Source organism: Deltaproteobacteria bacterium, from assembly GCA_013151235.1.
In the GTDB taxonomy this organism is placed as follows: Bacteria; CG2-30-53-67; CG2-30-53-67; order CG2-30-53-67; family CG2-30-53-67; genus JAADIO01.
On record JAADIO010000022.1, the window covers coordinates 57,672 to 112,590 of the forward strand.

Here is a 54,919-nt window from a genome sequence, read left to right on the forward strand (position 1 = left end):
CTGGTAGTGGTCATTGGTATCATCAATCACCGTCTCACCGCCGAGTTCGGAGGCAATATCCACTGCTTCCTGCTCGGTCAGCGGCGTATCGACACCGCCGAACATCAGGCCTTCGGCCGCAGCGTTCTGCGTGGCAACCAGGAGGTCTTCAGCCGATTCGCCGGCAATCGCAGGTCCCAGTCCACCGATACCGCCGGCACCGTGGCAGAGATCGCATTCCTTGTCCTCGTAGACGTTGGTGCCGCCTGTCGGAGTGACGGTCCGCAGTTTCGGGTCCATGTACTTGGAGGTCAGGTCCGACACGGAGACACCCAGTGCGGCGGCAATCGACGGAATCCCCGAATCACGCAGGGTTGAGGTCGCGGGACGCGCCGTCGAACCCGGAATGGTGGGATCGCCGATCCCGGTGTCCGTTTTCCACAGTTCGGAGGCGAGCCGGTTGTGACAGTTCGTGCAGTAGATTCCCTTGCCGGTGCCCGCATCGACGTTATCCAGGTACCATTGGCCGATGGCGTTCAGGTGGCTGGGCGTATCGTCCGGCTCGTTGTTACGGTCCATGTTGCCATGAACGTCCCGATTGGTGAAACAGCCCACGGAGTCACGGATGTCCGTCTGGGCGACGGAGGTCAGCGTCCCCTGGTAGCTGAGCGGGAAGTTGGTCATGTCGCCGTTCTGGGTATGGGCCGGATGGCAGGCCTGGCAGTTGCCGGCGCGGCCGTTGTTATCCGGCAGCGTACGCTCAACAGCGCCGGAATGACGCATATGGATGGCATAGGTCAGCGCCTGGTTGCCGACATTGTCCCGGCTGGCAGGGTAACGCTCCGCCTCGGAGGCTGCCGGCACGGACGGAGACTGGTTGTCGCAGAAGCGGTCACCGGCCTGGAAACGGCCTACGATGTTATCTGCGTGACATGACTGACACATCACTGATTGCCGACCGAGACGGTTGTTCCCGACACCACTCGGGTCGTAGTTGCCAAGGAAGTTGGTGCCGAAATCGGAATCGTGGATACCGAGCATCCCCACCGCCGCCGACTTCAGCCGGGCATAATATCCCGTGGCCCCCTGGGCGAGCCAGTAATTATACTCCTGCAAGGCGTGACCACCCGGATCACCCGCGGGAATGGTTCCGCTGGCGGGATCATAGCCATGACACTTTTCACATGCCGGGGAGTCGATTGGGGCGGTGCCGAAAAACTGCACCGGTGTTCCATCGTGCTGCAGCATCTGGTTGCCGGTGGAAGCGTTGTACATGTAGACCCACTGCTCCTGAAAGGGCCTGAAATCGCTCTCGGCGATGTCGGTAATGTTTTTGCCCACCACCAGGGAGTCGTTGAACGGGGTCAGCGCAATGCCGACAACATCCCAAACATCGGCGGTCGTCAGAACCACGGGCACATCGGAGAGACGCATGCCATCGAGGCCGAGACCGGCGCCCGCGGCATCAATGATCTTGGTATAGGTATAAACGACCGTCCCCTCATTGCCCACATAGGTGAGGCCTGGACGGCCGAGACCTAAGCCGTTAAGTGCATCGGCCGACTTGTCCGCAAGCTTGTTGGCCATCGCCCCGAAGGTGGGGCCGTGGTCCTGGGGAATATTGAGGGAGGCACCACCGACAGAGATACGATCGGTCGCCAGGGCACCCGCCGCCTTGCCGCCTTCGAGGAAGGGGAGAACGGGCGGATCACCCGGACCGGCACCGCCGGAAACGCCGATGCCGGAGCCGGCATCCTTCCCGGTAAAGGGATTGTAAGTATAGAGAGAGTCGAACTCAACATTCGACAACATGTCCTCAGGGTCGGTGGTGGTCCCGTTGACGTTCGAGTCGGGACTACCGTCGGCCCATTTCTCGGTGCCGTTCCCGGCATCATAGGGGACTGTCCAGTAGGCCAGCTTTGCTCCCTCCGAGAAGGAATTGTCCTTGAACTCATAGCCGAGCTTAATGTTGTCGGCGGGTGTGAGTTGCTTCGGGTGTGCACCGGTTTTCACCGCCTGCGCCTGGATCGAGTTGAAGGGCGGCAGGACGCAGCAATAGGAAAAATCAAAACCGGTACAGTGCATCCCCAACTCATAGTTGGTAAAAATGAGATAGTTCTTCTTGGGTGAGTTGAGATGGCGGCCCCGGCTGCGCCTGCCGCGGGCAACGGCATTCGTCGCCAGCGAGGCGACAAAAAGTACGCCCAGGACCAGCATCAGAATCTGAATGGCTGTCTTACGCATGGAAGCTCCTTTCATTTTACACATGGTGCCCTCCTTTCCCACCTGCACGACGACGAAGCCCCAACAGGCCGAAAAGCCCGGTCGCCAGGAAGACGAGGGACGAAGGCTCGGGAACCATTGCCGTGGTGGTAAGGGCGTTAAGATTGTCGCTCGACAACAGACCCAGGTCCGCGGCCGTGATGGCGACATTCGAGGTGTTGTTCAGAAAAAGGTCCGCGGCCGATCCGTAGCCGGAGGCGGAAGCCAGCGAAAACAGAACATCTCCCGTAACAGCATCAATGGCCAGCGCGTCTAAGTCCTGTCCCTGCTCAATACCAAGCGACGCGGCAGTCCGGAAGATGTTACCAAGACTGTTGAGATAGATGTTCCCATCACCGGCAAGGGAGAAGTAGACATCCCCGTCCTGACCCGGAACATAAGGTGCGGCACCGAGATCCACGGCATCGAGATCATCATTGTTCTGTCCGTAAGCGCTATCGTTCAGACCGTAGTCCTCACCATAAGTATCCGCAAAGTTGACCCCCGCAAGCTGGCCCGGGTTGGCGTCGAAAAGCGTCCCCATCTGCCGACTGGTCGAGGCCTTCCATGCCACGTCCGTGCCCGAAGCGCCCTGGCTGTTCGCATCCACCGAGAAATAGACGTCGTAGATGCTTGCGGGATCAGCACTGTCAAACCCGAAGGAGAGGGCGTCGATCTCGTCGGCCGCGGACAATCCGAGATCGGCCGGCGTCAACGCCACGGTGTTGGTGCCGTCGAGCGGCGTATCGAAGAGATGGGCGCCGTCCGGACTGGTGCTGTATACGTCATTAGGCATATTCGTTCCGGGAGCAACGCCGATCCCGTCATTGAGCACCGAGAAGGTGTCGGCCCGGCCGATCGCCGGAAGAGCGAAGATACAAATCATTGAGACAACCGCCAGAAGGCGGAGCCTTAACCCATAACATTTCATAATGTTTCCCCCTTGTATGATGTCATTCCCCTGCAATAATCCCGCCGGGAGCGAATGCCTCCGGCTTCCCCCTTTCCGGCAGGCAGCAGATTTGTGAACCTGCCGGAAACATAACGTAAAATTGAACCATTGTAAAAGTACGATTTATGTTGGAACCATTTTGTCGGTCATTCTTCACCCCCCTCATATTTAGATGATCACGATATTTGACTTCAACTTCCGCAGCAAATCTTATGAATCACCCCCTTTCCCGATATAAGATCATTTTGCCCATTTGCCGTAAGCCGTCACACCCCGCGACGACGAAAGAAGACCGCAAGTCCTGCCAGACCGCTTCCCAACAGCACCAGCGAGCCGGGCTCGGGAACCGTCGCAAGCTGGAGTTCAAGAACCATCTGGTAAGAGAGAGTATCGAACCCACTTCCCGGCATCCGATTGCCCGTGGCGACAAGACGCAGGCTCTGACCGTCAAAGGGACGGCCGTCCACCTTGTAGGCGAAGTTGTAACTGCCATTGGTCGGAGAGGTCCACGGGGCGGTCCAGAGACGTAAGGGCATACTGTTATCCAGACCGGTGTTCTGCGGGATGAAGACGGCGTTATTCATCACCACGTGCATCTCGCCGTCACCGGTCACCGTGCCGCCCGGCTCGAAGAAACTATTCCACGGAATGGTATACTGGTTGGCGTCGCCGGTCTCAGTGGAGTGGTCGCGGAAGTCGACCGTCCCAAGCAGTGTTCCCGGGACCGTATCCGGCAGGAAGGTGTCCGCAGGAATCGTCACCGTCGTACCCCCTCCGCTGATTACAATATCCATCGTGCCGCCCGGAATCGCCCATTCCAGGGAATGCTGGAAGTTAAAGCTACTCCCCGTGTCTCCACCGTTATATGGATCACTTGCGATTCCATCCACACTCCCCGGAACGATGTTGAAGTGGTAGGTACCGTCGGTCCAGGCGACCGGCGTGGCATGGGCAGGGACAACCGCCAAGATGAAGAATAGCCCGAAGACAACGGCGACCGCCGCTGTTTTTAAGTGTTGAATGATGATGGTGTGCCGCCACACCGGAACCTCCGCCGACAGGCGGAGTTTCCCCTTGCAAAGATTCATAAACTTCCCCCCTATGATGTCATTCCCCTATAAAACGGTCTTGAACAATCGCGCCCGAGGCATCCGCCCCCGGCCCCCCTTTTTCTGCGGACAGGAATTTGCAACCCTTTCAGATGACAATCATCAACGGCTCCCAATTCCCGTCATTAGATCGACTGGGTACCTCCTTTCTTCAATACGAACTAAAACGTCTCCATTTTCATGTTCCTCAGGCTGCAGCACGAATCACTCCCCCCCGGTTTGATACTGCACGCCACGATCGGCCGGAACTTTATGCGGCCATATACAGCAGCATATTGCAGGTTACATGCCAATTCTACCCAATGAGCGGCCAGAACAAATAAAAAGATAACATGATGAAAAGAAGGGACTTATTTCGGAGCAAGACAGCCCGTCAACCGGTTATGCAGGTATTCGATAGCGTGAATATATGAAATAATTTTCCTTTTTTGTGAAAAGATTTTCCCACTATTTGTGCGGATGCACGATTGTGCGGGCTCCACAACGGATGCAGACAAAACAAAGGGGGCCGGCCCGAAGGCCCGCCCCCTGATTCTCTCAGATCCTCAATACGCAAGCGACCGGAGCATTATGCACCGGCGGCCTTTACGGAACGATGATGACGCCGGTGGAGACCGGCGAGAACCGGCAGGAAGGATGCGATCAGGAAAAAAGAGGAGGGCTCGGGTACGGCAGCGGCGCTGACCCGGATATTGTCCACGATCAGGCCGGTGTCGAAGCTCCCGTCCCCCTCATCTCCGACAAAAAATTCCAGGGTGTAGTCGCCGGCGCCCAGGATAGAACTGGTGACCGTCTGGAACCCGCCGAGATAGGTCCCGTCGTAAAAGCTGCTCGCCGGAAGTGTGGGATCGCTGGTCGTCCAGGAAATGCCGCTGAAGTCACCGGCGTATAGCGGTGCAAAGGAACCATCGTTGTAGCCGTCGTCCAAGGAGCACTGAACCAGGGAGATCGGAGCGCCCGCGGCAGGCAGGAGGCGGATCTCGGCGATATCGGCAAGGCCGGCGGTACTCCATCCATCGAACTCACTGGTAGCAATAGTCCAGTCGAGAGCCAGAGTGGAGGGGGCCGTAAGCGTAAAAGACTGGCTCAAAGTGGCGATGTCGAACTCGTCGGCGCCGCTTCCGTCCCGGTCAAACCCCGAATCCACACCCGGCGGCATCCCGTTCACAAAGCTGTCGGGACTGGTCGATAGGAGCGCAAACCAACTGCCGTCGGTTGCCAAATAGCCGGTCTGACCACTAATATTTTTATCCGGGCTATGGTAGTCGGGGTTGATCCGCTGGACGTTGCCGGAAGCGGTCCAGCCGGACAGGTCGGTTTCAAAAGAAAGGTTGGTGAGCCCCGTAGCGAAGGCCGCCGCCGGGACGAACAGACAGAAAACTGCGATCACCGCCATCCAGCGGAGTACGACATTCCGAATCTTTAGTTTTATACTGTATAACTTCATGAGTTTTCCCTTTTCTCTAATGAGTTACCCCCTTTTACATGATTTCCCCCCGAGAAGCCGCGTTCCTTTTTCCGGAGGCGCCGGTCCCCAACCGACCCCTTTTGCCGACAGGAATTCGTTTTTTATAACGACGTTTACCACCTCCTTTCCGGTGGAGCATCAAACCCCTTGTTTGCGTTCTCCGCAGAGGCCGCTTATCCGTATTTAATGAAAGCAGGTTCCGTGCCAATCCAAACCGGAGCAAGGCAGGTTGGGGGAAAAACCGGGTAACCCACTGATAACATAAATAATTATTTTATACCACAAGAGACCGACAACGGCTCATTCCGCTATTCGACAAATCGAATATATGAAATGTTTTTCCTCTTTTGTGAAAAATTTTTCCACTTTGACAACATTAAACGATCCCGTTATACTGTGCCTCATGAATGTTAGTTTAATGGAACGGTACAAACCGGCGGCCGACCGAAGAACACTCCTCCTGATCTCCGGGTTCATCTGGTCAGGCGTAGGGATCATGCTGGTCTCCTTTGCGCTCGTGTGGCTTTCGGCCCGCGGGGGAACGGCCGCCTACCTTCTCGGCGGATCGGGGCTCGTCCTCTCCTGGTTCATCCACCATTTCGGATTGACGAGGATCGTCAACCGGAACCTCGGGCGGATCCTTCCCGTCCGGGATAAAAGATGCCTCTTCTCCTTCCAGCCCTGGAAGAGCTACATCATCATCCTCATCATGATTGCCATGGGGGTTACGCTGCGCCATTCCAGCTTTCCGAAACCATACCTTGCCGTGATCTACATGGCTATGGGGGCCGCCCTGATTCTCTCCAGCACACGCTACTGGAAACACTTCTTCCGGAAATCATGAAAAGATCGCAGGCCGGAACAGGGGGGGAAAAGAGACCGGTCACCATCGGGATGATCCAGATGAAGATCGCCGGTAATCCCGGCACCAATCTCGAACGGGCAAAAGAGCAGGTCCGCGAGGCGGCGGACCGGGGCGCCCGGGTCATCTGTCTTCCGGAACTCTTCCGCATGCCCTACTTCCCGCGGGAACAGAACCGTTCCGTCGCGCACCTGGCCGAGGCGATTCCCGGCCCCTCGACGGAGGTCTTCTCCTCCCTCGCCCGGGAACTGGAAACGGTCATCATCGTCCCTCTCTTCGAGAAGGACGGCGGCCGCTACTACAACGCCGCCTGCGTTCTCGATGCCGACGGAAGCCTGTTGCCCACCTACCGGAAGGTGCATCTTCCGCAGGATCCCTGTTTCTACGAACAGGATTATTTCACGGCGGGCAACGCAGGTTTTCCCCTCTACCGGACCCGGTACGCGGACTTTTCCGTCCTCATCTGTTACGACCAGTGGTTCCCCGAAGCGGCCCGAATCTGCACCCTGAAGGGGGCCGATATCCTCTTCTATCCCACGGCCATCGGCCGGATCCGGGGAGAAACGCCTCCGGAGGGGGACTGGCACGATGCCTGGGAGACGGTCCAGCGGGGCCATGCCATCGCCAACGGGATCCATGTGGCCGCCGTCAACCGCGTCGGGACTGAAGGGGAACTCGATTTCCGGGGCGGTTCCTTCGCCTGCGACGCCTTCGGGAAGGTGCTCGATCGTGCGCCGGAGCAGGAGGAGGCAGTCCTGGTTTCGCACCTTAACCTTTCTCTGAATGAAACGGTCCGGGAAGGGTGGGGCTTCCTCCGGAATCGGAGACCCGCCCTCTACGGAGAGCTGACTCACGAAGATGACTGAGATCACCCCGAAGACCCCCGGCTCCCTCGGGTACCGGATGCCCGCAGAATGGGAGGCCCATGCCGCCCTCTGGCTTGCCTGGCCCCATGATGCCGATACCTTTGCCGGTTGTCTCCGGGAGGTTGAAGAGACCTACCTGCAGATCATCGAAGCCCTCGCCGGGGAAGAGGAGATCCGCCTTCTCGTACGGGACCGCGCCCTGAGGGAAGAGGTGGAGCGCCGCCTGCGTGGGAGGGGCATCCCACCCGGACAGGTCCGGCTGATCGAAGCCGGCTACGGCGACGTATGGATCCGGGACTACGGCCCCACCTTCGTCCGCAATGACAGGGGGGAGACGGCCATGGTCGACTGGTCCTTCAACAGCTGGGGCGGGAAATACCCGGAACTCCTGGAAGACACGAAGATCCCCGCCCGAATCGGGGAACTCTTCCCCATGCCCCGTTTCGTCCCCGGGATGGTCCTCGAAGGGGGTTCCATCGAGGTCAACGGGGAAGGGCTGCTCCTTACCACGGAACAATGCCTCCTCCATCCGAACCGGAACCCCGGTTTATCCAGGGAGGAGATCGAACACAGACTGAAATCTTTTCTCGGCGTGGAGGGTATCATCTGGCTCAAGGGGGGGATCGCAGGGGACGACACGGACGGCCACGTGGATGACGTCGCCCGCTTCGTTGCCCCCGGCACGGTCGTCGCCGTCGTCGAGACCGACGAAGGGGATGAGAACCACGGGATCCTGCAGGAGAACCTGCGCCGCCTGAAGGCGGCAACATCACCCATGGGAAACCCCCTCCGGATTATCCCCCTCCCCACCCCCGGCCGGGTGGAGCAAGGAGGAGACCGGCTCCCGGCGAGTTACGCAAATTTTTACATCGGGAACCGGACGGTTCTGGTCCCGACCTTCGGCCATCCCTGCGACGCTCAGGCACTGAAAATCATCGGCAGCGTTTTCCCCGGCCGGCAGGCACGGGAAATCGACTGCCGGAACCTCGTCCGTGGCTACGGTGCCATCCACTGCATCAGCCTCCAGGAACCCGCCCGAAGAGTGCAGGAAAACCCCTCCTCTTTTTCTTGACAGCAATTATCAATCTGTGTTTTGATGAAAACCAACCTCAAACAGACGGAAAGGAATTCATTATGAATGAGCAAACCCCTGAAAACCCGTGTAATCTCCCCCCCACAGGCGATGAACTGGAATATCGAAGGATGTTGAACAATTATGAACAATACCTGAGTTTTTATCCGGACTCAGCGGAAACCTATTACAACCTCGGCTTGATACATGCCCAGTATCAGGAATTTGATCGTGCCGTTTCCGCCTACGAAAAAGCAATTGAACTGAAACCGGAGCTGGTGCAACCCTACCTGAACCTGGCCGGAATCTGTCTGCAGTTAAACAAAGAAAAGGAAAGTATCGCCCTCATGGAAAAGGCCATTGAGATCAATCCCGATTTTCCCGTAAGTTACAGTAATCTCGGCTACGTCTATATTCAGCAGGGACGGATTGAGGAGGGGATCGCCGAATGTGAGAAGGCGCTCAAGATCGACACAAATTTTCTTGACGCCTATGTCAAGCTGGCGATGGCCTATTTGAAACAGGAGGATTATGACCGGTTGATTGAGGTCTGCATGAAGGCCCTTGCGATTCAGCCGGAAATCGGGCTGATGCAGAACTACCTCGGCACGGCCTATTACCACAAGAAAGATTATCGAAAAGCCGTGGAACATTGCGGGCTCGCCCTGGCCCAGGGGTTTGAAGTAGATCCCGCACTGTTAAAGGAACTGGAGCCCCACGTTCCAAGACGGGAGGCGGAATGAACCGTCCGTCCCATCAACCCCCGGAGGCCTTCTGTCTTTTTTGCAGGAAAAAAATCGCAAAACCGGCAAAGAATACCCTTCGTCCTTTGAGCGATTTTCCCTCCGGACAGTGCGATTGCGGAGCGGTCTATGTCTCCGACCTCACGGGGAAAAACGGCGGCGAAGCAATGATCGATGCGTTGGCGACGGCCTGTGATAACGACGAGGCCCGCGCTTTTTCCCTGGAAGAGGGGAAAGACTATGCGATGAAGGTTGTCGGCTACGATGCCCGGACCCATTCCGTCACGAAACGGGGACATTATAAGGACGGGAAGGCAAGGCTCTATTTCATCAAGCTGGCGGCCGTGTAAAAGTACAATTCATTCCGGCAAGCATCACCGATGGAGACATCCGGGGATCGGTCGACTTTCGTTATCGGCTTTTGACCTTATCTTCAAGCCACCGGCACCAGTCCTCCATACCTTGCCCGTTCCTCGCGGACAGGTCAAATATTTTAAGGTCCGGGTTCAATTTTTTTGCATCGGACCGGATCTTTTCCATATCCACATCCAGGTACGGGGCAAGGTCGATTTTATTCAGGATCAGGACTTCGGATTTCTGAAACATCAGGGGATACTTGAGCGGTTTGTCGTCCCCTTCAGTGATGCTCAGCAGCATGATCTTGGCGCTTTCTCCCACATCGAACTCGGCAGGACAGACCAGGTTCCCCACATTTTCAATAACCAGGAGGTCGAGTTCGTCCAGGGGCATCTCCTGAAGCATGTCGCTGATCATATTGGCATCCAGGTGGCAGGCCCCGCCGGTATTGATCTGGACAACGGGAACATCAAGTCCGGAGATCACTTCGGCATCATGGGTGCCCTGAATGTCTCCTTCGATCACACCGATCCGGACCCTGCCGTCCAGGGCACGAATGGTTTTCTCCAGAAGGGTGGTCTTGCCGGCGCCCGGTGCGGACATGAGATTGACGGCCTCTACCTTGTGGTTTGCAAGGAGTGCTCTGTTGCCGGCTGCAATCCTGTCGTTCGCTTCCAGAATTTTCTTGACCATCTTGACCTTCATCCATCCACCTCCAACTCAAAAATTTCCAGTTCATGCCCGGTCGTAATCTCAAACGCCGCGCCACCGCACCGGGGACAGTTCAGGACAATCGTCTCCTGAGAGATAAAATCCGAATTGCATTCCCGGCAGCGGCCGCCCACGGGGATTTCATGGATTTCGAGGGTTGCATTTACCGAAAGTGTCTCGTCCTTCGCACAGTTGAAGGCAAAGACCAGAGCGTCCGTCATAATTCCTGAAGCCTTTCCCACATTCACCCGGACGGTCTCCACCCCGGAATAGCCCTGTTCATGACAGGTGGCATCGACAAGTTCAAGGATGTTCCTGGCGATAGAGAGTTCGTGCACGGCAAGTCTCCTGAAAACGATGGAGCGCCTTCTTCATCCGGAAGAATACCGTTCATGAGTTTGAGTGATGCCGGGGCGGCATCACAGTCCACAGTCAAAGGGCAAACCCGACATGGACGAGTCAGCCGTCACCGAATAGGCCTATATTAACATGTTTCCTCGTTGCTTCAATAGACAAAATCCCCTGTAGCCCGGATAAGGACCGGAAAGCTGATGGAAATAGACGGATGACGCTCAACTTTTTTCCATTATTACCGATAAAGGATAAAAGCCATCACGAACTACCCGAACAGCCGTTTCACAAATCATTGAAGACGATGATATCGTTAACATATCATCCATAGCAAACCGGCTCTTTTGTAATGGAGACTTTCCATGATCTATAAAGTGATCACCAAGAGTGAATTCAGGAAGTTTGTGTCCGGACTGATCCGCGAGAACCAGACGATCGGACCCAAGCTTGTGGATTCCGACAGAGAGGGCAACCCCATCTATCAATTCAAAGAAGTTAATTCCTTTGACGAGATGGACCTGGATTACACACAGGCCGACTACTCGATCAAAAATTTTTATCTCCCCTTCCGGGAAGAGCTTTCCCGGTTCGATTATTCCAACAGCGACTGGGAGCAGAACATCGAATACCACGTGCATCCCAGGGTGATCGTCGGGGTGCGGGCCTGTGACATTAACGCCCTGACCAAGCTCGACAAGATATTCATGAAGGGGAACTTCCCGTCCCCCCATTATATTGCCCGCAGGAAGAACACCTTTTTAATCGGCATGGACCATGAACCTCTGGACGACTGTTTCTGTAAATCGCTGAACCAGGATGTGGTGCGGCACGGTTTTAATCTCTACTGCACGGACATCGGAAAAAGCTATTATCTGACAATCAACTCCTCCAAGGCCTTCAACTTTCTGCGGAATGTAAAGACCTCGGATCCCGGGAAGGAAGACGACAGGAAATATATTGAACGGCGGAAGTATTTGAAGAAAAAATTTCGCACCCATGTAGAGGTGACCGGGCTTCCCGCCCTCATGGACATCGAGTTTCAATCGGACGTCTGGAAAAAATGGGGGGACAAGTGCTTGAATTGCGGTTCCTGTGCCATGGTCTGTCCCACCTGTTACTGCCACGGCGTTGAGGAAAACATTGAGGTAAATCTGAAACGATCACGCAAGGAAAGAGTGCAGTACTCCTGCAGTATCGTGGATTTTGCCGAAGTCGCGGGAGGGCACAATTTCAGGCCCCTGAAAGAGGATCGTCTCAAGTACAGGTTTTATCATCACTACAGAGGGTTTGCCGAGAACGCAGACGAGCAGATTTGTGTGGGCTGTAACCGGTGCGGCCGTGCCTGTCTGGCCGGCATCAACCCCAGGGATGTCATCAACGACCTGAGAATGGAGAGCGAAGAATGAGCTACAAAATCAAGAAGGAAGATATCAATCTTGAACCCTTTATGACCCAACCGCCCCAGTACAATCTCAAAACCGTTGTCATGAAAACGGACAAGGTTTATAAATGCGAGATCATTAACATGATCGAGCTAACGCCCATGGAAAAACTTTTTCATCTCAGGATTCTCGATCCTGCCGAACGTGACCTCTTCTCTTTCAGGGCCGGCCAGTTTGTCATGGTCGAGGTCCCCGGCTTCGGCGAGGTCCCGATCTCCCTCTCGAGTTCTCCAAACAACCGGGAGTTCATGGAACTCTGTATACGAAAAGCGGGGCAGACCACCAACATGCTCCATAAAGCACGGATCGGATCCAGGGTCGGCATTCGCGGTCCTTTCGGCACGGCATTCCCCATGGAACAGATGGTCGGGCACAATCTTCTTTTGATCGCAGGCGGACTCGGTCTCGCCCCTCTCCGGGCTCCGATCTATTGGGTCACGGACCACCGTTCCGATTACCGGGATGTTCATATCCTTTACGGAACCAAGGAGCCCTGGCAGATGCTTTTCACCTATCAGTATGAAGAGTGGGAACGGATTAATCATATCCGGATGCTGACGATCGTGGAAAAGGGGGATGAGAACTGGAAAGGCAACACGGGAATGATCACCGAACTTTTCAACGACATCACCATTGACCCTGCAAACACCTATGCCATTGTCTGCGGTCCACCGGTCATGTTTAAGTTCGTCTGCAACCACATGGACAACCTGGGCATCCCCATGAATCACATGTTTGTCTCCCTGGAACGGAGAATGCACTGCGGTATGGGAAAATGCTGTCGCTGCATGGTGGGGTCCACCTTTACCTGTGTGGACGGGCCGGTTTTTGATTACTGGTCCGTCATGAATTTAAAAGAAGCCATTTAAGGAGGCCGGTCTTGAAGTATCTCGGAATCGATATTGTCAAACCCAGGCTCGCAGTTTTTGATTTTACGGGTTGTGAGGGATGTGAACTTCAGTTGGTCAACAAGGAAGAAACATTAGTCGACTTCCTGTCCCTTTTCGAAGTCGTCAATTTCAGGGAAGCCTCATCGGACAAAAGCGATGCGTACGATATTGCTTTAATTGAAGGATGCATTTCCAGACAGGATGAAGTGGAACGCTTAAAAGCGATCCGGGGCCGGGTCAAAATCCTGGTTGCGCTGGGCTCCTGCGCTTGTTGCGGCGGGGTGAATCATCTCAAGAACGGATTCCCGATAGAGGATGTTGTCCGGCAGGTCTACGGAGACCGGAAGATCGAAACCGAAAAAGTCAGGAGCCTCAAAGAGGTGGTACAGGTGGACCTGGAAATTCCGGGATGTCCGGTATCCAAGGCGGAGGTAGAGAGAATCGTCATCGCTCTGGTCACCGGGGCGGAGATCCGGATGCCCAAATATCCGGTTTGCGTGGAGTGCCGGCAGCAACTCAACACCTGCCTGTTCGATTTCGGGGAGATATGTTTGGGGCCGATCACACTTGCAGGATGCGGAGCGGTCTGTCCCTCGGGCAAGGTCGGCTGCCGGGGCTGCCGCGGTCCCGCAGATGATGCAAATTATGAATCGTTTATCGATGTAGTTGTCGACAAGGGCTTTACTGAAGCTGAGATCCGAAAAAAGATCGAGTTCTTCAATGCCTTCGAAGGACCGGCAAAAGATACTATCGCCTCCTTGATCCAGAAGAGAATCAAAACATTTAACGCATTCAGCGGGGTAAGAGCATGAAAGTGAATATGAACATCGATGTTCATCATGTGACACGAGTCGAGGGTCACGGGAATATCCGGATTGAGGTGCAAGACGGTCGTCTTGTGGAGGCAAAATGGGAAGTCGTTGAAACACCTCGTTTTTTTGAAGCCATTCTCAAAGGGATGCCCCATGACAACGCTCCCACCCTGACTTCAAGAATATGCGGGATCTGTTCCATCGGCCACACATTGGCATCGCTCAGGGCGGTGGAGCGTGCGATGGATGTCGAGGTCCCGGCGACCGCGCAGAAACTCAGGCTTCTGGCCAAACATGGCGAGACGCTGCAGAGCCATTTTCTACACCTCCTCTTTCTGGTGGCGCCGGACTTCCTGAATGTGGGGAGTGTCATTCCGTTGGTGGATTCCCATCCCGACCTGGTGGCCAAAGCTGCGAGACTCAAGGGTATGGCCAATTCCATGTGTGACCTCATTGCAGGCCGCACCACCCATCCGGTGAGTCTGGTAGTGGGTGGGGTGAGCAAGGCCCCGGATAAGCGGCAGTTGGCGGAACTCAAAAAGACCATGGAAGACCGGATGAGGGACGCCGCAGACGTGCTGGAGCTTTTCAAGACGCTGGCCCTTCCTGACTTTGAAAGAGAGACCGAGTTTGTCTCCTTGAAGGGTGACAAAACCTATCCCTGGATCGGCGGGGACCTGGTCTCCTCGGACGGCGTCATCAAGCCTGAAGATCAATATCTGGCGATGAGCAATGAGTATCAGGTCAATTTTTCCACATCGAAATTCACAAAACTGAGCCGAGACAGCTTTGCCGTGGGGGCGCTGGCCCGCCTCAACAACAATTACGATCTCCTTCACGGCAAGGCAAAAGAGGTTGCGGAAACCCTGGGTTTGGAGCCGATGAACTACAACCCATACATGAACAACATCGCGCAACTTGTGGAGTGCTTTCATGCTCTTGCCGAGTCCCTGGACCTTATCGACGAAATGCTGGACGGCGGCATGAACGACCTTCGCCGCCGCTATGAGGTGCAGGCCGGAGTCGGCATTGGTGCGGTGGAGGTGCCCAGGGGAATACTTTATCATCACTATAACATCGACGAAAAGGGAATGATCACCCATGCCAACTGTATCATTCCAACCACGCAGAACAATGCAAACATCCACTACGACCTTGCCGAACTAGTCAAACAGGAAGTGAAAAAAGGCTCAGACGATCAGGAGGTGAGAAAACTCTGCGAGATGCTCGTGCGGGCCTATGACCCCTGCATCTCCTGTTCCGTTCACTAATTCGTTTCTTGAAACTGACACAGCGAAGGGAAGGATAGCCTCCCTGCGGCAATACCGCAGGGAGGCATGGGGTAGTTGGGGGGTATTACACGAAGTATCTTTTCAGTAGCCCTTCCAGGGAGCGGGCGTGCCGTCCTTCATCCCGGGAGGATTCATCGAAGAAGTCATGGGCCGGGTCGATATTGTTCTCCTTGGCCAGGACTGCGGCTTTGCGCTTTCCCTTGTTGGCCATCTGCTCCCCTTTCAGCATCTTCTCGATATTTTCCTTCGTCGATTCGGAAATCAATCCATTTAATTCGGCAAATTGCGCCGCATGGCCCGCCTCGTCCATGGCGATCTCCCGGAGGGAAACGGCCACCTCGGGATAACCTTCCCGCTGGGCCTGTCGGGCCATGGCGAGATAAAGCCCGACTTCGGCGGTCTCTCCCTTGAAATTCGCCATTACATCCTCTTCCACTACGGTACCTTTGGCAACCCCGATCGTGTGTTCATTGACCAATTCGCTCATTTTTTCTCTCCCTTTAATGATAAAAACAGTTGCAATGAATGATAAAAAAATTTTTCCCTCCTCGTCATCACCTCCTTTACTTTCGGTTTTGATGGTTTCCCGAACCCCGGCAGTCCGCACAGCGTCCATAGTAGGAAATCCTGTACCCGGTGAATTCGAAATTCCCGTTCCCTTCCGGAACAGGCAGGACCGTCTCGTCCATCACATCTTCCACGGTCCCGCAGGAGGTACAGACCGCATGGGAATGGGGCGTCGTCTCCGGATCGTAATGCCGCCGGTCGCCCGCCAGGTGAAGTTCCATAAGCGCTCCGTCCTCCTTCAGGATCTTCAAGGTCTGGTAAACCGTCGCCAGGGTCAGGGTCGGATGCCGGGCCACAAGGAGACGGTAGAGATCCTCCGCCGTCGGATGTGCGATATTCCCTTCGAGGGCCTTGAAGATCGCCAGCCGCTGAGGTGTCACCCGGCGCCCCTTCTCACGGAAATCATTTATTAAATCAACTACTTTCAACATAATCAAAAAACTCTCTTTATTAATAACGTTTCATGATTAATTGAATCATACCAGTCGCGTTTTTGATTGTCAAGCAAAATAATTATGATAATAATTTTAGTACTGTATAGATCTATTGTTTTGAAAAGATTGATTTTTCCTTCTCACCATTGACAGGAAGAGAACCATTTGATACAAACAGACTAACGGCTCAGGTCGCCTCTCTTTTTCCGCATGACTGGTTACGCCTTCGGCGTGCCCCGCCTTAGATTTATCTTTGCCGCTTTCAGCGGCTCTGATGAATAAGGGATCTTGGATCTTGGGGTGTTGCGGTGCTCAAATCCTCAACGTATGAACCTATGCGCCTCCGGTTTTGCGCTCCTAACGCCTTGTCCTGCAACAAAATAGAAGTAACCTGAACCGTTACCAAACAGAAAATATTTCGCTGTAAATTTCGTAATGAGCATTATAGGAGGGCTGAAAGATGGCTGAAAAAGTCGCAATCGTCGTAGGCGGCGGTCCGGCTCCGGGAATCAACGGAGTGATCGGTGCCGTTGCCATTGAAGCGATCAATCAGGGCAGAGAGGCGATCGGGATCATGGACGGGTTCAAATGGCTCTCGAAGGGGGACGCAAGCCACACCGTTTCCCTGAACCTGGGTCATGTTTCGCGTATCCACCTGAAGGGCGGATCGATCCTTCGGACCTCCCGGGAAAACCCCACGAAGAGTCCGGAAAAGATGGCCAATGTCGTTCGTGCTCTCACCGAACTCGGCGTCCGTTACCTCGTGACCATCGGCGGCGACGACACGGCCTATACCTCCAGCCGGGTGGAAAAGGCGGCCGAAGGAAAGATCTCCGTCTGCCATGTCCCCAAGACCATCGACAACGATCTGCCGTTACCGCCTGGGGTCCCGACCTTCGGCTATGAAACCGCCCGGGAGGTCGGCGCCAATCTGGTCGCAAATTTGATGGAGGATGCCAGGACCGCCGCACGATGGTACTTCGTGATCGCCATGGGAAGATCCGCAGGACACCTCGCCCTCGGCATGGGAACGGGTGCAGGCGCCACGATGACCCTCATCCCCGAAGAGCTGGGTGAAAAATTTTCTCTCCGGCGGGTTCTCAATATCCTGGAAGGCGCCATCATCAAACGGCTCTCCCAGGGGAAGGACCACGGCGTGGCCGTCATCGCCGAAGGGGTGGCGGCCCGGCTTGATCCGGAGTCCTGTTCCTTCGTCAAGGACGCCCCCCGCGACGAGCACGGAAATATCCGCTTGGCCGAGATCCCCTTCGGAACGGTTCTTAAAAACGAAGTGGGCAAGGAGTTGAAAGAGATGGGGGTCAAGATGACGATCGTGGCCAAGGATATCGGCTACGAACTCCGATGCAGCCCGCCAACGGCCTTCGACCGCCAGTATACAAGAAATCTGGGATACAGCGCCATTCGTTTCCTCCTCGACGGAGGCTCGGGCGCCATGGTCCTCTTCAAGGACGGCAAGACCGCTCCGATCCCCTTTGCCGAGATTACCGATCCCGCAACCGGGAAGACCCGAATCCGCACGGCCGATATCAATTCCGAGATCTATCAGACGGCCCGGCGCTACATGATTCGCCTCAATCCCGAGGACTTTGAAGGGGAGACCCTGACCCGTCTGGCGGAGACGGCAAAGATGAGCCCCGGGGAATTCACGAAACGGTTCAGTGAAATCTAAAGGATAGAATAACCTGCATGGATGAAGAAGAGGGAGGCCCGGCAATCCAGGCCTCCCTCTTTGATGAAGTCGTAAAAAGTCCGTTCGACCCTTCGACATGCTCAGGGCGAACGGTGTAAGTGATTGATATTCCGTTCGTGGTGAGCTTGTCGAACCATGAACGGAATCCGGAAAACGACTTTTTACGACCTTTAAATTCCGGATGAAAAATCGACTACGTTCCACAGGTAAGATTTCACGGAGCCGCCATGACCTTCCTCTTCCTCTTTGCATTGTTCGTCCTCGGCCTGTTTCTGATGGTCTACGGCGCCGATCGGCTGGTGGAGGGAGGCTCCGCCATCGCAGTGCACTTCAGGATCTCTCCCCTCGTCATCGGGTTAACCATCGTCTCCTTCGGGACCTCCTTCCCGGAATTCGCCGCCAGCCTCGTCGGCGCCCTCCACGGAAAGACCGATCTGGCCATGGGCAATGTCATCGGGAGCAATATCTGCAATTTGGGACTGGTTCTCGGCGCGGCGGCCCTGACCCGCCCGATCCGGGTCCGGGGAAGCCTGATCAGAAAGGAGATCCCCTTCCTGCTGCTGATTTCCGCCATCACATGGTGGATGGCCCGGGATCACCGGATCGGCAGAGGAGAAGGCCTCTTTTTCGTTGTTCTTTTTGTTCTGTTTGTCTATTACTGCATCCGCACCGCCCGGCAACGGGGCGATGCCTTGCCGCCGGGGCTGCCTCCCGGCAAGTTCATCTCACTCCCCCGGAGCTTTGGCGCACTCACCTTCGGTCTACTGCTCCTTTTTTTCGGCGCGGACCTGACGATCCGGGCGGCCGTCTCTATTTCGGGAAGGATGGGGATCTCTCAGGCCGTGATCGGTCTCACCGTCGTCGCACTGGGGACCTCACTACCGGAACTGGTAACCAGCGTCATGGCCCTCCGGAAGGGGGAAGGGGATATCGGCCTCGGAAACGTTCTGGGGAGTAATATCTTCAATCTCCTCTTTGTGCTGGGAGTCACGGCAACGGTCCATCCCATCCCCTCCTCTCCTCAGTTCTTCCGCTTCGACATCCCCGTTATGCTTGCATTCACGGTCCTTCTGATTCCCTTTGCCGGAAGCCGACTTCAAATCAGCCGAAGAGAAGGAGGACTCCTCCTTGCCGCTTACTGCGGGTACATCCTCTACCTCGGCCTCCATCACATTCTTTGAACATGTTTCAGGCAAAGCCAACGGTTCTCCGACCCGGCCCGGAAGACCGGGTTCACTTCGTCGCAAAGGCCGGTTTGATCTTCTCAAAGACCCTCCAGGCCTTCAAAAGGTCGACGGCCTGCTGAAGCTGGTAATCCTGGGGGCTCTTCTTTTCCGCCTCAGGGCCTTCCTCCGCGGAAGGGCTGGATTCCTTTTTCTTTGCCGGAGGGGCCGCCTTCACATCCGGATTGTCAAGGTGGTTCTTCAAGTCCGCCTCCTTGATATGATGGAATTCGTCCGGCGCCGCTTTGACAATGACATTTTCTTCCACCACGATATCGGGTGTAATTCCCACATTCTGGATCGATTTGTCTCTGGGCGTGTAATACTTGGCTGTCGTCAACCGCAGACCGGAACCGTCACTCAAGGGCACGACGGTCTGGACCGACCCCTTGCCGAAGCTCTGGGTCCCCATAATAATGGCCCGCCCCCAATCCTGCAACGCACCGGCCGTAATCTCACTGGCGCTGGCGCTCCCGCCGTTGATCAGAACCACCATCGGAAGCCGGGGATAATCAAAGGCCCCCCTCACTTTGTAGTCGTGACGCCCCTGCGCCCGTCCCTTGGTATAGACCACCAAGGTTCCCTTCGGTAGGAACTTCCCACAAACTTTGACAGCCTCATCAAGGAGCCCGCCCGGGTTATTCCGCAGGTCAAGGATCAGGCCGTGAATTTTCTCCTCCTTCAGGAGCTTCTGCATCCCGTTTCCGATCTCCTTCCCGCTGTCCTGCTGAAACTGGGAAAGACGGAGGTACCCGATTCCTCCTTCAAGGAGTTTATATTTCACGCTTTTAACCTTGATCACGGCCCGGGTAATCTTGAACTTCTTCGGCCTTTTGAATTCCTTTCGCATGATCGTCAGCGTCACCCGGGTTCCCGGTTTTCCGCGCATCAGCTTCACGGCATCCATCAGGCTCAGATCCTTCGTCCACTCGTCATCCACTTTCAGGATCACGTCCCCCGCCTTGAGCCCGACCCGGTCTCCCGGGGTGTCCTCAATCGGGGCAATGATTGTCAACTGCTTGTCCCGAATGGAGATCTGTATCCCGATACCCCCGAACTTGCCCCGGGTATCAACCTGCAGCTCCTTGTAGGTGTCGGGCTCCATGAAGCTGGAATGAGGATCGAGGGCATTGAGCATCCCCTTAATAGCCCCATAGACCAGTTTTTTGGTATCCACCTTCTCCACATAGTTCTGCTGAACCATGTGGAGAACCTCGGAAAAAATGTTCAACTGCTCGTAGGTTTCCCCCTTGGCCTGTACCCCACTTTCGTGGGTCACACCAACGACAACCAGGATAAAAAGGGACAGAAACAGGGTCCATGCAAATGACTTTCTTTTCATGAATGAAACCTCCAAAGGTAAGAGAACTTCTTTGACGGAAAACCGTAAAAAAACTACCGCCCGGCAAGCCAGAGCAGGGGGTCCTGAGGCTCCCCATGGTAGCGGATTTCGAAATAGAGCGCCGGCCCTTTCAAAGAACCCGTTTCGCCGGCCCGGCCAACCGGCTGTCCTTCCTCAACAATCTCTTTTACGGAGACGAGCAGTTTGGAAAGATGAGCATAGACCGAATAAAACCCCTTTCCATGGTCCAGGATTACCATTCGTCCATAGCCTTTGAACCAGTCGGCAAAAAGTACCGTTCCGTTGTAAATAGACTTGACCTTCGCTCCCGGTACGGCCGCGATATCGATCCCCCTTGAAAAGATATAGGTGTTGAACTTTTCATGCTTGTGCTTCCCGAAGCGGGTCAACACCTTCCCCTCAAGGGGCCAGGAGAGCCTCCCCCGATATTTCTCGAACCCGCCGGCAAGGGTCTGCTTTTGACGGATCAGCTCCTCAATGGTCTGCTGCAACGATCGCGCAGAAGACTGCAGCTCATTCAGCAACTCTTTCTGCGAGGCCTTCTCTTTCCGGATCCGTGCCAGAAGGCGGGTACGCTCCTCCCGTTTGGCAATAATTTCCCTATTTTTCTCCTTGAAGGCGTTCTCGAGAGAGAGGACCTTCTTTTCCCGCTCCGCCAGCTTTGCTTCTTTCCGCTTCAGCGCGGCATAGACCTCCCGGTAACTATCAATACTCTTCTTGTCTTCCCGGGCCAGCACCTGTATGTAACGATACCGTTTCAGCATCCCGGCGTAATTCCCGGCGGAGAAAATTGCCTTTACATAGGAATATCCGCCATACTTGTAGAGCTGCAACACCTTGTAGGCGAGAAAATTCTGATACTGCCCCAACTCCGCCTTCAGGTCCGAAACCTCCAGTCCCAGTTGGGTCTTCTCCGTTCGCACCTTCTTTAAGGCGATATCATAAGACTCCAACTGTTCCCCCTTCAAAGCGAGTTTCCTGTCGATAGCCTCAATCCGGGCGAGGAGTCCCTGCTCCTTCCCGGCAAGACGCCGCAACACTTTCTTCTTTTGAGAAATATTACGCCGAACCTCCTCCAGAGTATTTTTGTTCGAGTCGATCCGGCCCTCCATCTCCCGGAGACCGGCAGTCACATCGGTAACCAACGCCGCCCACAGAAAAAGCAGGACCATCCAAACCGGCCGGGAAGAGCGTTTCACTCCATACATCCTCTCAGATTTTCAGAAAACGGCCCAGAGACATGAGGCTCCCGAAGAGCCCCAGGGCCATCCCTGCCGTAACGATCCAGCAAAGCATGGAGACGGAAAGAAAGGAGATGGAAATCTCCTGCATCAGCAGAACCCCCGCGCGGTGCGTGAGTCTCGGGACCCAGTAATAGTAGATTCCGAAGAGAGCAATCAATGAGAGTACCGCCCCAATCAACCCCTGGAAGAGTCCTTCGATGAGAAAGGGTCCACGAATAAAGTTGTTCGTGGCGCCGATCAGGCGCATGACCGCCAGTTCATCCCGGCGGGCATAAACGGTGAGACGCACCGTATTGGCAATAATAAAAAGAATCGCCACACCGAGAAGCCCCCCGAGGATCAACCCGATGAGTCGGAGAATATGGAGAAATGTCATCAGACTCCGGGTCCACTCCTTTCCGTATTGAATCTCCTCGAAATCGGGGATTCTCGAAAGTTTCCGGACCAGTTGATCCACGGCCCCCTGGGACCGGGCGGATTTGGACAGACCGATCTCAAAGGACGCCGGCAGAGGATTCCCCTCCAGTCCGTCCAGCAGGTAGGCTGCTTTCTTATGACCGGATCGAAAACGGGCCAGTGCTTCTTCCTTGGAAACAAACTCCACCCGGGAAATTTCAGGGTTGCGCCAGAGGATCTTCTTGATCTCTTCAACACGGTCCGGGTCGAAACCACCCTTGAGATAGGCCGTCACCTCCACCTGCCGGACCCAGCCGTTGGTCATGTGACTTACGTTGGTATAGACAATCAGAAAAGCCCCGAAGATCATCAGGGCAAAAGCAATCGTCACGATCGCAACGATGCTGATGAATTTGTTGTGCCGGACACTCCGGGCGCCTTCCTGTACAAAATAAGCCAGATCGGCAAACATCATCCCTTCCTTATTCTCGAATCAGACCCGGCCGACCCCTGCGGAATCGGTCACCGGAAGATCGGAGAGAGTGGAGTCGGCAACACAACGGCCGTTCTCCAGCCGGATGACTCGTTTCTTCATCCGTTTGACCATCTCCATGTTATGAGTTGCCACGAGGACCGTTGTCCCCCGCAGATGGATCTCCTTGAGAATCTCCATAATTTCTTCCGCCACTCCGCCATCGAGATTCCCCGTCGGTTCATCGGCAATGAGGATTACGGGATCGTTGACCAATGCCCGCGCAATGGCCACCCGCTGCTGCTCCCCACCGGACAGGCGCAACGGATAGCTGTTGATCTTGTGCTGCAATCCGACCCGCCGCAGGACATCCCAGGCCCGTCGTTTCATCTCTTTTTTTGTCGTCCCGATCACCCGGAGGGCAAAGGCAATATTATCAAAGACCGATTTTGAACGGATCAGTTTAAAGTCCTGAAAAACAACTCCGATATTTCGTCGAAGATAGGGGACGCTGCCGCGCCGAAGTCGGGAGAGATTGAGTCCGTTCACCCGGATCTCACCCCGGTCGGCCTGCTCTTCACAGTAGATCAGTTTCAACAGTGTTGTTTTTCCGGCGCCACTGGGTCCCGTAATGAAAACAAATTCCCCCTTCTCCACATGGAGAGAGACCCCTTTCAGGGCACTGTAGTCCTTCTGATAGTGTTTGTGTACGTCAACCATCCGGATCATCGGCGGCTCACAGGGTTGGGTGGACTCGTTGAGTGTCCCCGTTCGCAAATAGGGCGGCGTTGGAGGGCGCAGTATTTACGAACAGAACCACTTACGGATCATCACCGTCCGAAAGGTAGTCCAGGATAATCTCATCCAGACTTGCTTCTTCCGAAGGTTCCGCGGCTTGGGGATCCTTCGTTTTTTCTTCAAACCTGCCGTCACGAAGGTCCATGATCATCTGTTTGTGCTGTTCCTTCATCAGGTTCCGGATCACATTCTCCAAGCAATCGGCCTTCAGGATGTCGGCATAGCTCAATTTGCGGGAACAGAGGATCTTGCCTTCTTTATATAGGAGGGTTACAATTACAGGATTCTTGATACCGTTATCTTCCGTCTGGACATGAAAATTGTTGTCCTTGTAGACAAAATCGGTATTATACCCCGTCAGCATCCGTGGTTCAGCTCCCTTACAACGTACTGTGCATAACCGGAATTATCCCTTGGATTCCGGAAATATAGCATAGATAAATCCGGAGTTGCAAGACATAAAAACCCCGAAGTCCCCCCGAAAATGGTGTCTCTCCGGATCCAATGCATTGAGAAGATTGAAAATTGACAATCCTCATCGAAACTCATATGATTCAGAATCGTTAAGAATACAGGAAAACATAAACCGGAATTCACCATTTGCCGACCAAAGAGAAGGGGCCAAGCCGAACATGGGAAAAATCAACGAAAAAAAAATGAACGATTTTATTACAAAAACCCGAAAACCCTTTGAGAACCTGTTGGCAAAATGGGTGGCCCTTCCCACGATCAGCGCCGAATCCGCCCACAAAAGCGACATTGCAATGGCCGCTGAAGAGGCAGCCGGACTGCTGAAGGGGCTGGGGGGACAAACTGAGACCATCGAGACCGAGGGCCATCCTTTGGTCATCGGGAACATCCGGAAATTTCCCGATGCCCCCACGGTCCTGATCTACAACCACCTCGATGTACAACCGGCGGAGCCGGAGGACTGGGAAGACCCGCCCTTTCAGCCGACGCTGAAAGACGGCCGCTACGGAGGCCGGGGAAGTACCGATAACAAAGGACCGGCGCTCACGGCCTACTTCGCCGTGCAATGTGCCGTGGAGCAGAAGATCCCCCTCAATTATTGTTTTGTCTGGGAATTTGAAGAGGAGATCGGCAGTCCTCATTTTAACACTGCGTTAAAGAGCCGGAAAGAATTTATCCGGGCCGATTCCATCCTCGTCTCCGATACGGTCTGGATCGCCCGGGACAGGCCGGCCATACCCTTCGGCATCCGGGGACTCCTCACGGCCACCCTGACCCTCGAAACGGGGGAACGGGACGCCCATTCGGGGCTGGTCGGAGGGGCGGCCCGCAATCCGGTCGGGGAACTCTGCAACCTCATCGCACAATGCTATGACCCCGTAACGGGCGATGTGCATCTGCCCGGTTTTTACGATGATCTTCTGACGTCAAGCGGTGAGGAAATGGAAGGATTCCTTGCATCGGGTTTCAAGGTCGCCGTTTTTAAAAAGGCCCACGGACTGAAGAGTCTGCGGTTCAAGGAACCGGCAAAGGTGATTGAATCGATCTGGTCGAAGCCGACCTTTGAAGTCCACGGCCTGGCCGGAGGCTACACAGGTCAGGGAGTGAAAACCGTTGTCCCTCCCCGGGCGGAGGCCAAGATCAGTATGCGTCTGGTCCCCCGCCAGACCCCGAAAAAGATCTTTTCCGCTTTGCGGGATTTTGTAAAGGAACGGAATCCAGACGTAAAGGTAAGATTGGAAGCGATCCTGGATCCCTACCTGGCCTCTCCCGCGGGAGAATATTTCCAGGCAGGGGTGGAGGCAATGACTTTCGGGTTTCAGACCCCGCCCGCCCTGATTCGGGAGGGAGGATCGATCGGCGCCGTGGTTACCCTGAACCGGTTACTGAAGGTCCCGGTTACTTTTCTCGGACTCTCGCTGCCGGAACACGGGTATCATGCACCGAATGAATATTTCGAATGGCGTCAGGTCCGGGGAGGGATCCGGACCTTTCTACACTACTTCAACCGAATCAGCCGGATACCGGAACCCATTTAGAGATGATATTCCATTCCTTTTGGTCTTGCCCCTTCATGTACTTCATGGTGAAAGCTTATTGCCTTTGCGTTTGATTTTACTCTGTCCCTCTGTGCCTTTGTGCCTGAGGAGTTTACTTTTCCGGATTCACAGCAGCTTCCTTTTCACTCCGTCTTCTCGAAGCCACCGTCACCACATCGGATTTTTTCTGCCGGGCCAGCTTGGCCGCCTTCCGGGCCTGAATCGCCTTTCTCTTTTTTGTATTGGATGCCATGTTCTTCTCCTTAACGTCAATTTAAGAGGTTGAGAAAAGCCCCGGATGCAGAATACTTAAAGCCTGACCACCGGAACCGCGTTTTACAAAACCATCAATACTTCACCTGAAAGTGATCAAACTCTCCTTCATACATCTCATCCCGCACATCAATACGAATCACATGAGATCCCGACGGACCCTGCCTGCACCAGACAATCAGTTCCTGAAGGGCATGCATCGGACCTTCCGCCACAACTTCTACGGAGCCGTCCGGCAGGTTGCTGACCCACCCCGTCACGTTCAACTCGCGGGCACGGTCCAGGGTGCCGGCCCGGAAGCAAACGCCCTGTACCCTGCCGTAAATCGTCAGATGGACCCGACTCTGTCCCTTTGTCGCCATTTGTCAACCCCCGGGAGACTCCTTCCGCCGGGCCCTTTGTGCACCGAAATTATTTCTTCTTTTCTTCTTCCAGTTTTTCCCCGTTTTCCGGTGTAATATCAATCTCGTCTTCACCTTTCGTGGCCTTTTTGAAATTCCGGATTCCCTTTCCCAGTCCGGAACCGATCTCCGGAAGTTTCCCCGCACCGAAGATAATCAGAACAATCACCAGGATAATGACCAACTCCATCCAGCCTAATCCAAACATGGATCCCCTCCTTTGATGACTCATCTTGCCCCATCGGCAATCAGGGTCTGATAATCTTCCACCGTATTGATGCTGACGAAAGATGAAAGGTCCGGATCCATCCGGGCCATCTCCCCTTCTTCCAGGAACCTTGTATTCAGGGATCGAAGGACTCCCTGCATTCCGCGGCGTCCCTCACGCAGATGCCTGCCCATCACCGGGAGGCACCGTTGATCATAAACGGCATGCAATGGCTGCGGAACGGAAGGACGGTCCTCTCGGGAAGATCCTCGGATCACAGCAACCAGGGCATCGGCGGCCCCGGCCCGTCGCATCATATACTGGACCAGCTCCGTCCGAACCATCGGCATATCACAGGCGACACAAAAATTCTTCGGATCCCGGGAGGCCGAAAGTCCCGAGAAAATCCCCGTCAGAGGACCACGCTCCGGGTACAGATCACAAACAACCTTGACGGGAAACCCGGCATAACGTTCCGGTTCCCGGGTCACCAGGAGAATCTCCCGGAAGAGCGGTGACAAGGCCCCGATGATATACCAAAGAAAGATCCGGCCCTTCCATGGGAGAAACGCCTTGTTGCGCCCCATACGCCGGTTCTCTCCGCCGGCAAGGATGATAGCCGCCATCGGTTCCGCCCCCTGATCCACAAAGTCCTTTATTTCGCCGTGCGAACTTTGAGCAGAGAGATCACCTTCTTCACGCCCGTAACGCCTTTCGCAATCGTCACGGCCCGATTGATCTCATCCTGCGATCCGAGGTACCCGTTCAGGGTGACTTCGGCAAGATTGGTGTCCACATCGATATTCAGGGCATGAACGTGTGGATCTTCCAACAGTTTGCCCTTGACCATCGAAGTAATCCGAAGATCTTCCGCCGATTCCGAAATTGTTTTTTCATCCGTTCCGATCTTGTATCCGGCGGTTGCGGCGCCTCCAATGAGCAGGAGTTCACAACCTGTCGTCATCAACGCGGCAATACTCATCACTCCAACCACCCATTTTTTCCAAGATGACATCCTTGCCTCTCTTTCTGCCGACGGCCCTGCCCCATCCCCTCGCGGGATGATGCAAGATAACAATTCTGCGTTTTATTGTCAACGGTTTTGGCGCTACCGGTATTGACACCGCTGTTCCCCTTTGTTATCTTGTCTGCACGAAAAGAACCTCGGGACTTCAAGGGTCGGCCGTTGAAATTTTTCATTCCCATATTCCTGATTTCTTGCCTGATCTCTTTGTCGTCCCCGGCTGCGGAATGGGGTCCCGGATCCTTCGGGCCCGTATCACAAAAGGGAGAAACCTTTCGCTCTTCCACCGCGGCAGCGTCCAATCTTCCGGAAAGAAGCCCTTTCGCGAAGTTTCTCGTCGTCGGGGTCCGCTTCTTTCAGAAGTTCATCTCACCCGTTGACGGCGACCGCTGTACCATGGACCCCACCTGCTCGCACTTTGCACTTCAATCCATCGAAAAACACGGGGCCTTGCTCGGCTTCATGATGACGGCGGACCGGATCGTCCATGAATATGAAGAACATCGCTTCGTCCGTGCCCGGTGGGACGGCAAGTCCTATCGTTTTCCGGATCCCGTCAAGAATAACGACTTCTGGTTTCCCTCTTCCGCTGCCGCATCCCCCGGGCGGACCAAGAGGAGCAAACAACCATGACAAAGACGCGCAAACGGTTCTTCTGCATCCTTCTGGCCGGATTTCTTCTGCGGCTCCCCTTCATGCCGTTGTCTGCATACGCCTCGACTCCGGGAGAGGCGGACCGCCTCTTCACTTTTGCCGAAAAACTCGCGGATCAGCAAGACTATTATCGGGCCATCACGGAGTACAAACGATTTCTCTCCTACTTCCCCGACGACGCACGAGTTCCCCTCTGCCGGTTCGGAATCGCCCATGCCTACCGTATGGGAGGGAAGACCGACCAAGCCGTCCGGGAGCTTGCAACCCTGGAGAAAGATTACGCCGGAAGCGATACGGCAGAGGAGGCAGCCTTCGAGATCGGCCGTACCTACTTTTCAGCCCGCCGCTTTGAGGAGGCTGAACCAGCCGACGAAGCCTTTCTCCGTCGTTATCCCAACTCCCGGCATCATGACGAGGCACAGGCCCGCCTCGGCTGGTCCCTGCTCTACCTTGCGAAATACAAAGCCGCCGCCCGGGCCTTTTCCTCCGTCAACGAAAAGAGCCCCTACGGCCCCTTCGCCGCCGCCCTTGCGGAGGAGCTCTCCGCCGGAGTCCGGATCCCCCGAAAGTCACCGGTTACCGCCGGGGTCCTGTCGGCAGTTCTTCCCGGGGCCGGACAATTTTATACCCGACGTCCCACGGAAGGAATCAGCTCTTTCCTGCTCAACGGCTCCTTCATCTGGGCCACCGTCGAACTTTTTAATCGCGGAAGCGAGGTTGCCGGAGTCCTTCTCGGTTTTTTTGAAACCGGCTGGTACAGTGGGGGAATCTTCGGTGCGGTAAACGATGCACACAAGTTCAACCGAAAGGCACGAAAGGATTTTATCGAGGAATTGCAGAACCGCTACCCCCTCCCGGCAGGGCAATAAAAAAGGGGCCATAAGGTCCCCTCTTTAACAGGTACGGGTTTTCCTGTATGATGATCCTTTATGCGGTGGCCCGCACAATCGTCGGCATCGGCACGGGGGTCTCTTGCGCGGCCGGCACGGCGGAATAGAGTTCGTCGGTACGAGTCACATACTTCCACTTCCCGGGACTCTCCAGCAGATGATGGACCAGGGAAGCATGGGTGGCATGGCCCGATTTGAAGGTCTGCACATGGCCGAGGATCGGACATCCGGCCAGGCTCAGATCGCCGATTGCATCGAGGATCTTGTGCCGGACAAACTCATCCGGGTAGCGCAACCCTTCGGAATTCAAAACCCGGTAATCGCTGATCACGATGGCGTTATCCAGGGACCCCCCCAGGGCAAACCCCTGAGACTGGAGATATTCCACCTCCCGAAGGAACCCGAAAGTACGTGCCCGGGCGATTTCCCGGACAAAATCATCTTCGTTTGCCCGATAATGGTACCGCTGATTTTTCAGCATGGGGTGGTCAAAATCGATTTCGCAGGTAATTTCCAAACTCTCCGATGGATAAAGAGCAGCAAATCGATCGCCGTCTTTCACTTCGATCGGTTCCAGGATCTTGATAAAACGCTGCAGTTTGCTCTGCCGCCGGATCCCGGCCGAGGTCAAAAGAAAGATATAGGATGCGGCACTTCCATCCATGATGGGGACTTCCGGAACATCGAGTTCGATCACAGCGTTCCCGATCCCCAGTCCGGCGAGGGCCGCCAGAAGATGTTCCGACGTTTTGATCAGAGCCTGCCCCTTGCCGAGGGTCGTGTTGAGGCTGGTATCAACAATGTGTCCGGCATCCGCCGGAATCTCAAAACCATCATCAAGATCGACCCGCCGGAAGAGGATGCCCGTATCCTCCGGCGCCGGCAGGATCTTCATATTCACCTTCAACCCCGTGTGCAGGCCGATCCCGGCACAGGAAATGGGCGAAGCGATTGTTCTTTGATATCTCACGGTCTTGCCTCCTGGAGAGTATGCGTATAGAGATTGGAAGCTTGTACATGCAACCAGCATGCCAAATAAAAACAAGCATAAAGGATCTTCTATAACCGCCTGTAAAATCAACTTGTTACACAGCCGCCTCAAGCAGATCTCCTGTGCAGGGAGGATGGGTGTGTTGCAATAAAACCTCACTCCGTCACATTTTGTGTTGTTTTTTCAAAGGAAAAAGGAAATGTCCCCCGTCGTCGCCATCAGGAAGTGCACTTCCTACGCCCGGTATGAAGTAGAGAAAGCGGTACACCGCCTCTTTCATGATTCAGGAGGAATAGAGCAACATATCCGACCGGGCATGTCGGTCCTGATCAAACCGAACCTGCTGGCTCCCCGGAAGAGAGAAGAGGCCGTCAATACCGACCCGGCCGTGGTCCGGGCCGTGCTCAAGGAAGTCCTGCGAACCGGTGCAAAGGCGGTTATCGGTGACAGTCCCGGTCTGGGGAAAGCGGTAAAAAATGCCGACCGGTGCGGTATCGGAGCCGTAGCTGCGGAATTCGGGGTTCCGATCATTGAGTTCAGGGACTCCATCGTCGTCGGGAAGACCCGGGAAGGAGGATTTCCCCTGGAACTTGCACGGGAGGCCCTGGAGGCGGAAGTAATCATCAATCTCCCCAAGCTGAAAACCCATGCCCAGATGCTGATGACCCTCGGCGTTAAAAACCTCTTCGGTTGTGTGGTGGGAAAGCGGAAGCTGCAGTGGCACTTCAAGGCCGGCGTCAACCGGGAAGCCTTCGCCCGCATGCTTGTGGAAATCTATGCCGCCCTGAAGCCAGCGTTGACTCTGATCGACGGGATCGTCGGAATGGAAGGAAACGGCCCGGGGAGCGGCACGCCGAAACCCTTCGGGATCCTGGCCGCCTCGACCGATGCCATCGCTCTTGATACCGTCATCATGACACTCATGGGGATGAAACCTTCCCGGCTGGCTACGATCCGGGCGGCCGGGGGAATCAACGCAGGAGAGACATCGCTCAAAAAGATCGAGGTGCGCGGTGATTCCATGGAATCACTGCGGATTCCCGACCTGGAGGTCCCCCAATCCTCCGATCTTGAATGGCCCCTTCCAGGCTTTCTCCGGAAAATCCTCAAAAGCAGTTTCACCGCTTATCCGGAGCCCGACCCGAAACAGTGTAACCTTTGCCGTATCTGCCTGGAAGCCTGCCCGCAACAGGTGATCTTTGTGGAGAAGGAACAACTGGCTATCAACACCCGCCGGTGTATCCGATGCTTCTGCTGCCAGGAACTCTGCCCCCGGGGAGCCATGAAAACCCGGCAGGGATGGCTGCTAAAGCGGCTGCAGAAATAGGAAAGGCGCCCGGTTACCTTCAATGAAATTTTGTTTGACATGCAGGAATCATTCAGATTATTATGCGAAATCTATTCATCTTGTCACCCACGATACGGACACAGGAGGGAACGCAGCATGGTAACAGCCGACAAAACCATCGATTGCACCGGATTGAATTGCCCGCTCCCGGTTTTAAAGACCAAAAAGGCCATGGATGAATTAACACCCGGTCAGACCCTGGAGATGCTTTCCACCGATCCCGGTTCCAAAAATGACATTACCGCCTGGGCGAAACGGACGGGGAACGAGCTGGTCGAAACTGTGGAAGACAGCGGCGTATTCAAGTTTTATCTCAAAAAATCCTGATCCCCTTCGGACCGCCTTTGCACAGCTTTCATCGGCATTCCGGATCGTTGCGTAAAAGAGAGAGTGCATGAGTGAGCAGACAAGGCTTTTAATCATCCAGACAAGTGGCATTGAGACGCCGGAAAGGATTCCCGCTGCCTTTTTTATCGCCTCCACGGCTGCGGCAATGGACATGGATGCCACGGTCATTTTTACCGTCAACGGTGCAACCATCGTGGAGAAGCATGCAGCGGAACGGACTACGGTCAAGGAGGGTGGGGCCACGGTTCAAACCTTCCTGGACCAGGCGGTCGCGGCCGGAGTCAAATTAATGGTCTGTCACCAGAGCCTTGATCTCCATGACCTGGAGCCGGACAACCTGATTGACGATGTGGAAGAAATCGTTGGTGCAGCGGCTCTTCTCGACATGACCCTGGATGCCGATGTGGTCCTGACCTTCTGAGACGGTACGAACCCCCGCAACAGCGTCACCCCGACGGACCGATTCCGGCGGGGTTTTTCTTTGATGATTTCCCGCAGGACAATCCCTTCAACGGCTCTCCCGCTCCTGGGCATCGACAACGGCCACGGCCGTCATGTGGACGATCTCATTCACGCTGCAACCCGCCTGCAGAACATGAATCGGTTTGTCCAGCCCCATGAGGATCGGTCCCACCACCTCCGCCCCCCCCAAATGCTGGAGCAGCTTGTAGGCGATATTTCCCGAAGCAAGGTCGGGAAAGATTAGAATGTTGGCATCTCCGGCAAGACGGCTGAAGGGAAAGAGACCCTTTGCCAATTCCGGGTTGACGGCCGTATCCGCCATGACCTCCCCATCGATGATCAGACCGGGCTGCTCCTTTTGTGCAATCTCCACGGCCCGCCGGACTTTTTCCGCCCGGTTGTCCCGGACCGATCCGAAATTGGAGTACGAAAGCATGGCCACCCGCGGCTCCAGATTGAAACGTCGGGCCAGGCGGGCGCTTAATATCGCGATCTCGGCCAGTTCCTCCGACGTCGGCACAATATTGACCGTCGTGTCGGCAAAGAGGAGAACCCGGTTTTTGAAGATCATCAGGAAGAGGCCCGAAACACGGCCGATCCCCTCTTCCGTCCGGACGATCTGCAGGGCCGGCCGGAGCGTCTCCCGGTAACGCTGGGAGACACCGGAGATCAGACCGTCGGCCTCTCCCCGATGAACCATCATGGTGCCGAAGTAATTCGGGTTGGCCATAAGCTTACGGGCATCATCAAGACTGACTCCCTTCCGCTTCCGCATATCGTAGAATGCCCCGACGTAGTCGGGATACCGTTTGTCCCGGACGACATCAACGATTTCAATGTCCGGAAGGTCGAGTCCGTGTTGCCGGATCTCCGCCCGGATCCTGGCGGCGGCACCGAGAAGGACGGGACGCGCGATCTTCTGATCGATCAGGGTCTGGCAGGCCTTGAGGATACGGGGATGATGCCCCTCCGGAAAGACGATCCGTTTCGGTGCATCGCAGGCCCGGTGAATCACGGAACGCATGACCACATAGGTCTTGCCGAGCAAAGCCTGCAAGGATTCCCGATAGGCCTCAAGATCATCAATGGGTGCGCGCGCCGCACCGCTTTCCATCGCCGCCCCGGCCACGGCCGGCGCAACCGAAAGCAAAACCCGAGGATCAAAAGGCTTGGGAATCAGGTAATCCGGACCGAAATGAAACTCCCGCCCCCCGTAGGCGCTGGAGACCGTTTCGGGCACCCCTTCCCTGGCCAGGGCGGCCAGTGCATGGACGGCGGCAATTTTCATCTCATCATTAATGGCGCATGCGCGGACATCAAGGGCCCCGCGGAAGATGGAAGGAAAACCGAGAACATTGTTCACCTGGTTCGGAAAATCACTCCGTCCCGTTGCCACCAGAGCATCCGGCCTCGCCGCCCGGGCTTCCTCGTATCCGATCTCCGGTTCCGGGTTCGCGAGGGCAAAAATGATCGGGCGCTCTGCCATCGACCGGATCATCTCCGGACGGAGGAGCCCGCCCGTGGAGAGCCCTACAAAGACATCGGCATCCTGTAAAGCCTCCTTTAGTGTTCGCAGCGGAGTCTCCACGGCCACCAGCTCCTTGTAGGGGTTCATCCCCTCCTTCCGTCCCGCGTAAATGACACCGTGACGATCGCAATAAAGGATCTTTGCCGGATCGGCACCGAGTTTCCGGTAAAGCCGGCCGCAGGCAAGGGCGGCCGCTCCGCTGCCGGAAAAGACAATCCGGCAGTCCGGCAATGTCCGGCCCGTAAGTTCAAGAGCGTTGATCAGGGCGGCCCCGGAGATGATCGCCGTACCGTGCTGGTCGTCGTGAAAAACAGGGATCTTCATGGTCCGGACCAATTCCTCTTCGATCCGGAAACATTCCGGCGCCTTGATATCCTCGAGATTGATCCCTCCGAAGGTCGGCTCCAGTGCCCGGATGATCCGGATGATCTCTTCGGGATCGTCGCTATCGAGTTCCAGGTCGAAGACATCGATATCGGCAAACCGTTTAAAGAGGATCGCCTTGCCCTCCATCACCGGTTTGCCCGCAAGGGGCCCGATCTTCCCGAGCCCCAAAACCGCACTGCCGTTGGTCACCACGGCCACAAGGTTCCCCCGTGCCGTATAGGTATACGAGGCCTGCGGATCCTTTCCGATTTCCCGGCAGGGCTCCGCCACCCCAGGCGTGTAGGCCAGGGCGAGATCAAGCTGGGTGCTGCAGGGCTTGGTGGCATTAACCTCGATCTTTCCTTTTCTTCCTTTCTCATGATAGGCAAGCGCTTCTTCTCTCCGGATCGGCTTCATTGATCTCCTTCCGCGAAAGGGGGGTTTGACTCACAGGGGGACCCTATTGTAGACTGAAACTATACTGCACACCGAAGGAATCTACAAATTAATTCATCAGGAGAGGAAACTTAATGGGGCTGACGGGGGAAATTAAAACCATGCCGCTCACCGATCTGCTGCAGTGGATCGAAACGACGCGAAAATCGGGAATTGTGGAATGCCGTGCCGGCACGGAGTGGAAGAAGATCTTCTTTCAGGAAGGACAGATCATCTTTGCATCTTCGGCACGGGAGTCGGAAAAACTCGGTCAGCACCTCATCCGGCAGGAACGGATCAGGGAGTCCGACCTGATCGGCTGCCTTCATGAAAATGAACAGACGGGCAAGAAGTTGACTCAGATCCTTGAAGACCGCGGTCTCATCTCCCACGACGACCTGTACGGGGAGGTCGTCATCCTGATCAAGGAGATTCTCTTTGATCTTTTTCTCTGGGAGGAAGGACTCTTCCAGTTTCGGGACCGGGAACTCCCCGACTCCATGATCAGCCCGCTGGCCCTGAAAACAGGTCAGGTCTTGTTCGAGGTCTTAAACCGGATCGATGAAAACCGGCGGGACGGCATCCTGCCCGAGAAAGGAGCTACTGCCGGGCCAACGAAGTCGACAGGGATCAAGGTGAAGGGACGGATCATCTTCAAGGTGGATGATAAAAAGTTTACCCTACCCGGAGCTTATGAAAAAAGAGAGATCCCGAGCTTTCGGAAAGACGAGGAAGCCGAAGGAAATAAAGATTAGGAATTGAATTGAAAGGAAGGGCCCGGTAACGGCTGCCGTCAACTATTGAGGTGTTTGGCAATCATGGCCATTACCAGATTCGGATCGTAGGGTTTCAGGAGGAAGTCGTCAGCGCCAGCCTTGAAGCTCTTCTCCTCGAATTCCACCTGCCCCTTGGCCGTCAGCATGATGATCACAATATCCCGGGTATCGGCATTCTGCTTGATCTCCTGACAGACCTCATAACCGTTCTTGTTCGGCATATTGATATCGAGAAAAATGATATCCGGTTTCTCCTGGGAGACCATTTCCAGGGCCTCCTCACCGTCGGTTGCCGTCGAGCAATCGAAGCCTTCCTTTTCCAGCATAAAGGCCAGAGAACGGGAGATATAAAATTCGTCGTCAACGATCATGATCTTTGCGGTCATCTGCACATCCTGAGTATCGGCACTCATCGGGATAACTCCTTTGACTTCCTGACACAGACTGAAAGTAATATTAATCTATTACAAGCTCGGGTAAATGTCAATTATTTATTTAAGTAGTCATGACACTTTCGGCCTTCTGCCTACAGATCGGAGTCCGCAAAAAGGCATCCACCACCTCCGGCGAAAACTGCGTCCCGCTGCACCGTTTCAACTCTTCCACGGCAAACTCATGGCCCGGCCCCTTTCGGTAGGGCCGGTCCGAGGTAATCGCATCATAGGTGTCGGCCACGGCAAGGATACGGGCCAGCAGGGGGATCGCGTCCCCCGTCAATCCTTCCGGATATCCTTGCCCGTCATACCGTTCATGGTGATACTTCATTCCCGGCAGGATGACTTCCATCTCCCGGATGTGCTCCACGATCTTTACCCCGCAAAGGGGATGAGTTTTCATAATTTCGAATTCCTCACGGGTGAGCCGATCCGGTTTGTTCAGAATCGATTCCGGAATGGCGATCTTGCCGATATCATGCAAAATGGCGGTCCGCTCCAGTATTCCCATTTCCTCGGCGGACAGATTCATCTCCTGCCCGATAAGCCCGGCATAATAGGCAACCTTCCGGGAGTGGTTATGTGTATAGGGGTCCTTGGCATCAACGGCGGCGGCAAGAGCCATGATGGTATTGAGAAAGAGCGCCTTCTGGTCGGCAATCAGTTTGGCGTTTTCCACGGCATTGGCGACCTGGTTCCCCAGGGTCGTCAGCAGATCCTGATCCTCCTCGCCGAACCGTTCTCCGGCTCGTTTGTTTACCACGGCAATCGTCCCGATCGTCTTCCCCTTACTCACAAAGGGAACCCCGAGAAGGTTCTCAATATGCACGCGTCCCTGTTCTCCGAAATCGAGGTTAAGTGCCTCTGCCTGAGGCTGCTCCAGGACGACCGGTTTTCCGGAGAGCAGGATCCTATCGAAGAACCCCTGCGTTTTGTCATCCTCCCCAAGATCACGCACGGCCGGGGATTCGGAAAGCAGCCGATGCCGATCCGGCGGTGACGCAACCGTCCCGGGATCTTCGGGACAATAAACCACCGCTGCTTCGGCATTGGTCAGGGTTTTTGCATAATCGCGAATCTTTGCAAAGAGCTTTTCCAGATCAAGTGTGGCGTTAATGGAAAGAGCAATCTTGTTGAGCTGGTCGATAAAAACCGCCCGTTTTTCCAAATCTTCATAGGTCTGCATTAACTCCTGGAGTGTCTTATTCAGTTTTTCCTCGGAATGGGTCAACTCCTTGAGGACCTGGGCATTGGCAATCACCACGGCGGCCTGCGACGTCAGAGCATTCAGGAGCTTCAGATCATTCGACTTGAAACTCTCCGCCGCCAGCTTGTCGGAAAGGTTTAGGACCCCCAGAATCCGTTTTTCATGCTCCCCCCGCACCGTCTGAAGGGGGAGCGAGATGAACGATCCGGTCTTGTAGTTCCCTTTGGAAAAAGCAGAGAGTTCAGGATGACTCCGAATGTCCTCCACGATCAGGGGCTTGCCGCTTTCTATCACCTTGCTACAGAGAGTGTCGGCAACATCAAAGGTCTCGGAATCAAGATTATCTCGGGAAAAGCCGTACGCCGCTGCAACATGAAAATATTTGGCCTCCTTGTCCAGGAGCAATACCGAACCACGCTCCGCATGGGTGATGGCAACAGCCTGATGGAGGATAATCGATGCCACACGGTTCACGTCCTGAATATTCCCCAGTGCATCGGCCACCCGGTAAAGCATGTTGATGATCTGGTAGTTGTCCAGCACTTCACGGGAGAAGCTTTCGATCTCCGCCTGGTTCTGAAGATATTCCCGAAGGACATCATGCAGGTGCCGCACCGCCTGCTCCGCACGAGACGGGTCCTCCGCGTACCCCTGAACCAGGAGAAGCGGTGTACTCCCGATTCGAAGTTCCGTTGATGCCGCCGGTGCCGGGAGAGCCGCCGGATGAACGGCCCGTGAATTCAGAAGCCTTTCATCGGTCGGAAGGTAGTAAACCTGCAGAATGACGGAGGCAATCGACCCGACTTGTTCAAGAAGGGACGAGATATGCTCTTTGATTTTCTTGTTCCAGGGAATTCGTATGCCCTGATTGTACATCATCAACACTCCGTACTTGTTCGGAACCGACCATCGATCGGGGCGATACCGGGAACCTTTCAAGTTTTTACGGATGGCTCATTTCCACGATCGTCGCCTTCGATTCTTCCACCATCCGGATCGTGTATGCAAGATGTTCTTCCGTCAAGTCAAGATCCCCCAACAGGTCGTCCTCAATAACGGGTTCGCAGGGATTCCCACCGTTCCCGATTCCCATCCGCCGGATGGTCAGATCGGCCAGAGTCAAAAGCTTTGCCAGCGGATCGGTGGTATCTCCGGGAAAATGATGGTCCTGAATGGCCCTTACAAAGATGTCCGGCAGACCCCAGGTCTCAACCAGCCACGCCCCGGCATCAGCATGATCCAGCCCTAAAACTTCCCGTTCAATCTGCCGGATCTCGGTCTGTTTGTCCCGGGCAATTTCGAGGATATTATTGTAGTTCAGATCCAGCAGTTTAATCAGCACCATCTTTCCGATGTCATGGAGCAACCCTCCCAAAAAGGCCGGTCCACGGTCACAACGATGGCTGATTTGGGCAAACCGGTCCGCTGCAAAACCAACCGCAAAAGAGTGAAGATAAATCGCATTAACCCGGGTCGATAACGGGCTGTAGGGGTCATGGAAACAGGAGAAGACGGAAAGTCCGATGGTGATATTTTTCACGGCGTTGAACCCAATGAGGGAGATCGCACTACCCAGATCGACGACATGCCGCTGAAATCCATAGTAGGGTGAGTTCGCGAAGGCGACTACCTTGGCGGAGATTGGAGGATCATGGATAATGGCCATTTCCAGATCCCTCGCCGTGGCATCGGGATCATCGGTAACGGTCAAAACATTTCCGAGAATACCGGGCAGCGTCGGCAATTGATCGATTTTTTCGACCAACAGCTTGATTTTGTCCGGGGCGTGACACGGGATGTGACCCATTGTCTCCACGTTCATCCTCCTGCCGCAAGCATTCCGGAATTCATGACTGCGACCCAATCAATATCAAATCAGGGGAAAATCAATGCGGTACCTGATTTACTATCGGCCGAACGGAAAAAGTTCTTTAACGAAAAAACGTATAAATATAGATGTTTCTTCCGGGACGGACATAAAACACCTAAAAACAGGGCTATTGCCGGGGAAAGGGCCGGAACATACTTCTTCTCCAAAACCGACCATAAAAAACCCGCTCCGAAGAGTTGAATACGCCATAACCCCTTAAAAAACAAAGCCTCTTGACAAACAGACCCGCTCCATCTATAATTTTTTATAGGTAGAAAAAGAAAAGATTCGGACATCATCGTCGCCGATACCTCCAAACCCCGAAACAAAGGAGAGACCATGAAAAGAGTACTTCGAAGGATCATGCTGGGGACCTTCCTTGTTTTCCTGTGCGCCATCCTCGGTACTGCAGCCACGGTCTTCGGTGCAAACGGCCGGGTCCACAACGTTGTCAAGGGAGATACCCTGTGGGATGTGACACAGCAGTATCTGGACAATCCTTTTTTTTGGCCGAAAGTTTGGCAGTACAATCCCCAGATCAAAAACCCCCATTTGATTTATCCCGGCGAGGAAGTCCGGATTCCCTCCCCGGAGGAGCTGGCCAACATAGGGACGGCTACGGTTTCCACCCCCAAGCCCCAAATCGAAGCTCCCCGAACAGTCGTCGGCCGGCATATTGTGGAACGAGGTCTCTTTGAGTCGGCCGGTTTTATCCTCCCGGCCGACCAGAAAGATTGGCCGGGAGCCATCGTCTCCACGTGGGAAGAAAAAACCTTGCTCGTCGCACGGGACGTGGTGGAAATAAACCGGGGGAAATCCGACGGGGTCAACGAGGGGGAGCTCTTTCAGATCATTCGAATCGGAAACGAGACTGTCCATCCGAAAACGCATAAGAAAATGGGCAGACAGGTCACGATACAGGGGATCCTGAAAATCAATTCCGTCGGTCAAAAAATTTCCAAGGCAACAATCATCAAGTCTTACAACCCCATCCGGGTGGGAGACAGGATCCGGCCTTACCATCCCATGCCCCTGGTCGGGACCGAGGACCTGACGACGGAAGACAAGAGTATCGGAGGGGTCATCGTCATGAACACCCGGGGCAAAGCAAACCTGGCCTCACGGGATACGGTCTACCTTGATGTAGGATCCAAAGATGACGTCCTTCCCGGAGACCGCTTTCTCATCTACCGTGACGGCATCCCCTTCCAGGTCAGTGCGAAGAATGCCGCCGGGATTGAACCGGCCGATTATCCCCCGGACATTATGGGAGAATTAGTGGTCCTGAACACCATGGACCAGACCTCGACTGCAGTAATTGTGGAAGAACTCTATGAGATCAAACCGGGCGACCGGATCAAGTACATTCCCCGTTCTCTACCTTCAATCAAAAAATACAATATCGACTGAGACCCTCGTCCCCGGAGAAAAATCTGTTTGCAGAATGTATTCTCCAAAAGCCCCGCCTGAAGGCGGGGCTTTTTATTCCATGAAGGCTCCGGCCAGGGCTAAAAACCGGACCGTTTCCGCTCCCGCATTCTTCAAAGTTCGCGCACACTCCTGCGCCGTTGCACCGGTGGTCAAGACATCATCGACAATGAGCAGATGCCGTCCACGGATCGCTTCCCCCGAAAGAACGGTAAAACAGCCCCGGATATTACGTCTCCGCTCCTTTGGATGAAGGCCGACCTGCGGCCGCCCGCCTTTCAGACGAACGAGTTGCCCCAGGAGCAAAGGAACAGAGAGCCCTTCCGACACCGCCCGCGCCAACACCGTGGCCTGGTTGAAACCACGGTTGCGAAGACGTGACGAATGAAGCGGGACCGGCAGAACACCCTCCACCTCCGTAAGCGCCGGCAGCAGCTCTTTCAGCCGGAAATCGATCAGCCCGCGGCCCAGTTTCCAGTATCCGGAATATTTAAATAGGTGAACCGCCTCCCGCAGGGCCCCCTGAAACAGGAAGAGGGTTTGAACGGCATCGAGGAGAGGCGGACCGGGGCGGCACTCCCCGCAACGAAAACGCGGATTCATTTCGAGGAGAGAAGGTTCCGGCAGAAGCCGTCCGCAGGTAGGACAGCGGGGGCCTTCCACCCTGCGAAGAGAAGAGATACATTTTTCACAAAGAGGAACCCCCGAGGCGGATTTTTCCCCCTCCCCGCAGAGGGGGCACCGGGGGGGCAGGAGCAGATTGAGAAAGACCCGGGCACTCCGGATCATGGGTGCCGCAACGGCAGCCGGTCTTTCAATGCGCGTTCTCATCCAGGATCAGACTCCGTCCGGTCATTTCGGGAGGCTGTGGAATTCCGAGCAGTTCCAGCAGGGTCGGTGCAATATCGGCCAGGATTCCGTTTCCTCGAAGATGAATACCTTTTCGGGTGAGAACCAGCGGCACCGGGTTTACGGTATGGGCCGTAAAAGGCTCGGAACTCCCCGGTTCCCGCATCATTTCACAATTCCCGTGATCCGACGTAATCAGGAGCGTCCCTTCCTTACGATCCAGAACTTCAAAGATCCGGCCGACACAACGGTCGACGGCCTCCACGGCCGAAACGGCGGCCTCATAAACCCCGGTATGTCCCACCATATCCCCATTGGCAAAGTTGAGAATGATCACATCGAAGGCATCCTCTTTGATTCCCCGGATCACGGCATCGGTGACCTCGGGGGCACTCATCTCCGGTTTCTCGTCATAGGTGGCAACTTCACGGGGAGACGGGATCAGGATCCGTTCTTCACCGGGATACTTCTTCTCCTCTCCACCGTTGAAGAAGAAGGTCACATGAGCGTACTTCTCCGTTTCCGCGATCCGAAGCTGCCGAAGGCCCTGCCGGCTGATCACCTCGGCAAATATATTCTTCAGGGAATGAGGCGGAAACGCCACGGGCAGGGAAAAAGTTTCGTCATACTCGGTCATGCAGACAAAAGACGCAAGATCGATGTGCTTCCGAGCGAATCCTGAAAAGGTCTCTTCCGTGAAAGCCCGGGTGATCTCCCGGGCGCGGTCGGAGCGGAAGTTAAAAAAGATGATCCCGTCCCCGTCCCGAATGACGGCGGGAGCTTCACCCGGAGGAACGATACTCATGGGCGGAACAAATTCGTCGGTGTTCCCATCCCGGTAGGAAGCGGAGACGGCCTCTTCAACAGAGGTCCGGCAGGAACCGCCCTCCACCATGGTCCGATAGGCCTTCTCGACCCGGTCCCAGCGGGAATCCCGGTCCATGGCGTAGTAGCGCCCCATCACCGTTGCAAAACGTCCGACGCCCTTTTCCCGCAGAAAGGATTCCACCTTCCGGAGATAACCGACACCACTGGTGGGGGGGGTGTCACGGCCATCGAGGAAGGCATGGAGACAAACCTTGGAAAGCCCCCGGTCGGCGGCAAGGGTGACCAATGCCTTCAGGTGGTCAAGATGACTGTGAACACCGCCGTCCGACACCAGTCCCATGAGATGAAGGACCGAACCCCGTTTTTTTACGGTTTCACAGATCCGGGAAAAAGCGGAATTGGAGAAGAAATTCCCATTTTCAATCGCCCGGGTGATCCTTGTAAAATCCTGATAGACGATCCGACCGGCACCAAGGTTCTGATGACCGACCTCGGAATTTCCCATCTGGCCGGGGGGGAGCCCGACATCAAGGCCGGAGGCCCCCATCAGGGTGTGGGGATACTCCCGGAACAACCGGTCAAGTACCGGCGTTTCAGCCTTCCGGACGGCATTGTAGTCGGTGGATTCCCGGTAACCCCAGCCATCGAGAATCATGAGCATCAGCGGAGTCGTGCTGTTGACCGGATGTTCAGGCATGAGGAACCCGCGTACTCCGTCCGGCCGGCAATTCCGGGCGGGAAAGAGAAATAGAAAATCCCTTCAGCGAGCCGCAGGCATCGCAACGGGGCGTCCATTTCTTCCGCTCATGGCCACAATCCTCACAGGCATAAGGCGCGAAAACAGGCCGCACAAAATTCACGGAGTGCTTGAATTCTTCAATCGCCTCCGAAAGCCTCCCCCGCTTTGTATAGATATCCCCCAGGATCTGATGCAGGATGGGGGACTGCACACCCTGCCGGGAAAGCCCTTCGAAAACCTCCAGGGCATCATCAATCATCTCCAGGCGATAGTAAAATTTCCCCAAGAGAAACTTGTAGACCGGACTGTCGGGAAAACGGGAGACCGCCTGCTTGTAGATCTTGATAATCCCTGCCGGATCTTCGTGTTTTCGATAGAATTCATCGAACTCTTCCAGAAAGACGACGGCACCGGTCTCCCGGAATCCTTTCTTCCAGACCTTGAGTGCCTCGTCGTCCTTTCCCTCTCTTCGGTAAAGATCCCCTAATTCAAGGTAGGCCGCAACAAAGGTCTTGTCCGCCTTGATCAATTCCATATACCCCTTCAGCAATCGATCGGACTCGCGTTCGGGATCGAGCCGCTTTAACCGCATCAACTGATAATAATGAAGACGTTTCTGCTCGTCGACGTCCTTTTTCAAGCCCCAGTAGCCTTTCTGCAATTCCCAGACCTTCTCCCAGGCCTGCTCCCGCTCGTAGTAAGCACGTAATTTATGGAATGCACTCACATTCCGGGGATCGATCTTCAGGATCATCCGGTAAATCTCCGCGGCCTCTTCAAACCGGTCGCACCGTCGCAGGTCCTTGGCCAAGGCAAAAAGAATGATCAGGTTTCGCGGAGACAGGGCGCGGGCCTTGCCGTGATACCGGATGGCCTCCTTGAAATTCCCGTTGTAACGGCAGACCTCGCCGATCCGCAGAAGAACATCCACATTCTCCGGTTCCCATTCAAGGATCTTTTTGAAACTCTTCAGGGCCTCCTCCCGCTTTTTGCTGAGCAGATCATTCACTCCCCGTCGATAGAGATCCATGATCTTCTCTTTCTTCTTTAATCGCCCCTGTTCCCGCCAACCGATCACACTGCGGCGGGTATCCCGAAGGGCCACCCCGATCATGACGAGAAAGGCCCCCAACCCCATGGAGCTGAGAATAAGCAGGCTGGTATAGATCGGGAAGGTCACGCCCGGCGCCGGATGAAACTGGATCGTCGCCGGATTCAGACTGGAAAGATAAAGCATGGCGATGATCAGAAAGAACATTCCGATGAACAGGCGGGTAAACATCTCTTCTCCTTTTTTTCTGAGTGCCCTATTTCCGAATCCGGTGCGTCACACTATTTACGAACAGGACCTCTTACCGGTGATACCGTTTTCCCTTCAGAATGGTGAATCCCCGGTAGATCTGTTCCAGAAGGATCAGGCGGGCCAATTCATGTGTCAAGGTCATCTGCGACAGAGAAAGCCTCCGGTCGGCCCTCGACCGCACCTCCGGGGAAAGACCTTCGGCGCCGCCGATTACAAAGGTCAGACTCCGCCCCGGACGGCGCAACTCGTTCTCCAGAAATTCGGCAAAACCCTCCGAGGAGATCTCCTCCCCGGCCACATCAAGGACGCAGACCCGGTCACGAGGATCAAGAACCTTCAGAATCCGCTCTCCCTCCAACCGGATAACCCGGAGAATTTCCGCCCCTTTCCCGGCCTTGACTTCTTTTAAGCGGACCTCTTCGAGGAGGTGGTAGCGCCGGATCCGCTTCAGGAAACGCCCGGCACCGATCCGCACGAACTCATCCTCTCCCTTGCCGATGGAGACGAGACGAATCTTCACGGCAAAATCCGGCGGTTCTTACTCTTCTCTTCCACGCCTCCTATGCCTCCGTTGAGGCGTCCGCCCGGAAGTCCTCCGGAGTCAGACGCGGGGCATCTCCCCAGAGCCGTTCCAGGTTGTAATATGTCCGGGTCTCTTCCAGAAAGACGTGGACGAGTGTATTCCCGTAGTCCATAAGGATCCATCTCCCCTCGGCCTCTCCCTCGATATGGTCCGGCTCCACCTTGTGACGGGAGAGTGTCTCTTCAATCTCTTCAGCGATTGCCTTGACCTGCCGGGTGGAAGTCCCGCTCATGATGACGAAATAATCGGCAAAAACCGTGATGGCGGACAGATCCAGAATTTCGAGATCAAGAGCTTTCTTCTCCAGACCCGCCCCGGCACTGAGCCCTGCGATACGTTGACTGTCGATGAGAATCCCTCACTACGGAAATGCGTGACGGTGCGGATGCACTCCCTGGTGTCCATCCGGCATTGCAGTCACTGCGATTGGATATACAAATGATGCAAAAGTATATACGATTCAACAGGCTCCGGCAAGAGGTATTTCACCGAACGACCCCCGGCAAGGGCGGTCCGAATCTTCGTGGAGGAGATCGCCAGAAGAGGAACCTCGGCAAAAAAGAGGGTATGCCCTCCGGGAAGGGCCGCCTGTGATACACCTTCGTTGGAAGAAATCCCGAAGGTGCCGGCAAGGACGCGGGAGGCCTCGGCAAAGGAAAACCCGGGGCGGGAATTGACAATGAAATGGCAGAGCCGGAGCAGCCGTTCGGGTCGATGCCAGGTCGCAAGATCGAGAAAGGCATCGATCCCCAGGATGAAATAAAGTTCCCCCCCCTCCCCCAGGGAGTGTCGCAGGGCTTCAACGGTCTGCACGGAGTAGGAGGTCCCCTGACGGTCAATCTCGACCGTGGAAAGTTCAAAAGCTGGATTCCCCGCAATCGCCAGGCGGACCATGGCCGTCCGGTGTTCCGTACCGATCAGTCCGGGAGAGGGCTTGTGCGGGGGACGGGCGGAGGGAACAAAGAGGATCCGGTCCAGTGCAAAATCCTGGTGAAGGGTTTCCGCCGTTATCAGGTGACCGATATGAACGGGATTGAAGGTCCCGCCGAAAATACCGACCCGCATATTTTTTCCCTCCGGAAAAAAATATAATAAAAACCTCGTTGCAAGAGCAAAACCATTAAAGGACCATCTATTCCCGGGTCTGGCCGTCACCTAAGATGATATACTTGTAGATCGTCAATTCTTCCAGGCCCACCGGCCCCCGGGCATGGAGCCGGTTCGTGCTGATTCCGATTTCCGCGCCGAAACCGAACTCGAAACCGTCGGTAAACCGGGTCGAGGCATTCACGTAGACGGCCGAAGCATCCACCTCGGCAAGGAACCTTCTCGCCCGGCGATAATCTTTCGTGACGATCGCCTCGGAATGCTCCGACCCGTACCGGGTAATATGCTCCACCGCCTGGGTCATGGAATCGACGACACGGATCGAGAGGATCAGGTCGTTGTACTCCGTCGTCCAGTCCGCCTCCGTCGCCTCCCTGCAACCTTTGATCCGCTTTTGCGTCTCGGGACAACCCCGGATCTCGACTCCGGCAGCAGCAAGATCGCTGCCGATTTCAGGCAGGAAAGTGTCGGCCACTTTTCTGTGAACGAGGAGGGTCTCCATGGCATTGCAGACGCCGGGACGCTGGCACTTGGCATTCAGGGCAATCCGGCGGGCCATCTCGAGATCGGCGTCGGAATCGATATAGGTGTGGCAAACCCCCTTGTCGTGCTTGATCACGGGGATGGTGGAATGCTCGCAGACGGTCCGGATCAGCCCCTCGCCTCCCCGGGGGATAATCAGATCAATGTATCGGTCCATCTTCAGCATCTGCATGACGGCCTCCCGGTCGGGGACATCGATGAACTGGACGGTCCCCTCCGGCACCCCGGCATCCACGGCCGAATCGGAGAGGATCCGGGCAATGACGGAATTGGAATGAATCGCCTCGGAGCCTCCCCGAAGGACCACGGCATTGCCCGCCTTCAGGCAGAGCCCGGCGGCATCGGCGGTGACGTTGGGACGCGATTCATAGATGATGCCGATCACCCCGATGGGGACGCGGATCTTGCCGATCCGGAGATCGTTCGGCCGCTTCCACATCCGCAGCACCTCTCCCACCGGATCGGGGAGCGCCGCCACCTGCCGCAATCCTTCCGCCATTCCGGCGATCCGGGCATCGTTCAGCTCCAAACGGTCGAGGAGAGCCGCGGTCAGCCCCTTCTCCCGGCCAGCGGCAAGGTCTTTCGCATTCTCCTGCTTCAACAACGCGCTCTCCGCCACCAGCCGGTCGGCCATCCGCAGGAGTGCCTTGTTCTTGATCGCCGAACCCAGACGCGCAAGCCCCCGGGAGGCATTTTTGGCCCCGGTGACCTTCTTTTCCACCTGTTCCCTGATTTCCATCGTTTTCTCCCCTGTTGCAGGAGTCCCTCCGGTCGGTCCCCTTAACCGGCAGGAACCCGCAGAACAACCAGATCGTTACGGTGAATCACTTCATCATAATACTTGTAGCCGAGGATCTCTTCAATCTCCCGTGTCTTGTGCCCCAGGATCTTCTTAATCTCCCGGGCATGATAGTTGACCAGCCCCCGGGCCACCTCCAGCCCCTCCGGGTCAAGACAGCTCACGGGATCGCCCACCTCAAAACGGCCCTCCACGCCGGTGATGCCCGAAGGCAGCAGACTTCGTCCCTGTTTCAACAGAGCCCGGACCGCCCCGGCATCGAGGGTGAGTTTTCCCTTGGCGCTCAAGGTATAGGCAATCCAGTGCTTCCGACTGGTCAGCCGGTCCCGGCCGGCGAGAAAGAGGGTTCCGATTTGCTCACCGGAGAGGGCCGCTTTGATCACGCCCCGCTTGTGGCCGTTGACCACGAGGGTGGGAGTTCCAAAGGCGGCCGCCGTTTTTGCCGTCTTCACCTTGGAGCGCATTCCCCCGGATCCTGCGTCGTGGTAGCTCTCACCGGCCATCCGGAGGGTTTTCTCCGTCACCTTCGGAACCAGGGGGATCCGTTCCGCATGGTCATCCAGATGGGGATCTCCGGTATAGAGCCCGTCAATATCGGAGAGAATGAGAAGGAGATCGGCGCCGATCAGGTTGGTCACCAGGGCGGAGAGTCGATCGTTATCACCGAATTTCATCTCTTCCACCACGACCGTATCGTTTTCATTGATGATCGGAACCACCTGATAATGAAAGAGTGTCTCCAGGGCGTTCCGGGCGTTCAGAAAGCGTCGCCGGTGCTTCAGATCATCCGCCGTGAGAAGGATCTGCGCCACCTTCCGCCGGTGTCTTAAAAAAGCCTGCTTATAGCACCAGATCAACCGCCCCTGCCCCACGGCGGCGGCGGCCTGTTTGACGGGAATCTCGCGGGGGCGTGACTTGAGGCCGAGACGCCCCATCCCCGCCGCCACCGCCCCGGAGGAAACGATGGCAATTTCAATCTTTTTCTCCTGCAGGACCGACACCACTTCATCCACCAGTTCCACGATCCGGGCGGAATTCAGACCGCTTTCCCCCTCCGTCAGGATCGTACTGCCGATCTTGATGACGACGCGGTGAACCTTCTGCAGGATCTTTCTCCGGTCATCCATTTCCATTTTCTCCCTCCGCCGCCTCTTCCCGGCGAAGCCGGGTCACCATGGACGACAATTCCCGCAGGAGCGCCTCGATTCCTTCACCGGTCACGGAGGAGATCATCCGCAAAGGAAATCCCTGCTCGACGCAAAAGGATTTCAGGGCTGCCACGCGCATGTCTTCCTGCAGGGCATCGATCTTCGTCGCGGCGATAAGGCTCTTCTTTTGAAGCATGGAGGGGTTATACTGCTGCAATTCCTCCTGAAGCGTCAACACCGCCGCCACCGGGTCCGACGGTCCCGCGGGCGAAACATCGATCAGATAGAGCAGAACACGGCATCGCTCGACATGGCGAAGAAAAATGTCCCCCAGACCGCAGCCGTCGTGAGCCCCACGGATCAGCCCCGGGATATCGGCCACCACGAGAACATCGGAAGAATCGATCTCCACCGTACCGAGATGGGGCGTCAGGGTCGTAAAGGGATAGTCGGCAATCCTGGGGCGAGCTGAAGAAATCCTGGAGAGAAAGGTCGACTTCCCCGCGTTGGGAAAGCCCACTAATCCCACATCGGCCAGCAGCTTCAGCTCCAGAATAATCTGAAGGGTTTCCCCCTCTTCTCCGGGTTGGGAGAGGCGCGGGGTCTGGTGGGTCGAGGAGGCAAAGTGGGCATTCCCCTTTCCGCCCCGCCCGCCCCGGGCCACAATCACCGATGCACCGTCTTGTGTCAGATCGGCCAGCACCTCATCCGTTTCCTGATTCCGGATCAGGGTGCCGCAGGGAACGGAGATGACCCGGTCTTTCCCGTTCCGTCCGGTTCTCCGCTTGCCGCTCCCCGGCCGGCCGTTTTCCGCAGCATAGTTTTTCCGGTAACGATGGTCGATCAGGGTATGGATATTCCGATCCGCCCGGACCACAACATTGCCGCCCCATCCGCCGTCTCCGCCGTCCGGCCCCCCGCGGGGGACATATTTCTCCCGGCGGAAGCTGACGCATCCCGCCCCCCCGGCACCGGAGCTGACCTTCAGGCGGGCATAATCGATGAATGCCGTCTGCTTCCTTGAAATTCGGGAACGGGAGGATGACATGGCGGATCGTTGCATCCTTCTTGATTAACGACTGTGCAATAAAAAAGGGGATACGGCTTCATCCCTCTCGGAAAACCCGATCCCCTTACAACCCTCAAGCCGGTCTTTTGACTGCGAGGTCAATCAGCCGGCCGAATAGACACTGACTTTCTTCTTGTCTCTTCCCAACCGTTCAAAGGTCACCACCCCGTTGATCAGGGAAAAAAGGGTATCATCCTTACCTTTTCCCACATTATTGCCGGGATGAATCTTGGTGCCCCTCTGGCGAACCAGGATACTCCCGGCCGTAACGGACTGACCACCGAATCGCTTCACTCCCAACCGTTTGGAGTGGCTCTCTCTCCCGTTTCTGGAACTTCCACCCGCTTTTTTATGTGCCATTGTACACTCCCGTCAGGACGCAATCTGTAAGATCTTGAGGCCGGTCCGCTGCTGCCGGTGCCCCTGTTTTTTCCGGTACCCTTTACGCCGTTTCTTCTTGAATACCATGATTTTCCTGTCCCGGTCCATGGAGATCACCTCCGCCTTGACGCGGGCGCTTTCCAGATAGGGGGTTCCGGCCTGAAGCGGCTCCTCCCCACCGATCGCCACCACCCGGTCAATCTCCACCGTATCGCCGACTTCGGCCTTCAGACGCTCAACCTGGACGACATCCCCTTCGGAAACCTTGTACTGCTTTCCGCCTGTCTCAATAATTGCATATTTCATAAGCACTTTCCCTCACAACGAGAACCGTTTCGATATCGAAATGGGAAATTTAGCAAAAAGAACGCCCCCCTGTCAAGGATTTTTATGTTTTCAGGACTTTTCCGACTTTGCAGGAAGCATTTGGGCAGGGCAAAAGACAAAGCAGGAAACGAAAAACATTCAACCACGGGGAACTCGGGGAATCACGGAGAAAACAAAAGCATAAGAAAACCAGCCTGTCCCCTTTATTTCTCAAAGCATTTCTTTAAACTGTTCTACCGTCATGCCTGAGTCTTTGATCAATCGTTTAAGCAGCGGTTCTTTGAGGGACTTGTGATTGGGGACGGAAAGGGTCGCCCTAAATCCTGTCCGGGTCAGGATCATGTGGCTTCCCTTTTGGCGCTTGAAGACCCAGCCGTTCTTTTCAAAAACGCGCCGAACCTTCATGCCGGATACAGAGGGGAGTTGGGTCACACTGCTACCTCAAGGACCTCGGCATCGTCTCGATCCGACTGTGCCTGCTCGTTGAGGACCTCAAGACACCCTTCAATCGCCTCCTTGATATTGGTCATAGCTTCTTTTTTAGTCTCTCCCTGGGAATGACAGCCGGGAATGGCCGGGCAGGAGATGACATAACCTCCTTCATCGCATGGCTCTAAGACAACTTTATAGACGGACATAAGATCTCCTTTTCTCACTCTTCAAAACCCCTTCCATCTGATGCCTCTTAATTATGTAAGCATCAACCAGGGATTTGATTACCAGCTTGTCTTCTTCATCCATCTTATCCACCGCCTCAAAATTTTTCAAGAGGCTTTTGTCCCGGATCTCTGCCGACGCTGCCGGTTCCGAATCATCAAACAAAAGGTAATCCACGGAGGCATCGAAGATCCGGGCGATCTTCATGATCGCTTCAGCCCCGGGCATCACGTGGCCGTTTTCGTGTTTACCGATATGTCGTCCATGCATTCCCAGTTTCCGGCCAAGCTAATCCTTAGGCCAAACTTTCGAAAAGTTTAATGGACCGTTCGTGGTGAGCTTGTCGAACCATGAACGGAATCCGGAAAACGACTTTTTACAACACCATCGAACTTGTATTGAAACATTAATAATATAAAGTTGAGATATTGTCAAATTTTGGGACTGCTATCGGGGTTATGCGAAGTCCGATAAACGGAGAAAAACAGAACATGAGAAAGGCACGGTCAAAGACAAAGCAGGAAGCGAAAAACATTCAACCACGGGGGACTCAGGGTGTCACGGGGATAGACCAAGGGGCAAAGTGTCAAAGGCACACAGGCACAGAGTTTAAGATCAAAATCAACTGCAAAATCTGTCCGCGCACCATTTGGGGTCGCAAAAGTCAAAAGCAAATTGATCAGAAGACCGAATAAAGTGATTGACGGCACTCCTTCCGCCGATTATGGTAATCATCCGGTCCGTTTCATATGGCAATAGGGAAGAACTGCCATGGCAATTCTCTACATGCTCCTCGCTTCAGCATCCTTTACGACCATGTCGGCGCTGGTCAAAACCATTGGGCAACAGATTCCTCCTCTGGAACTGGTCTTTCTCCGCTGCTGCCTTGCCATCCCGATTCTCTATTTCATCGTCCGGCACAGAAAGCGCCCCCTCATTGTGAAGGCGAAAAAGGTCATCCTGCTGCGCTCCCTCTTCGGTACCGTGGCCATGACCGGTTTTTTCTACGCTCTGGCACATATGCCCCTGGCCGAGTGTATCTTCATCGGCCGGTCCCAACCCCTGATCCTTTCTCTCCTCGCCCCCGTCATCATCGGTGAGCGGGCGCCCCGTTCGGCCTGGTTCGCCATCCTGGCCGGGCTCATCGGGGTCGTGCTGATTATGAAACCGGCCATGGCCTGGCCCCTGGCCGCCTGGGTTGCTCTGGGTGCGGCCGCCTCCTCGGCACTGGCCCATCTTCTCGTCCGGCGGCTGAACGCAACCGACTTTCCTCTCGTCATCGTCTTTAACTTTACGATCCTGACGGCCCTCTTCACCGCCTTCGGGGTCCTTCCCTTTTTTGTTCCGCCGGCCCCGATGCAATGGATGCTCATCGCCGGGGTCGCCCTTTTCGCCAGCACGGGCCAGCTCCTCATGACCCTGGCTTACCAGAAAGACCGGGCCCCCGTCGTGGCCGCTGCGAGCTACGCATCGGTGATTCTCTCCATCGTCTACGGCTACTTCTTCTGGGGCGAGGTCCCCCAGCCTCTGGCCTGGCTCGGCGGTGGACTGATCGTGGCCGGGGGACTGTTTCTCCTCCGGGCCCGGTTCCATGTAACGGAGCCGGCCTCACCGGCGGCAACCTGAACGTTTCCCGGTCTTTCCATTGCCCAAGAGGGATTCACGGAGTTGCACAGGATCCGGCTTTGGGGTAAGATATTTTTCAATCCGTCGATGAACCGATTTTCAGATCACAGGAGGCGTTGGTGAATCATAATCTTTTTGAAGAAAAAATCGCTTCGATTACCGGGGAAGGACTCTTTTCCGACGGGATTGAGATCCTGCAGGTCAACCTGGGTCTCAAGTGCAATCAGGCCTGCAGCCATTGTCATGTTGATGCTTCTCCGCTGCGCAAGGAAGAGATGAGATGGCCGACGATGGAACGGGTCCTCGAAACGGCCGGGACCGTGCATCCCTCCGTCATCGATCTGACCGGCGGCGCGCCGGAGCTGAACCCTTTCTTTCGAAAATTCGTGACGGCCCTTCGTGCCCGGGGGCATTTCGTCCAGGTCCGCTCCAACCTGACGGTCGCGACGGAGCCGGGAATGGAGGACCTGCCGGAATTCTTCCTGAAACACGGCGTCGGTCTCGTCGCCTCTCTTCCCTGCTACCTGGAAGAGAACGTCCGCGCCCAGCGGGGTCCCGGCGTCTATGAGAAGAGTATTGCAGTCCTTCAGCGACTCAATCGGATCGGATACGGAATCGACGATGACAAGCCGCTGAACCTTGTCTATAACCCCGGCGGGGCCTTCCTTCCCCCGGAGCAGGGAAAACTGGAAGCCGACTACCGGCGGGAATTGCAGCAGCGCTTCGGAATCTCTTTCACCCATCTTCTGACCATTGCTAATATGCCGATCGGCCGGCTCGGCGGAAAACTCCGGCAGGCGCATGAGGAGCAAAAATATTTCTCCCTCCTCCGGGAGTCTTTCAACCCGGGGACGCTTTCCGGCCTGATGTGCCGACACCAGATCAGTATCGCCTGGGACGGCCGGGTCTACGATTGCGATTTCAATCTTGCTCTGGGATACCCCGTGAATCACGGCGCCCCGGACCGGATCGAGGACTTCGATAAAACCGTCCTTGAAAAAAGACGAATCGTTACCGGCAATCACTGTTTCGGCTGCACCGCCGGTTCCGGTTCCTCCTGTGCAGGAGCACTGGTCTGAAAAGAGGGCGACCCCGGAATTTCGACACAGTACGGAAGGAAGGAGAATCCCCGTGACTCATCGTTCTGAGGTCCTGCCCGAAGACCAATACAACCACACGCTCGTCGCCAATGTTCATCCCACAGACTGGATCAATCCGGAACCGGCTCCCCGGTACAATCTGGTCGTCATCGGCGGCGGCACGGCCGGCCTCGTCACGGCGGCCGGCGCCGCAGGCCTGGGCGCCAGGGTTGCCCTCATCGAGCGCAACCTCCTGGGCGGAGACTGTCTGAATGTCGGGTGTGTTCCCTCCAAATGCCTGATCCGCTCCTCCCGGGTCGCAGCCGATGTGCAAAGCGCCGCCGATTTCGGAATCCATGTCCCGGAGGGTTCCGGCGCGGACTTTGCCGCTGTCATGGAACGGATGCGAAGGCTTCGAAGCCGAATCAGTCACCACGACTCGGCGGCACGCCTCCGGGACTTGGGTGTGGATCTCTTCTTGGGAGAAGGAAGGTTCTCCGGTCCCGATACCATCGATGCGGAAGGAAAAACCCTCCGTTTCAGGAAAGCCGTCCTTGCCACCGGCGCCCGGGCCTATCACCCCCCGATCCCGGGACTTTCCGAGGCGGGGTTTCTGACCAACGAAACGGTCTTCTCCCTGACCGAACGCCCGCCCCGTCTCGTCGTCTTCGGCGCGGGTCCCTTGGGGTGCGAACTGGCACAGACCTTTCAGCGCCTCGGATCAAAGGTCACCATCATCGAGCGGGCCGCCCAGTTTCTCACCCGGGAAGACCCGGATGCGGCAAGACTCATCTCCGATGCCTTCGCCCGGGACGGAATCGACGTCCGCCTCAATACGGTAGTCGAAAAGGTCGCCCGGCGGGGAGAGGAAAAGGTGATCCACCTGAAGACCGATGGAAAAGAGGAGAAACTGATCGTCGATGAAGTTCTCGTCGGGGCGGGACGGGCACCGAACGTGGAGGGGCTGAACCTCGAGGGAGTGGGGGTCGAATACGATATCCGGCGGGGGGTAACGGTCAATGATTTTTTACAGACGACAAACCCGCGAATCTATGCGGCGGGGGACATCTGCCTTGCCTATAAATTCACCCATACCGCCGACGCCGCAGCACGGATCGTCATTCAGAATACCCTCTTTATGGGACGCAAACGGCAGAGCAGACTCACGATTCCCTGGTGTACCTATACCGACCCGGAGATCGCCCATGTGGGAATGTATGAAAAGGATGCCGCAGCGAAAGGGATCGCCGTCGACACCTTCACCCGCCTGATGAGCGAGGTCGACCGGGCGATCGCCGACGGAGAAGAGGAAGGATTTGTGAAGATTCATGTGAAAAAGGGGAGCGACAAGATTCTGGGAGCCACGATCGTCGCCCGTCATGCCGGAGAGATGATCAACGAGATTACCCTGGCCATGGTCGGCGGGATCGGCCTGTCAAAGCTGGCCAACGTCATTCACTCCTACCCCACGCAGGCGGAAGCGGTCCGGCAGACGGCCGATGCCTATAACCGGACCCGGCTGACCCCCTTCGTGAAAGGCCTCTTTTCCCGCTGGCTTGCCTGGACCCGATGAAAAATTCCTTCCGGCACTCTCCCGAAATCGGGCTTGCAAACGGAGGACAAGCAGGATATATTTGATGGTGTCGTAAAAAGTCACGCAGCCCTTCGACCCTTCGACCAGCTCAGGACAGGCGTGCTCAGGGCGAACGGTGTAAGTGATTGATATTCCGTTCGTGTGGTTCGGCAAGCTTCCGAGCATGGTGAGCTTGCCGAACCACATGCTCGGAAGCCTGTCGAACCATGAACGGAATCCGGAAAACGACTTTTTACGACTTCATCATATTTGAGTCAGT

At 55.6% G+C, this 54,919-nt stretch carries 59 protein-coding genes (1 of these 59 running past the window's edge); 22 read left to right on the forward strand and 37 right to left on the reverse strand.

Annotated features, from left to right (window positions below; genetic code table 11):
- The 4 genes from GXP58_04105 to GXP58_04120 all read right to left on the reverse strand — a co-directional run.
- A protein-coding gene (locus GXP58_04105; protein NOY52785.1) for a hypothetical protein crosses the window boundary here: on the reverse strand, nucleotides 1–2,223 show its 5' end (the start). Its footprint begins 2,766 nt before the window's first position; 2,223 of the gene's 4,989 nt are visible here — the first part of the coding sequence; it begins with the start codon at nucleotides 2,221–2,223; the stop codon falls past the left edge of the window.
- Nucleotides 2,224–2,239: 16 nt separating this feature from the next.
- Nucleotides 2,240–3,172: a PEP-CTERM sorting domain-containing protein gene (locus GXP58_04110; GenBank protein ID NOY52786.1), complete on the reverse strand. Its 933-nt coding sequence runs from the start codon at nucleotides 3,170–3,172 to the stop codon at nucleotides 2,240–2,242.
- A gap of 287 nt (nucleotides 3,173–3,459) precedes the next feature.
- Nucleotides 3,460–4,281, reverse strand: a complete 822-nt coding sequence (locus GXP58_04115) for a PEP-CTERM sorting domain-containing protein (protein ID NOY52787.1) — start codon at nucleotides 4,279–4,281, stop codon at nucleotides 3,460–3,462.
- Nucleotides 4,282–4,870: 589 nt separating this feature from the next.
- Nucleotides 4,871–5,749, reverse strand: coding sequence for a hypothetical protein (locus GXP58_04120; GenBank protein ID NOY52788.1), 879 nt, complete (start codon nucleotides 5,747–5,749; stop codon nucleotides 4,871–4,873).
- Between the two features lie 424 nt (nucleotides 5,750–6,173).
- Here GXP58_04120 and GXP58_04125 point away from each other — a divergent pair, with 424 nt between their 5' ends.
- The 5 genes from GXP58_04125 (at nucleotide 6,174) to GXP58_04145 (ending at nucleotide 9,663) form a co-directional block, all read left to right on the forward strand.
- The gene (locus GXP58_04125; protein NOY52789.1) at nucleotides 6,174–6,614 is read left to right on the forward strand and encodes a hypothetical protein; all 441 of its coding nucleotides are present in this window, start codon (nucleotides 6,174–6,176) and stop codon (nucleotides 6,612–6,614) included.
- A 50-nt stretch (nucleotides 6,615–6,664) separates the two neighbouring features.
- Complete coding sequence (locus GXP58_04130) at nucleotides 6,665–7,498, forward strand: carbon-nitrogen hydrolase (GenBank protein ID NOY52790.1); 834 nt, start codon at nucleotides 6,665–6,667, stop codon at nucleotides 7,496–7,498.
- Complete coding sequence (locus GXP58_04135) at nucleotides 7,491–8,570, forward strand: agmatine deiminase family protein (protein NOY52791.1); 1,080 nt, start codon at nucleotides 7,491–7,493, stop codon at nucleotides 8,568–8,570. Before GXP58_04130 ends, GXP58_04135 begins: the two co-directional genes overlap by 8 nt.
- A 62-nt stretch (nucleotides 8,571–8,632) precedes the next feature.
- Nucleotides 8,633–9,313: a tetratricopeptide repeat protein gene (locus GXP58_04140; protein NOY52792.1), complete on the forward strand. Its 681-nt coding sequence runs from the start codon at nucleotides 8,633–8,635 to the stop codon at nucleotides 9,311–9,313.
- Nucleotides 9,310–9,663, forward strand: coding sequence for a hypothetical protein (locus GXP58_04145; GenBank protein ID NOY52793.1), 354 nt, complete (start codon nucleotides 9,310–9,312; stop codon nucleotides 9,661–9,663). Before GXP58_04140 ends, GXP58_04145 begins: the two co-directional genes overlap by 4 nt.
- 61 nt (nucleotides 9,664–9,724) lie before the next feature.
- Here GXP58_04145 and hypB read toward each other — a convergent pair whose 3' ends face one another.
- Together hypB and GXP58_04155 are read right to left on the reverse strand one after the other, a co-directional pair.
- Entirely contained in the window at nucleotides 9,725–10,375 is a 651-nt protein-coding gene (gene hypB, locus GXP58_04150; GenBank protein ID NOY52794.1) for a hydrogenase nickel incorporation protein HypB, read from the reverse strand.
- Complete coding sequence (locus GXP58_04155; GenBank protein NOY52795.1) at nucleotides 10,372–10,719, reverse strand: hydrogenase maturation nickel metallochaperone HypA; 348 nt, start codon at nucleotides 10,717–10,719, stop codon at nucleotides 10,372–10,374. The genes hypB and GXP58_04155 overlap by 4 nt, the downstream gene beginning before the upstream one ends.
- A 375-nt stretch (nucleotides 10,720–11,094) precedes the next feature.
- Here GXP58_04155 and GXP58_04160 point away from each other — a divergent pair, with 375 nt between their 5' ends.
- The 4 genes from GXP58_04160 to GXP58_04175 all read left to right on the forward strand — a co-directional run bounded on the left by GXP58_04160 (nucleotide 11,095) and on the right by GXP58_04175 (nucleotide 15,147).
- Complete coding sequence (locus GXP58_04160) at nucleotides 11,095–12,138, forward strand: hydrogenase (protein ID NOY52796.1); 1,044 nt, start codon at nucleotides 11,095–11,097, stop codon at nucleotides 12,136–12,138.
- Nucleotides 12,139–12,218: 80 nt separating this feature from the next.
- On the forward strand, nucleotides 12,219–13,043 hold the full coding sequence (locus tag GXP58_04165) for an oxidoreductase (GenBank protein NOY52797.1): 825 nt from the start codon (nucleotides 12,219–12,221) through the stop codon (nucleotides 13,041–13,043).
- Nucleotides 13,044–13,054: 11 nt separating this feature from the next.
- Nucleotides 13,055–13,876: an NADH:ubiquinone oxidoreductase gene (locus tag GXP58_04170; GenBank protein NOY52798.1), complete on the forward strand. Its 822-nt coding sequence runs from the start codon at nucleotides 13,055–13,057 to the stop codon at nucleotides 13,874–13,876.
- Nucleotides 13,873–15,147 (forward strand): Ni/Fe hydrogenase subunit alpha, encoded by a 1,275-nt coding sequence (locus tag GXP58_04175; GenBank protein ID NOY52799.1) that lies wholly within the window; start codon nucleotides 13,873–13,875, stop codon nucleotides 15,145–15,147. The genes GXP58_04170 and GXP58_04175 overlap by 4 nt, the downstream gene beginning before the upstream one ends.
- 85 nt (nucleotides 15,148–15,232) lie before the next feature.
- Here GXP58_04175 and GXP58_04180 read toward each other — a convergent pair whose 3' ends face one another.
- Together GXP58_04180 and GXP58_04185 are read right to left on the reverse strand one after the other, a co-directional pair.
- Nucleotides 15,233–15,655, reverse strand: coding sequence for a rubrerythrin family protein (locus GXP58_04180; protein NOY52800.1), 423 nt, complete (start codon nucleotides 15,653–15,655; stop codon nucleotides 15,233–15,235).
- A gap of 76 nt (nucleotides 15,656–15,731) precedes the next feature.
- Nucleotides 15,732–16,166: a transcriptional repressor gene (locus tag GXP58_04185; GenBank protein NOY52801.1), complete on the reverse strand. Its 435-nt coding sequence runs from the start codon at nucleotides 16,164–16,166 to the stop codon at nucleotides 15,732–15,734.
- 463 nt (nucleotides 16,167–16,629) lie between these two features.
- Here GXP58_04185 and GXP58_04190 point away from each other — a divergent pair, with 463 nt between their 5' ends.
- Nucleotides 16,630–17,859, forward strand: coding sequence for a 6-phosphofructokinase (locus GXP58_04190; protein NOY52802.1), 1,230 nt, complete (start codon nucleotides 16,630–16,632; stop codon nucleotides 17,857–17,859).
- Between the two features lie 248 nt (nucleotides 17,860–18,107).
- The gene (locus GXP58_04195) at nucleotides 18,108–19,061 is read left to right on the forward strand and encodes a calcium/sodium antiporter (protein ID NOY52803.1); all 954 of its coding nucleotides are present in this window, start codon (nucleotides 18,108–18,110) and stop codon (nucleotides 19,059–19,061) included.
- 52 nt (nucleotides 19,062–19,113) lie between these two features.
- Here GXP58_04195 and GXP58_04200 read toward each other — a convergent pair whose 3' ends face one another.
- The 5 genes from GXP58_04200 to GXP58_04220 form a co-directional block, all read right to left on the reverse strand.
- Nucleotides 19,114–20,445, reverse strand: coding sequence for a S41 family peptidase (locus GXP58_04200; protein ID NOY52804.1), 1,332 nt, complete (start codon nucleotides 20,443–20,445; stop codon nucleotides 19,114–19,116).
- Between the two features lie 53 nt (nucleotides 20,446–20,498).
- Nucleotides 20,499–21,665, reverse strand: a complete 1,167-nt coding sequence (locus GXP58_04205) for a peptidoglycan DD-metalloendopeptidase family protein (GenBank protein NOY52805.1) — start codon at nucleotides 21,663–21,665, stop codon at nucleotides 20,499–20,501.
- A 13-nt stretch (nucleotides 21,666–21,678) separates the two neighbouring features.
- Complete coding sequence (locus GXP58_04210) at nucleotides 21,679–22,581, reverse strand: ABC transporter permease (protein ID NOY52806.1); 903 nt, start codon at nucleotides 22,579–22,581, stop codon at nucleotides 21,679–21,681.
- An 18-nt stretch (nucleotides 22,582–22,599) separates the two neighbouring features.
- Nucleotides 22,600–23,307, reverse strand: coding sequence for a cell division ATP-binding protein FtsE (gene ftsE, locus GXP58_04215; protein ID NOY52807.1), 708 nt, complete (start codon nucleotides 23,305–23,307; stop codon nucleotides 22,600–22,602).
- A gap of 91 nt (nucleotides 23,308–23,398) precedes the next feature.
- The gene (locus GXP58_04220) at nucleotides 23,399–23,740 is read right to left on the reverse strand and encodes a hypothetical protein (protein ID NOY52808.1); all 342 of its coding nucleotides are present in this window, start codon (nucleotides 23,738–23,740) and stop codon (nucleotides 23,399–23,401) included.
- A gap of 268 nt (nucleotides 23,741–24,008) precedes the next feature.
- On the opposite strand from GXP58_04220, the gene GXP58_04225 reads away from it, so the two are divergent.
- Nucleotides 24,009–25,385 (forward strand): M20 family dipeptidase, encoded by a 1,377-nt coding sequence (locus GXP58_04225; GenBank protein ID NOY52809.1) that lies wholly within the window; start codon nucleotides 24,009–24,011, stop codon nucleotides 25,383–25,385.
- A gap of 112 nt (nucleotides 25,386–25,497) precedes the next feature.
- Here the strand turns inward: GXP58_04225 and GXP58_04230 are convergent, their stop codons facing one another.
- The 5 genes from GXP58_04230 to GXP58_04250 all read right to left on the reverse strand — a co-directional run bounded on the left by GXP58_04230 (nucleotide 25,498) and on the right by GXP58_04250 (nucleotide 27,282).
- Entirely contained in the window at nucleotides 25,498–25,638 is a 141-nt protein-coding gene (locus GXP58_04230; protein ID NOY52810.1) for a hypothetical protein, read from the reverse strand.
- Between the two features lie 94 nt (nucleotides 25,639–25,732).
- Nucleotides 25,733–26,020 (reverse strand): acylphosphatase, encoded by a 288-nt coding sequence (locus GXP58_04235; protein NOY52811.1) that lies wholly within the window; start codon nucleotides 26,018–26,020, stop codon nucleotides 25,733–25,735.
- Nucleotides 26,021–26,069: 49 nt separating this feature from the next.
- Complete coding sequence (locus tag GXP58_04240; GenBank protein NOY52812.1) at nucleotides 26,070–26,267, reverse strand: twin-arginine translocase TatA/TatE family subunit; 198 nt, start codon at nucleotides 26,265–26,267, stop codon at nucleotides 26,070–26,072.
- A gap of 20 nt (nucleotides 26,268–26,287) precedes the next feature.
- Nucleotides 26,288–26,893 (reverse strand): molybdenum cofactor guanylyltransferase, encoded by a 606-nt coding sequence (locus GXP58_04245; GenBank protein NOY52813.1) that lies wholly within the window; start codon nucleotides 26,891–26,893, stop codon nucleotides 26,288–26,290.
- A gap of 29 nt (nucleotides 26,894–26,922) precedes the next feature.
- Entirely contained in the window at nucleotides 26,923–27,282 is a 360-nt protein-coding gene (locus GXP58_04250) for a BON domain-containing protein (GenBank protein ID NOY52814.1), read from the reverse strand.
- 171 nt (nucleotides 27,283–27,453) lie between these two features.
- Here GXP58_04250 and GXP58_04255 point away from each other — a divergent pair, with 171 nt between their 5' ends.
- Entirely contained in the window at nucleotides 27,454–27,924 is a 471-nt protein-coding gene (locus GXP58_04255; GenBank protein NOY52815.1) for a membrane protein insertion efficiency factor YidD, read from the forward strand.
- Nucleotides 27,921–28,814: a tetratricopeptide repeat protein gene (locus GXP58_04260; GenBank protein ID NOY52816.1), complete on the forward strand. Its 894-nt coding sequence runs from the start codon at nucleotides 27,921–27,923 to the stop codon at nucleotides 28,812–28,814. Before GXP58_04255 ends, GXP58_04260 begins: the two co-directional genes overlap by 4 nt.
- Nucleotides 28,815–28,872: 58 nt before the next feature.
- Here the strand turns inward: GXP58_04260 and GXP58_04265 are convergent, their stop codons facing one another.
- Nucleotides 28,873–29,805 (reverse strand): UDP-3-O-acyl-N-acetylglucosamine deacetylase, encoded by a 933-nt coding sequence (locus tag GXP58_04265; protein ID NOY52817.1) that lies wholly within the window; start codon nucleotides 29,803–29,805, stop codon nucleotides 28,873–28,875.
- A 220-nt stretch (nucleotides 29,806–30,025) separates the two neighbouring features.
- Between GXP58_04265 and GXP58_04270 the strand changes: the two genes are divergently transcribed.
- From GXP58_04270 to GXP58_04280, 3 genes are all read left to right on the forward strand, one after another.
- Nucleotides 30,026–31,153: a DUF362 domain-containing protein gene (locus GXP58_04270; protein NOY52818.1), complete on the forward strand. Its 1,128-nt coding sequence runs from the start codon at nucleotides 30,026–30,028 to the stop codon at nucleotides 31,151–31,153.
- Between the two features lie 117 nt (nucleotides 31,154–31,270).
- Nucleotides 31,271–31,501, forward strand: a complete 231-nt coding sequence (locus GXP58_04275; GenBank protein NOY52819.1) for a sulfurtransferase TusA family protein — start codon at nucleotides 31,271–31,273, stop codon at nucleotides 31,499–31,501.
- Nucleotides 31,502–31,568: 67 nt separating this feature from the next.
- Entirely contained in the window at nucleotides 31,569–31,943 is a 375-nt protein-coding gene (locus tag GXP58_04280; protein NOY52820.1) for a sulfur reduction protein DsrE, read from the forward strand.
- Nucleotides 31,944–32,030: 87 nt separating this feature from the next.
- On the opposite strand, the gene GXP58_04285 is transcribed toward GXP58_04280, so the two are convergent.
- Nucleotides 32,031–34,295 carry an NADP-dependent malic enzyme gene (locus GXP58_04285; protein ID NOY52821.1) on the reverse strand — a complete coding sequence of 755 codons (2,265 nt, stop codon included), beginning with the start codon at nucleotides 34,293–34,295 and terminating at the stop codon, nucleotides 32,031–32,033.
- A gap of 113 nt (nucleotides 34,296–34,408) precedes the next feature.
- On the opposite strand from GXP58_04285, the gene GXP58_04290 reads away from it, so the two are divergent.
- Nucleotides 34,409–35,068, forward strand: coding sequence for a DUF4388 domain-containing protein (locus GXP58_04290; protein ID NOY52822.1), 660 nt, complete (start codon nucleotides 34,409–34,411; stop codon nucleotides 35,066–35,068).
- Between the two features lie 38 nt (nucleotides 35,069–35,106).
- On the opposite strand, the gene GXP58_04295 is transcribed toward GXP58_04290, so the two are convergent.
- From GXP58_04295 to GXP58_04305, 3 genes are all read right to left on the reverse strand, one after another.
- A complete protein-coding gene (locus GXP58_04295; protein ID NOY52823.1) occupies nucleotides 35,107–35,502 on the reverse strand; it encodes a response regulator in 396 nt (131 codons plus the stop codon).
- Between the two features lie 82 nt (nucleotides 35,503–35,584).
- Nucleotides 35,585–37,609 (reverse strand): GAF domain-containing protein, encoded by a 2,025-nt coding sequence (locus GXP58_04300; protein ID NOY52824.1) that lies wholly within the window; start codon nucleotides 37,607–37,609, stop codon nucleotides 35,585–35,587.
- Nucleotides 37,610–37,673: 64 nt separating this feature from the next.
- Nucleotides 37,674–38,546 carry an HDOD domain-containing protein gene (locus GXP58_04305; GenBank protein ID NOY52825.1) on the reverse strand — a complete coding sequence of 291 codons (873 nt, stop codon included), beginning with the start codon at nucleotides 38,544–38,546 and terminating at the stop codon, nucleotides 37,674–37,676.
- A gap of 393 nt (nucleotides 38,547–38,939) precedes the next feature.
- Here GXP58_04305 and GXP58_04310 point away from each other — a divergent pair, with 393 nt between their 5' ends.
- Nucleotides 38,940–40,010: a LysM peptidoglycan-binding domain-containing protein gene (locus GXP58_04310; protein ID NOY52826.1), complete on the forward strand. Its 1,071-nt coding sequence runs from the start codon at nucleotides 38,940–38,942 to the stop codon at nucleotides 40,008–40,010.
- 72 nt (nucleotides 40,011–40,082) lie between these two features.
- Here the strand turns inward: GXP58_04310 and GXP58_04315 are convergent, their stop codons facing one another.
- From GXP58_04315 to GXP58_04380, 14 genes are all read right to left on the reverse strand, one after another.
- Nucleotides 40,083–40,859: a ComF family protein gene (locus GXP58_04315; protein ID NOY52827.1), complete on the reverse strand. Its 777-nt coding sequence runs from the start codon at nucleotides 40,857–40,859 to the stop codon at nucleotides 40,083–40,085.
- Complete coding sequence (locus GXP58_04320; protein ID NOY52828.1) at nucleotides 40,843–42,402, reverse strand: 2,3-bisphosphoglycerate-independent phosphoglycerate mutase; 1,560 nt, start codon at nucleotides 42,400–42,402, stop codon at nucleotides 40,843–40,845. The genes GXP58_04315 and GXP58_04320 overlap by 17 nt, the downstream gene beginning before the upstream one ends.
- Nucleotides 42,395–43,726: a tetratricopeptide repeat protein gene (locus GXP58_04325; GenBank protein NOY52829.1), complete on the reverse strand. Its 1,332-nt coding sequence runs from the start codon at nucleotides 43,724–43,726 to the stop codon at nucleotides 42,395–42,397. The genes GXP58_04320 and GXP58_04325 overlap by 8 nt, the downstream gene beginning before the upstream one ends.
- Before the next feature lie 70 nt (nucleotides 43,727–43,796).
- Nucleotides 43,797–44,267 (reverse strand): 23S rRNA (pseudouridine(1915)-N(3))-methyltransferase RlmH, encoded by a 471-nt coding sequence (locus tag GXP58_04330; GenBank protein ID NOY52830.1) that lies wholly within the window; start codon nucleotides 44,265–44,267, stop codon nucleotides 43,797–43,799.
- A gap of 40 nt (nucleotides 44,268–44,307) precedes the next feature.
- Nucleotides 44,308–44,679, reverse strand: a complete 372-nt coding sequence (rsfS, locus tag GXP58_04335) for a ribosome silencing factor (GenBank protein ID NOY52831.1) — start codon at nucleotides 44,677–44,679, stop codon at nucleotides 44,308–44,310.
- A gap of 68 nt (nucleotides 44,680–44,747) precedes the next feature.
- Nucleotides 44,748–45,395, reverse strand: a complete 648-nt coding sequence (nadD, locus tag GXP58_04340; protein ID NOY52832.1) for a nicotinate-nucleotide adenylyltransferase — start codon at nucleotides 45,393–45,395, stop codon at nucleotides 44,748–44,750.
- 67 nt (nucleotides 45,396–45,462) lie between these two features.
- Nucleotides 45,463–46,719: a glutamate-5-semialdehyde dehydrogenase gene (locus GXP58_04345; GenBank protein NOY52833.1), complete on the reverse strand. Its 1,257-nt coding sequence runs from the start codon at nucleotides 46,717–46,719 to the stop codon at nucleotides 45,463–45,465.
- Between the two features lie 41 nt (nucleotides 46,720–46,760).
- A complete protein-coding gene (proB, locus tag GXP58_04350) occupies nucleotides 46,761–47,912 on the reverse strand; it encodes a glutamate 5-kinase (GenBank protein ID NOY52834.1) in 1,152 nt (383 codons plus the stop codon).
- Entirely contained in the window at nucleotides 47,899–48,975 is a 1,077-nt protein-coding gene (gene obgE / locus GXP58_04355) for a GTPase ObgE (protein NOY52835.1), read from the reverse strand. Before obgE ends, proB begins: the two co-directional genes overlap by 14 nt.
- A 123-nt stretch (nucleotides 48,976–49,098) precedes the next feature.
- Nucleotides 49,099–49,356, reverse strand: a complete 258-nt coding sequence (rpmA, locus tag GXP58_04360) for a 50S ribosomal protein L27 (protein ID NOY52836.1) — start codon at nucleotides 49,354–49,356, stop codon at nucleotides 49,099–49,101.
- A gap of 12 nt (nucleotides 49,357–49,368) precedes the next feature.
- Entirely contained in the window at nucleotides 49,369–49,683 is a 315-nt protein-coding gene (gene rplU, locus GXP58_04365) for a 50S ribosomal protein L21 (GenBank protein NOY52837.1), read from the reverse strand.
- A gap of 231 nt (nucleotides 49,684–49,914) precedes the next feature.
- On the reverse strand, nucleotides 49,915–50,136 hold the full coding sequence (locus GXP58_04370) for a type II toxin-antitoxin system HicA family toxin (GenBank protein ID NOY52838.1): 222 nt from the start codon (nucleotides 50,134–50,136) through the stop codon (nucleotides 49,915–49,917).
- The gene (locus GXP58_04375; protein NOY52839.1) at nucleotides 50,133–50,342 is read right to left on the reverse strand and encodes a type II toxin-antitoxin system HicB family antitoxin; all 210 of its coding nucleotides are present in this window, start codon (nucleotides 50,340–50,342) and stop codon (nucleotides 50,133–50,135) included. Before GXP58_04375 ends, GXP58_04370 begins: the two co-directional genes overlap by 4 nt.
- Entirely contained in the window at nucleotides 50,329–50,631 is a 303-nt protein-coding gene (locus GXP58_04380; GenBank protein ID NOY52840.1) for a transcriptional regulator, read from the reverse strand. Before GXP58_04380 ends, GXP58_04375 begins: the two co-directional genes overlap by 14 nt.
- Before the next feature lie 501 nt (nucleotides 50,632–51,132).
- Here GXP58_04380 and GXP58_04385 point away from each other — a divergent pair.
- The 3 genes from GXP58_04385 (at nucleotide 51,133) to GXP58_04395 (ending at nucleotide 54,639) form a co-directional block, all read left to right on the forward strand.
- A complete protein-coding gene (locus GXP58_04385; GenBank protein NOY52841.1) occupies nucleotides 51,133–51,987 on the forward strand; it encodes a DMT family transporter in 855 nt (284 codons plus the stop codon).
- Nucleotides 51,988–52,106: 119 nt separating this feature from the next.
- Nucleotides 52,107–53,066, forward strand: coding sequence for a radical SAM/Cys-rich domain protein (locus GXP58_04390; GenBank protein NOY52842.1), 960 nt, complete (start codon nucleotides 52,107–52,109; stop codon nucleotides 53,064–53,066).
- A gap of 46 nt (nucleotides 53,067–53,112) precedes the next feature.
- A complete protein-coding gene (locus GXP58_04395) occupies nucleotides 53,113–54,639 on the forward strand; it encodes a mercuric reductase (protein ID NOY52843.1) in 1,527 nt (508 codons plus the stop codon).
- Nucleotides 54,640–54,919 lie beyond the last annotated feature (280 nt).

Bases quoted from the DNA above. Each gene is read 5' to 3' on its own strand.
- GXP58_04110 (NOY52786.1), bottom strand. From the start codon at position 3,172: ATGAAATGTTATGGGTTAAGGCTCCGCCTTCTGGCGGTTGTCTCAATG.
- GXP58_04115 (NOY52787.1), bottom strand. From the start codon at position 4,281: ATGAATCTTTGCAAGGGGAAACTCCGCCTGTCGGCGGAGGTTCCGGTG.
- GXP58_04120 (NOY52788.1), bottom strand. From the start codon at position 5,749: ATGAAGTTATACAGTATAAAACTAAAGATTCGGAATGTCGTACTCCGC.
- GXP58_04125 (NOY52789.1), top strand. From the start codon at position 6,174: ATGAATGTTAGTTTAATGGAACGGTACAAACCGGCGGCCGACCGAAGA.
- GXP58_04130 (NOY52790.1), top strand. From the start codon at position 6,665: ATGATCCAGATGAAGATCGCCGGTAATCCCGGCACCAATCTCGAACGG.
- GXP58_04135 (NOY52791.1), top strand. From the start codon at position 7,491: ATGACTGAGATCACCCCGAAGACCCCCGGCTCCCTCGGGTACCGGATG.
- GXP58_04140 (NOY52792.1), top strand. From the start codon at position 8,633: ATGAATGAGCAAACCCCTGAAAACCCGTGTAATCTCCCCCCCACAGGC.
- GXP58_04145 (NOY52793.1), top strand. From the start codon at position 9,310: ATGAACCGTCCGTCCCATCAACCCCCGGAGGCCTTCTGTCTTTTTTGC.
- hypB (NOY52794.1), bottom strand. From the start codon at position 10,375: ATGAAGGTCAAGATGGTCAAGAAAATTCTGGAAGCGAACGACAGGATT.
- GXP58_04160 (NOY52796.1), top strand. From the start codon at position 11,095: ATGATCTATAAAGTGATCACCAAGAGTGAATTCAGGAAGTTTGTGTCC.
- GXP58_04165 (NOY52797.1), top strand. From the start codon at position 12,219: ATGAAAACGGACAAGGTTTATAAATGCGAGATCATTAACATGATCGAG.
- GXP58_04175 (NOY52799.1), top strand. From the start codon at position 13,873: ATGAAAGTGAATATGAACATCGATGTTCATCATGTGACACGAGTCGAG.
- GXP58_04180 (NOY52800.1), bottom strand. From the start codon at position 15,655: ATGAGCGAATTGGTCAATGAACACACGATCGGGGTTGCCAAAGGTACC.
- GXP58_04185 (NOY52801.1), bottom strand. From the start codon at position 16,166: ATGTTGAAAGTAGTTGATTTAATAAATGATTTCCGTGAGAAGGGGCGC.
- GXP58_04190 (NOY52802.1), top strand. From the start codon at position 16,630: ATGGCTGAAAAAGTCGCAATCGTCGTAGGCGGCGGTCCGGCTCCGGGA.
- GXP58_04195 (NOY52803.1), top strand. From the start codon at position 18,108: ATGACCTTCCTCTTCCTCTTTGCATTGTTCGTCCTCGGCCTGTTTCTG.
- GXP58_04200 (NOY52804.1), bottom strand. From the start codon at position 20,445: ATGAAAAGAAAGTCATTTGCATGGACCCTGTTTCTGTCCCTTTTTATC.
- GXP58_04210 (NOY52806.1), bottom strand. From the start codon at position 22,581: ATGATGTTTGCCGATCTGGCTTATTTTGTACAGGAAGGCGCCCGGAGT.
- ftsE (NOY52807.1), bottom strand. From the start codon at position 23,307: ATGATCCGGATGGTTGACGTACACAAACACTATCAGAAGGACTACAGT.
- GXP58_04220 (NOY52808.1), bottom strand. From the start codon at position 23,740: ATGCTGACGGGGTATAATACCGATTTTGTCTACAAGGACAACAATTTT.
- GXP58_04225 (NOY52809.1), top strand. From the start codon at position 24,009: ATGGGAAAAATCAACGAAAAAAAAATGAACGATTTTATTACAAAAACC.
- GXP58_04230 (NOY52810.1), bottom strand. From the start codon at position 25,638: ATGGCATCCAATACAAAAAAGAGAAAGGCGATTCAGGCCCGGAAGGCG.
- GXP58_04235 (NOY52811.1), bottom strand. From the start codon at position 26,020: ATGGCGACAAAGGGACAGAGTCGGGTCCATCTGACGATTTACGGCAGG.
- GXP58_04240 (NOY52812.1), bottom strand. From the start codon at position 26,267: ATGTTTGGATTAGGCTGGATGGAGTTGGTCATTATCCTGGTGATTGTT.
- GXP58_04245 (NOY52813.1), bottom strand. From the start codon at position 26,893: ATGGCGGCTATCATCCTTGCCGGCGGAGAGAACCGGCGTATGGGGCGC.
- GXP58_04250 (NOY52814.1), bottom strand. From the start codon at position 27,282: ATGTCATCTTGGAAAAAATGGGTGGTTGGAGTGATGAGTATTGCCGCG.
- GXP58_04260 (NOY52816.1), top strand. From the start codon at position 27,921: ATGACAAAGACGCGCAAACGGTTCTTCTGCATCCTTCTGGCCGGATTT.
- GXP58_04270 (NOY52818.1), top strand. From the start codon at position 30,026: ATGTCCCCCGTCGTCGCCATCAGGAAGTGCACTTCCTACGCCCGGTAT.
- GXP58_04275 (NOY52819.1), top strand. From the start codon at position 31,271: ATGGTAACAGCCGACAAAACCATCGATTGCACCGGATTGAATTGCCCG.
- GXP58_04280 (NOY52820.1), top strand. From the start codon at position 31,569: ATGAGTGAGCAGACAAGGCTTTTAATCATCCAGACAAGTGGCATTGAG.
- GXP58_04285 (NOY52821.1), bottom strand. From the start codon at position 34,295: ATGAAGCCGATCCGGAGAGAAGAAGCGCTTGCCTATCATGAGAAAGGA.
- GXP58_04290 (NOY52822.1), top strand. From the start codon at position 34,409: ATGGGGCTGACGGGGGAAATTAAAACCATGCCGCTCACCGATCTGCTG.
- GXP58_04295 (NOY52823.1), bottom strand. From the start codon at position 35,502: ATGAGTGCCGATACTCAGGATGTGCAGATGACCGCAAAGATCATGATC.
- GXP58_04300 (NOY52824.1), bottom strand. From the start codon at position 37,609: ATGATGTACAATCAGGGCATACGAATTCCCTGGAACAAGAAAATCAAA.
- GXP58_04310 (NOY52826.1), top strand. From the start codon at position 38,940: ATGAAAAGAGTACTTCGAAGGATCATGCTGGGGACCTTCCTTGTTTTC.
- GXP58_04315 (NOY52827.1), bottom strand. From the start codon at position 40,859: ATGAGAACGCGCATTGAAAGACCGGCTGCCGTTGCGGCACCCATGATC.
- GXP58_04320 (NOY52828.1), bottom strand. From the start codon at position 42,402: ATGCCTGAACATCCGGTCAACAGCACGACTCCGCTGATGCTCATGATT.
- GXP58_04325 (NOY52829.1), bottom strand. From the start codon at position 43,726: ATGTTTACCCGCCTGTTCATCGGAATGTTCTTTCTGATCATCGCCATG.
- nadD (NOY52832.1), bottom strand. From the start codon at position 45,395: ATGCGGGTCGGTATTTTCGGCGGGACCTTCAATCCCGTTCATATCGGT.
- GXP58_04345 (NOY52833.1), bottom strand. From the start codon at position 46,719: ATGGAAATCAGGGAACAGGTGGAAAAGAAGGTCACCGGGGCCAAAAAT.
- proB (NOY52834.1), bottom strand. From the start codon at position 47,912: ATGGAAATGGATGACCGGAGAAAGATCCTGCAGAAGGTTCACCGCGTC.
- obgE (NOY52835.1), bottom strand. From the start codon at position 48,975: ATGTCATCCTCCCGTTCCCGAATTTCAAGGAAGCAGACGGCATTCATC.
- rpmA (NOY52836.1), bottom strand. From the start codon at position 49,356: ATGGCACATAAAAAAGCGGGTGGAAGTTCCAGAAACGGGAGAGAGAGC.
- rplU (NOY52837.1), bottom strand. From the start codon at position 49,683: ATGAAATATGCAATTATTGAGACAGGCGGAAAGCAGTACAAGGTTTCC.
- GXP58_04375 (NOY52839.1), bottom strand. From the start codon at position 50,342: ATGTCCGTCTATAAAGTTGTCTTAGAGCCATGCGATGAAGGAGGTTAT.
- GXP58_04380 (NOY52840.1), bottom strand. From the start codon at position 50,631: ATGCATGGACGACATATCGGTAAACACGAAAACGGCCACGTGATGCCC.
- GXP58_04385 (NOY52841.1), top strand. From the start codon at position 51,133: ATGGCAATTCTCTACATGCTCCTCGCTTCAGCATCCTTTACGACCATG.